Annotated in this window: 53 protein-coding genes (1 of these 53 only partly in view); 26 read left to right on the top strand and 27 right to left on the bottom strand. The window is 69.9% G+C overall.

The window, feature by feature from the left end; all coding sequences use genetic code 11:
* Positions 1-703: 703 nt before the first annotated feature.
* Entirely contained in the window at positions 704-2,461 is a 1,758-nt protein-coding gene (gene dnaA, locus ACZ6I1_RS07110) for a chromosomal replication initiator protein DnaA (protein ID WP_469284040.1), read from the bottom strand.
* 398 nt (positions 2,462-2,859) lie between these two features.
* Here dnaA and rpmH point away from each other — a divergent pair, with 398 nt between their 5' ends.
* The 9 genes from rpmH to ACZ6I1_RS07065 all read left to right on the top strand — a co-directional run bounded on the left by rpmH (position 2,860) and on the right by ACZ6I1_RS07065 (position 9,328).
* Positions 2,860-2,997, top strand: coding sequence for a 50S ribosomal protein L34 (rpmH, locus tag ACZ6I1_RS07105; protein ID WP_008741645.1), 138 nt, complete (start codon positions 2,860-2,862; stop codon positions 2,995-2,997).
* A gap of 21 nt (positions 2,998-3,018) precedes the next feature.
* Positions 3,019-3,393, top strand: a complete 375-nt coding sequence (rnpA, locus tag ACZ6I1_RS07100) for a ribonuclease P protein component (protein WP_094744568.1) — start codon at positions 3,019-3,021, stop codon at positions 3,391-3,393.
* Positions 3,390-3,671: a membrane protein insertion efficiency factor YidD gene (yidD, locus tag ACZ6I1_RS07095; RefSeq protein ID WP_076043740.1), complete on the top strand. Its 282-nt coding sequence runs from the start codon at positions 3,390-3,392 to the stop codon at positions 3,669-3,671. The genes rnpA and yidD overlap by 4 nt, the downstream gene beginning before the upstream one ends.
* A 3-nt stretch (positions 3,672-3,674) precedes the next feature.
* Positions 3,675-4,781 (top strand): membrane protein insertase YidC, encoded by a 1,107-nt coding sequence (gene yidC / locus ACZ6I1_RS07090; protein ID WP_469284038.1) that lies wholly within the window; start codon positions 3,675-3,677, stop codon positions 4,779-4,781.
* Between the two features lie 15 nt (positions 4,782-4,796).
* Positions 4,797-5,309, top strand: a complete 513-nt coding sequence (locus ACZ6I1_RS07085; protein ID WP_030008408.1) for a Jag family protein — start codon at positions 4,797-4,799, stop codon at positions 5,307-5,309.
* A gap of 131 nt (positions 5,310-5,440) precedes the next feature.
* The gene (gene rsmG / locus ACZ6I1_RS07080; RefSeq protein WP_469284035.1) at positions 5,441-6,157 is read left to right on the top strand and encodes a 16S rRNA (guanine(527)-N(7))-methyltransferase RsmG; all 717 of its coding nucleotides are present in this window, start codon (positions 5,441-5,443) and stop codon (positions 6,155-6,157) included.
* 262 nt (positions 6,158-6,419) lie between these two features.
* Positions 6,420-7,508 (top strand): ParA family protein, encoded by a 1,089-nt coding sequence (locus tag ACZ6I1_RS07075; RefSeq protein ID WP_362582459.1) that lies wholly within the window; start codon positions 6,420-6,422, stop codon positions 7,506-7,508.
* Complete coding sequence (locus ACZ6I1_RS07070) at positions 7,505-8,593, top strand: ParB/RepB/Spo0J family partition protein (RefSeq protein WP_469284031.1); 1,089 nt, start codon at positions 7,505-7,507, stop codon at positions 8,591-8,593. The genes ACZ6I1_RS07075 and ACZ6I1_RS07070 overlap by 4 nt, the downstream gene beginning before the upstream one ends.
* A 117-nt stretch (positions 8,594-8,710) precedes the next feature.
* Positions 8,711-9,328, top strand: a complete 618-nt coding sequence (locus tag ACZ6I1_RS07065) for a GNAT family N-acetyltransferase (RefSeq protein WP_469284029.1) — start codon at positions 8,711-8,713, stop codon at positions 9,326-9,328.
* Between the two features lie 59 nt (positions 9,329-9,387).
* Here the strand turns inward: ACZ6I1_RS07065 and trxA are convergent, their stop codons facing one another.
* The 7 genes from trxA to ACZ6I1_RS07030 form a co-directional block, all read right to left on the bottom strand.
* Complete coding sequence (gene trxA, locus ACZ6I1_RS07060; RefSeq protein ID WP_361750197.1) at positions 9,388-9,729, bottom strand: thioredoxin; 342 nt, start codon at positions 9,727-9,729, stop codon at positions 9,388-9,390.
* A gap of 50 nt (positions 9,730-9,779) precedes the next feature.
* A complete protein-coding gene (gene trxB / locus ACZ6I1_RS07055; RefSeq protein WP_469284026.1) occupies positions 9,780-10,739 on the bottom strand; it encodes a thioredoxin-disulfide reductase in 960 nt (319 codons plus the stop codon).
* A gap of 125 nt (positions 10,740-10,864) precedes the next feature.
* Positions 10,865-11,791, bottom strand: coding sequence for an anti-sigma factor (locus tag ACZ6I1_RS07050; RefSeq protein ID WP_469284024.1), 927 nt, complete (start codon positions 11,789-11,791; stop codon positions 10,865-10,867).
* Positions 11,788-12,483 (bottom strand): RNA polymerase sigma factor SigM, encoded by a 696-nt coding sequence (gene sigM, locus ACZ6I1_RS07045; RefSeq protein ID WP_469284022.1) that lies wholly within the window; start codon positions 12,481-12,483, stop codon positions 11,788-11,790. Before sigM ends, ACZ6I1_RS07050 begins: the two co-directional genes overlap by 4 nt.
* Positions 12,484-12,534: 51 nt before the next feature.
* Positions 12,535-14,250 carry a protein kinase family protein gene (locus ACZ6I1_RS07040; RefSeq protein WP_469284020.1) on the bottom strand — a complete coding sequence of 572 codons (1,716 nt, stop codon included), beginning with the start codon at positions 14,248-14,250 and terminating at the stop codon, positions 12,535-12,537.
* Between the two features lie 117 nt (positions 14,251-14,367).
* The gene (murJ, locus tag ACZ6I1_RS07035) at positions 14,368-16,542 is read right to left on the bottom strand and encodes a murein biosynthesis integral membrane protein MurJ (protein ID WP_469284017.1); all 2,175 of its coding nucleotides are present in this window, start codon (positions 16,540-16,542) and stop codon (positions 14,368-14,370) included.
* 46 nt (positions 16,543-16,588) lie between these two features.
* A complete protein-coding gene (locus ACZ6I1_RS07030; RefSeq protein ID WP_469284015.1) occupies positions 16,589-18,853 on the bottom strand; it encodes a DUF6049 family protein in 2,265 nt (754 codons plus the stop codon).
* 185 nt (positions 18,854-19,038) lie between these two features.
* Between ACZ6I1_RS07030 and ACZ6I1_RS07025 the strand changes: the two genes are divergently transcribed.
* Positions 19,039-20,505 carry a CCA tRNA nucleotidyltransferase gene (locus ACZ6I1_RS07025; RefSeq protein WP_469284013.1) on the top strand — a complete coding sequence of 489 codons (1,467 nt, stop codon included), beginning with the start codon at positions 19,039-19,041 and terminating at the stop codon, positions 20,503-20,505.
* 67 nt (positions 20,506-20,572) lie between these two features.
* On the opposite strand, the gene ACZ6I1_RS07020 is transcribed toward ACZ6I1_RS07025, so the two are convergent.
* From ACZ6I1_RS07020 to ACZ6I1_RS07010, 3 genes are all read right to left on the bottom strand, one after another.
* Positions 20,573-21,841, bottom strand: coding sequence for an MFS transporter (locus ACZ6I1_RS07020; RefSeq protein WP_469284012.1), 1,269 nt, complete (start codon positions 21,839-21,841; stop codon positions 20,573-20,575).
* A 106-nt stretch (positions 21,842-21,947) separates the two neighbouring features.
* Positions 21,948-23,030: an inositol-3-phosphate synthase gene (locus ACZ6I1_RS07015; protein WP_362582425.1), complete on the bottom strand. Its 1,083-nt coding sequence runs from the start codon at positions 23,028-23,030 to the stop codon at positions 21,948-21,950.
* Positions 23,031-23,079: 49 nt separating this feature from the next.
* Positions 23,080-23,682 (bottom strand): PadR family transcriptional regulator, encoded by a 603-nt coding sequence (locus tag ACZ6I1_RS07010; protein ID WP_385168480.1) that lies wholly within the window; start codon positions 23,680-23,682, stop codon positions 23,080-23,082.
* Between the two features lie 292 nt (positions 23,683-23,974).
* Here ACZ6I1_RS07010 and ACZ6I1_RS07005 point away from each other — a divergent pair, with 292 nt between their 5' ends.
* Together ACZ6I1_RS07005 and ACZ6I1_RS07000 are read left to right on the top strand one after the other, a co-directional pair.
* The gene (locus tag ACZ6I1_RS07005) at positions 23,975-26,554 is read left to right on the top strand and encodes a transglycosylase domain-containing protein (protein ID WP_469284007.1); all 2,580 of its coding nucleotides are present in this window, start codon (positions 23,975-23,977) and stop codon (positions 26,552-26,554) included.
* A gap of 103 nt (positions 26,555-26,657) precedes the next feature.
* Positions 26,658-28,118 (top strand): glycosyltransferase family 87 protein, encoded by a 1,461-nt coding sequence (locus ACZ6I1_RS07000; RefSeq protein ID WP_469284003.1) that lies wholly within the window; start codon positions 26,658-26,660, stop codon positions 28,116-28,118.
* 43 nt (positions 28,119-28,161) lie between these two features.
* Here the strand turns inward: ACZ6I1_RS07000 and ACZ6I1_RS06995 are convergent, their stop codons facing one another.
* The 3 genes from ACZ6I1_RS06995 to ACZ6I1_RS06985 all read right to left on the bottom strand — a co-directional run bounded on the left by ACZ6I1_RS06995 (position 28,162) and on the right by ACZ6I1_RS06985 (position 30,805).
* On the bottom strand, positions 28,162-29,193 hold the full coding sequence (locus ACZ6I1_RS06995) for an alanine racemase (protein WP_362582414.1): 1,032 nt from the start codon (positions 29,191-29,193) through the stop codon (positions 28,162-28,164).
* 38 nt (positions 29,194-29,231) lie between these two features.
* Entirely contained in the window at positions 29,232-30,350 is a 1,119-nt protein-coding gene (locus ACZ6I1_RS06990; protein ID WP_469283999.1) for a lipid II:glycine glycyltransferase FemX, read from the bottom strand.
* Between the two features lie 131 nt (positions 30,351-30,481).
* The gene (locus ACZ6I1_RS06985) at positions 30,482-30,805 is read right to left on the bottom strand and encodes a hypothetical protein (protein ID WP_469283996.1); all 324 of its coding nucleotides are present in this window, start codon (positions 30,803-30,805) and stop codon (positions 30,482-30,484) included.
* A gap of 249 nt (positions 30,806-31,054) precedes the next feature.
* Between ACZ6I1_RS06985 and rpsF the strand changes: the two genes are divergently transcribed.
* The 4 genes from rpsF (at position 31,055) to rplI (ending at position 32,756) form a co-directional block, all read left to right on the top strand.
* Entirely contained in the window at positions 31,055-31,345 is a 291-nt protein-coding gene (gene rpsF / locus ACZ6I1_RS06980) for a 30S ribosomal protein S6 (RefSeq protein ID WP_004950685.1), read from the top strand.
* A 72-nt stretch (positions 31,346-31,417) separates the two neighbouring features.
* Positions 31,418-32,011, top strand: a complete 594-nt coding sequence (locus tag ACZ6I1_RS06975) for a single-stranded DNA-binding protein (RefSeq protein ID WP_469283994.1) — start codon at positions 31,418-31,420, stop codon at positions 32,009-32,011.
* A 43-nt stretch (positions 32,012-32,054) separates the two neighbouring features.
* Positions 32,055-32,291 (top strand): 30S ribosomal protein S18, encoded by a 237-nt coding sequence (rpsR, locus tag ACZ6I1_RS06970; RefSeq protein ID WP_005315025.1) that lies wholly within the window; start codon positions 32,055-32,057, stop codon positions 32,289-32,291.
* An 18-nt stretch (positions 32,292-32,309) separates the two neighbouring features.
* Positions 32,310-32,756: a 50S ribosomal protein L9 gene (gene rplI, locus ACZ6I1_RS06965; protein WP_360902748.1), complete on the top strand. Its 447-nt coding sequence runs from the start codon at positions 32,310-32,312 to the stop codon at positions 32,754-32,756.
* Positions 32,757-32,917: 161 nt separating this feature from the next.
* Here rplI and ACZ6I1_RS06960 read toward each other — a convergent pair whose 3' ends face one another.
* Entirely contained in the window at positions 32,918-34,255 is a 1,338-nt protein-coding gene (locus ACZ6I1_RS06960; protein WP_469283992.1) for an MATE family efflux transporter, read from the bottom strand.
* Positions 34,256-34,708: 453 nt separating this feature from the next.
* On the opposite strand from ACZ6I1_RS06960, the gene dnaB reads away from it, so the two are divergent.
* Both dnaB and ACZ6I1_RS06950 read left to right on the top strand, forming a co-directional pair.
* Positions 34,709-36,175, top strand: coding sequence for a replicative DNA helicase (gene dnaB / locus ACZ6I1_RS06955; RefSeq protein WP_469284378.1), 1,467 nt, complete (start codon positions 34,709-34,711; stop codon positions 36,173-36,175).
* 9 nt (positions 36,176-36,184) lie between these two features.
* Positions 36,185-37,570, top strand: a complete 1,386-nt coding sequence (locus tag ACZ6I1_RS06950) for a serine hydrolase domain-containing protein (RefSeq protein WP_469283990.1) — start codon at positions 36,185-36,187, stop codon at positions 37,568-37,570.
* 9 nt (positions 37,571-37,579) lie between these two features.
* Here the strand turns inward: ACZ6I1_RS06950 and ACZ6I1_RS06945 are convergent, their stop codons facing one another.
* From ACZ6I1_RS06945 to ACZ6I1_RS06935, 3 genes are read right to left on the bottom strand one after another with little or no spacing between them, the layout of a single operon-like run.
* A complete protein-coding gene (locus ACZ6I1_RS06945) occupies positions 37,580-38,755 on the bottom strand; it encodes a winged helix DNA-binding domain-containing protein (protein ID WP_469283988.1) in 1,176 nt (391 codons plus the stop codon).
* A 57-nt stretch (positions 38,756-38,812) separates the two neighbouring features.
* Positions 38,813-39,274, bottom strand: coding sequence for a GNAT family N-acetyltransferase (locus ACZ6I1_RS06940; protein WP_469283985.1), 462 nt, complete (start codon positions 39,272-39,274; stop codon positions 38,813-38,815).
* 17 nt (positions 39,275-39,291) lie between these two features.
* Complete coding sequence (locus ACZ6I1_RS06935; protein WP_469283983.1) at positions 39,292-40,179, bottom strand: GNAT family N-acetyltransferase; 888 nt, start codon at positions 40,177-40,179, stop codon at positions 39,292-39,294.
* A 156-nt stretch (positions 40,180-40,335) separates the two neighbouring features.
* Between ACZ6I1_RS06935 and ACZ6I1_RS06930 the strand changes: the two genes are divergently transcribed.
* The gene (locus ACZ6I1_RS06930) at positions 40,336-40,986 is read left to right on the top strand and encodes an HAD family hydrolase (protein WP_469283981.1); all 651 of its coding nucleotides are present in this window, start codon (positions 40,336-40,338) and stop codon (positions 40,984-40,986) included.
* Between the two features lie 120 nt (positions 40,987-41,106).
* Positions 41,107-42,315, top strand: coding sequence for a globin domain-containing protein (locus ACZ6I1_RS06925; protein WP_469283979.1), 1,209 nt, complete (start codon positions 41,107-41,109; stop codon positions 42,313-42,315).
* 48 nt (positions 42,316-42,363) lie between these two features.
* Here ACZ6I1_RS06925 and ACZ6I1_RS06920 read toward each other — a convergent pair whose 3' ends face one another.
* The 5 genes from ACZ6I1_RS06920 to ACZ6I1_RS06900 all read right to left on the bottom strand — a co-directional run bounded on the left by ACZ6I1_RS06920 (position 42,364) and on the right by ACZ6I1_RS06900 (position 46,098).
* A complete protein-coding gene (locus tag ACZ6I1_RS06920) occupies positions 42,364-42,843 on the bottom strand; it encodes an NUDIX domain-containing protein (RefSeq protein ID WP_469283977.1) in 480 nt (159 codons plus the stop codon).
* Positions 42,844-42,902: 59 nt separating this feature from the next.
* The gene (locus ACZ6I1_RS06915) at positions 42,903-43,808 is read right to left on the bottom strand and encodes a LysR family transcriptional regulator (RefSeq protein ID WP_469283976.1); all 906 of its coding nucleotides are present in this window, start codon (positions 43,806-43,808) and stop codon (positions 42,903-42,905) included.
* A gap of 177 nt (positions 43,809-43,985) precedes the next feature.
* A complete protein-coding gene (locus ACZ6I1_RS06910) occupies positions 43,986-45,158 on the bottom strand; it encodes a cystathionine gamma-lyase (RefSeq protein ID WP_469283974.1) in 1,173 nt (390 codons plus the stop codon).
* Positions 45,155-45,706 carry a low molecular weight protein-tyrosine-phosphatase gene (locus ACZ6I1_RS06905; RefSeq protein WP_469283971.1) on the bottom strand — a complete coding sequence of 184 codons (552 nt, stop codon included), beginning with the start codon at positions 45,704-45,706 and terminating at the stop codon, positions 45,155-45,157. Before ACZ6I1_RS06905 ends, ACZ6I1_RS06910 begins: the two co-directional genes overlap by 4 nt.
* An 11-nt stretch (positions 45,707-45,717) precedes the next feature.
* Positions 45,718-46,098 (bottom strand): phage holin family protein, encoded by a 381-nt coding sequence (locus ACZ6I1_RS06900; protein ID WP_469283969.1) that lies wholly within the window; start codon positions 46,096-46,098, stop codon positions 45,718-45,720.
* A gap of 89 nt (positions 46,099-46,187) precedes the next feature.
* Here ACZ6I1_RS06900 and ACZ6I1_RS06895 point away from each other — a divergent pair, with 89 nt between their 5' ends.
* From ACZ6I1_RS06895 to ACZ6I1_RS06880, 4 genes are all read left to right on the top strand, one after another.
* Positions 46,188-46,505: a cupin domain-containing protein gene (locus tag ACZ6I1_RS06895; RefSeq protein WP_469283967.1), complete on the top strand. Its 318-nt coding sequence runs from the start codon at positions 46,188-46,190 to the stop codon at positions 46,503-46,505.
* A 162-nt stretch (positions 46,506-46,667) separates the two neighbouring features.
* On the top strand, positions 46,668-46,898 hold the full coding sequence (locus ACZ6I1_RS06890; RefSeq protein WP_469283964.1) for a DUF5326 family protein: 231 nt from the start codon (positions 46,668-46,670) through the stop codon (positions 46,896-46,898).
* Between the two features lie 277 nt (positions 46,899-47,175).
* Positions 47,176-47,922 (top strand): IclR family transcriptional regulator, encoded by a 747-nt coding sequence (locus ACZ6I1_RS06885; RefSeq protein WP_469283962.1) that lies wholly within the window; start codon positions 47,176-47,178, stop codon positions 47,920-47,922.
* A 97-nt stretch (positions 47,923-48,019) separates the two neighbouring features.
* Positions 48,020-48,469: an SsgA family sporulation/cell division regulator gene (locus tag ACZ6I1_RS06880; protein WP_469283960.1), complete on the top strand. Its 450-nt coding sequence runs from the start codon at positions 48,020-48,022 to the stop codon at positions 48,467-48,469.
* A 158-nt stretch (positions 48,470-48,627) separates the two neighbouring features.
* Here the strand turns inward: ACZ6I1_RS06880 and ACZ6I1_RS06875 are convergent, their stop codons facing one another.
* Positions 48,628-50,064 (bottom strand): YibE/F family protein, encoded by a 1,437-nt coding sequence (locus ACZ6I1_RS06875; protein WP_469283958.1) that lies wholly within the window; start codon positions 50,062-50,064, stop codon positions 48,628-48,630.
* Between the two features lie 179 nt (positions 50,065-50,243).
* On the opposite strand from ACZ6I1_RS06875, the gene thiC reads away from it, so the two are divergent.
* Positions 50,244-52,031 (top strand): phosphomethylpyrimidine synthase ThiC, encoded by a 1,788-nt coding sequence (thiC, locus tag ACZ6I1_RS06870; protein WP_469283956.1) that lies wholly within the window; start codon positions 50,244-50,246, stop codon positions 52,029-52,031.
* A gap of 148 nt (positions 52,032-52,179) precedes the next feature.
* On the opposite strand, the gene ACZ6I1_RS06865 is transcribed toward thiC, so the two are convergent.
* The 3 genes from ACZ6I1_RS06865 to ACZ6I1_RS06855 form a co-directional block, all read right to left on the bottom strand.
* Positions 52,180-52,986 (bottom strand): hypothetical protein, encoded by an 807-nt coding sequence (locus ACZ6I1_RS06865; protein WP_469283955.1) that lies wholly within the window; start codon positions 52,984-52,986, stop codon positions 52,180-52,182.
* Between the two features lie 150 nt (positions 52,987-53,136).
* Complete coding sequence (locus ACZ6I1_RS06860; RefSeq protein WP_469284376.1) at positions 53,137-54,405, bottom strand: metallophosphoesterase; 1,269 nt, start codon at positions 54,403-54,405, stop codon at positions 53,137-53,139.
* A 217-nt stretch (positions 54,406-54,622) separates the two neighbouring features.
* Complete coding sequence (locus ACZ6I1_RS06855; RefSeq protein WP_469283953.1) at positions 54,623-55,738, bottom strand: LacI family DNA-binding transcriptional regulator; 1,116 nt, start codon at positions 55,736-55,738, stop codon at positions 54,623-54,625.
* A 360-nt stretch (positions 55,739-56,098) separates the two neighbouring features.
* Here ACZ6I1_RS06855 and hisC point away from each other — a divergent pair, with 360 nt between their 5' ends.
* Positions 56,099-56,417, top strand: partial view of a histidinol-phosphate transaminase gene (gene hisC / locus ACZ6I1_RS06850; RefSeq protein ID WP_469283951.1) — the beginning only. It continues 761 nt past the right edge of the window; only the first 319 of its 1,080 coding nucleotides appear in the window; it begins with the start codon at positions 56,099-56,101; the stop codon falls past the right edge of the window.

Genomic DNA, 56,417 nt, shown 5'->3' with positions numbered 1-56,417 from the left:
GTGCACAGGACCTGCTTGAAAACCGAAACCGGGCTCACTCTCTATGGGGGTAGTAGTAGGGCCTGTGGAAACGGTGGATAACCCCGTTTTCGCTGGTCAGACAGCGTTTTTTATCCCCACACCCTGTGGGTGGCACCGGTGGACAACACGGTGTCGCTGTGGAGAACAAAAACTTCTGCACAGGCCGTCCCCAGACGACCTCGACTACTCCACAGGTGTGTCCCCAGCTTTTCCCCAGTACTCCACAGCCCAAACGTCCACCTCCGTGTGACCGCTTTCACTCGGGGCGGTGAGAGGGGGTGGCGCGTTGCCGAACAGTGGACAACGGTGTGGAGAAGACAGCAGAACCTGTGCACAGCATCGGCGAACCTGTGGGTGGGTGGTGGACAACGCCGTGGACAGGGCTGTGGATGAAAAAACTGTCCACAGGCTGTGGATGACGCTTGCGCACAATTCCACAGCCTGCTGACCTGGTCTGATGATCGCTCACCCGGCACCCCTGTGGACAGATTGTGGGCGACCGTGGACGTCCCCAGGGTGTGGACGGCAGAAACTCGGTGAATCTGTGGATGAGTTGCTCCCGCGGGGGCGTATTCGAACAGGTCAGGGGCGCGCGGACGAAGAAGGGCGCCCCCGCTGTGGTCCGGGAGCGCCCTGTGGGTGGGTGTGAAGGATGTGCCGAAGAGCCCGGCAGAGGCTCGTGTCAGGCGTTCTTGATGCGGTTGGTGAGCTCCGTGACCTGGTTGTAGATGGAGCGGCGCTCCGCCATCAGGGCACGGATCTTGCGGTCCGCGTGCATGACCGTGGTGTGGTCGCGGCCGCCGAACTGGGCCCCGATCTTGGGCAGGGACAGGTCGGTGAGCTCCCGGCACAGGTACATGGCGATCTGCCGGGCGGTGACCAGGACCCGGCTGCGCGAGGAGCCGCACAGGTCGTCCACGGTGAGCCCGAAGTAGTCCGCGGTGGCCGCCATGATGTCGGTCGCCGTGATCTCCGGCGCGCTGTCCTCGCCGCCCGGGATCAGGTTCTTGAGGACGTCCTCGGTCAGTCCCAGGTCGACCGGCTGCCGGTTGAGGCTCGCGAAGGCCGTGACCCGGATCAGCGCACCCTCCAGCTCGCGGATGTTGCGCGAGATGCGGGAGGCGATGAACTCCAGTACCTCCGGCGGGGCGTTGAGCTGCTCCTGGACCGCCTTCTTGCGCAGGATCGCGATGCGGGTCTCCAGCTCGGGCGGCTGGACGTCGGTGATCAGGCCCCACTCGAAGCGGTTGCGGAGCCGGTCCTCCAGGGTGACGAGCTGCTTGGGCGGCCGGTCGGAGGAGAGCACGATCTGCTTGTTGGCGTTGTGGAGCGTGTTGAAGGTGTGGAAGAACTCCTCCTGCGTCGACTCCTTGCTCGCGAGGAACTGGATGTCGTCGACGAGCAGGATGTCCATCTCGCGGTAGCGCTTGCGGAACGCGTCGCCCTTGCCGTCGCGGATGGAGTTGATGAACTCGTTGGTGAACTCCTCGGAGCTCACGTACCGCACGCGGGTGCCGGGGTAGAGGCTCCGCGCGTAGTGCCCGATGGCGTGCAGCAGGTGCGTCTTGCCGAGGCCCGACTCCCCGTAGATGAAGAGCGGGTTGTACGCCTTCGCCGGCGCCTCGGCGACGGCCACCGCAGCGGCGTGCGCGAAGCGGTTCGATGCGCCGATGACGAAGGTGTCGAAGAGGTACTTGGGGTTCAGCCGGGCGGTCGGCTCGAGCGGGCCGGAGCTGGAGCCGCCGGACGGAGCCGGCGCGGTCGAGGGCCGGCCGGGTGCCTGGCGCGGCGCGGGCTGCTCGTACTGCTGCTGCTCGTACTGACGTGACGGGTGGTTCTTGTGCTGCTGCTGGGACTCGTACGGGGACTGCTCGTACTGCTGCTGCTCGTAGGAGCCCTGGTCGTAGGCCGGGGGCTCGGACTGCTGGAGGTAGCCCGGCTGCGGGGAGGCGTACGGGTCGCGCTCGGGGAAGCCGCCGAGGCGGGGCTGCTGCCAGCCGTAGTCGTCCTGCTGGCCGCCCCGGGGCCAGGCGCCGGGCTCGGGGCGCGGCTGCTGGTAGTCCGGGTAGGCGGGGCGGGCGGTGGGGAGCTGGTCGTCGGAAGCACCGCCCGGGCCACCCGGGCCACCGGTGCCGCCGCCGGGTCGCTGACCGGGGTACGGCTCGTACGCGCCCTGCTGCTGGGTGGTCGGGGCCGGGGCGGGCTCGCCGGCGGAGTCGTCCACGGTGATGGCGATGCGGATGGGGCGGCCGCACTCGCGGCTGAGCGCGTCGCTGATCAGCGGCGCGAGGCGGCCTTCGAGGACGCGCTTTCCCCATTCATTGGGGACGGCGAGCAGTGCGGTGTCGGCGACGAGTGCCAGGGGCTGGCAGCGCTCGACCCACTGCTTGTCTTTCGGTTCGATCCCCGGCTGTCCCTCCCCGAGGAGCTTTTCGAGCACCCTTGGCCACACTGCGGCAAGATCGGCAGGTACGTCAGCCACAGAGCACGCTCTCTCACAGGGGTCCCACGAATGTGTGGTTCTTTGGGACGGTCGGGACAAAAAAATCCGGGATCAGGCAACGGTAGTCAGGCCAGCGGGTACGGTTCAAGTCGTTGTCCACAGCCTGTGCACAGTGTGGGGCAGCGTCGGCTCGGTTTGACCGGATGGCGTAGCCGCGCGTACCGTAACGAGGTCGAGTTGTCGATGGCTGCTGCCGCCTGCCTACCGATGGGCGAAGATCACTGGTTGTGATCGTTTAGCGGTGCCACTCGGGCGAACACGCGAGTTTCCTCGTGGGCGCACGGTGACAGCCAGGCGATGTCCCGCCACAACGATTCATTATCTGGAGCCCCCGAGTGAGCAAGCGCACCTTCCAGCCGAACAACCGCCGTCGTGCCAAGACCCACGGCTTCCGCCTGCGGATGCGTACCCGTGCCGGTCGCGCGATCCTCGCGAACCGTCGTGGCAAGGGCCGCGCCGCCCTTTCCGCGTAACCACACGCAGGTCGTGACGTCGTGCTGTCTCCCGAGAATCGGCTGAGGCGGCGCGAGGACTTCGCGAGCGCGGTACGCCGAGGTCGTCGGGCTGGTCGCCCGCTCCTCGTCGTCCACCTACGTACAAGCGGTGCAACGGACCCGCACGAGTCGGGGGAGATCGATCCCTCGACGCGTGCGGGTTTCGTCGTCAGCAAGGCTGTCGGCAACGCCGTCATACGTAACCGGGTCAAGCGCCGTCTGCGCCATCTCGTCCGGGAGCGGCTGTCCCAGCTGCCCGCCGGTAGCCTGGTGGTGGTACGAGCGTTGCCCGGAGCGGGTGATGCCGGCCCCGACGAACTGGCCCGGGACCTGGATGCCGCTCTGGTGCGGCTCCTGGGAGGCGTGGCTCGATGAAGTACCCGCTGCTCGCTTTGATCAAGCTGTACCAGTGGACGATCAGTCCGCTGCTCGGGCCGGTGTGCCGCTACTACCCCTCGTGCTCGCACTACGGGTACACGGCCATCGACCGGCATGGTGCGGTGAAGGGGACGGCTCTGACCGCCTGGCGGATCCTGCGGTGCAATCCGTGGTCCCCGGGTGGTGTGGACCATGTCCCACCTCGTAAACGCCCGCGTTGGCACGAGCAGCTGCGCAGTGCGTTGCGTAGATCTCGCAATGCTCAAGGAGCCTGATTAGTGGACACGATTGCCAGTCTGTTCAGCTTTATCACCACACCCGTTTCGTGGATCATCGTCCAGTTCCACAAGCTGTACGGGGCGATCTTCGGTGCGGACAGTGGGTGGGCCTGGGGCCTGTCCATCGTGTCCCTGGTGATCTTGATTCGCATCTGCCTGATCCCGCTCTTCGTGAAGCAGATCAAGGCGACGCGCGGCATGCAGGCGCTCCAGCCGAAGATGAAGGCGATCCAGGAGCGCTACAAGAACGACAAGCAGCGTCAGTCCGAAGAGATGATGAAGCTGTACAAGGAGACGGGTACCAACCCGCTCTCCTCGTGCCTTCCGATCCTGGCGCAGTCCCCGTTCTTCTTCGCGCTCTACCACGTGCTGTCGAGCATCGCCAGCGGCAAGGAGATCGGCGAGATCGACGGGCCGCTGCTCGCCAGCGCCCGTGAGGCCCACATCTTCGGCGCGCCGCTCGCGGCGACGTTCACGGACAGCGCGGCGAAGGTCGCGGCCCTGGACGCCTCGATCACCGATGTGCGTGTCGTCACCGCCATCATGATCATCCTGATGTCGCTGTCGCAGTTCTACACCCAGCGCCAGCTGATGCAGAAGAACGTCGACCTCTCGGTCAAGACGCCGTTCATGCAGCAGCAGAAGATGCTGATGTACATCTTCCCCGTGATCTTCGCGGTCATGGGCATCAACTTCCCCGTCGGTGTCCTCGTCTACTGGCTGACCACGAACGTGTGGACCATGGGTCAGCAGATGTACGTGATCAACCAGAACCCGACGCCGGGCAGCAAGGCCCAGGACCAGTACCTGACCCGTCTGCTGAAGCACGTCAGCTCGCACGGCGACGTCAAGGGCCGGGGCAAGAAGAAGGTCGTGGCGGCGATCGTGGCAAAGGGCCCGGACCGCAACGACAACGAGCGCAAGTTCATCTCCGCGCTGACCAAGCAGGGCATGGCCGCTCAGGCGGACGGCTCGGTGATCAAGAGTTCTGACGCGACCGTCGATTCGGACGCGGCGAGCGGTGGTGTCGCCACGAAGCGGCAGCAGCCCAAGCGGCAGACGAAGTCGAAGCGCCAGACGCCCCCCAGCAAGCCCTCCAAGAAGTAAGAAGGAGTCCCTCCCGTGACGGAAGGCACCACCACCGCCGCCGCTGAGAGTGGCGACACCCTGACCCGCCTCGAGCAGGAGGGTGAGATCGCGGCCGACTACCTTGAGGGTCTGCTGGACATCGCCGACCTCGACGGCGACATCGACATGGACGTCGAGGCCGACCGGGCCGCGGTGTCGATCGTCAGCGACTCGGCCAGCCGTGACCTGCAGAAGCTCGTGGGCCGTGACGGTGAGGTCCTGGAGGCTCTGCAGGAGCTGACCCGCCTCGCCGTGCACCGCGAGACCGGGGACCGCAGCCGGCTGATGCTGGACATCGCCGGGTTCCGCGCGAAGAAGCGCGAGGAGCTGGCGGCGCTCGGTGCCCAGGCCGCGGCGGACGTGAAGGCGTCCGGCGAGCCCCTGAAGCTGGCCCCGATGACCCCGTTCGAGCGCAAGGTCGTCCACGACGCCGTGGCGGCCGCCGGTCTGCGGAGCGAGTCCGAGGGCGAGGAGCCGCAGCGCTTCGTCGTCGTGCTCCCGGCCTGACCGGTAGAGAGAGTGTTCGGCCCCGTCTGTGTCGCAGACGGGGCCGAAGTTTGTCAGCCTGGCATGTGAACGACGCGCCATCTTGAAGACGTGGTTCTTCAGAACCATGCGGTACGGAAGGGACGGTCCCCGTGACGGAGGCAGCTGAGCTTCCCCCGGCGCCTGAAGAGGCGCGCGCGGTGTTCGGTGAGTATTTCCCGGAAGCTGTGCGCTACGCGGAGCTGCTGGCCGATGCGGGAGTGAAGCGGGGCCTGATCGGGCCGCGTGAGGTGCCGCGGCTGTGGGAGCGGCATCTGCTGAACTGCGCCGTGCTGTCGGAGGTGGTTCCCCAGGGAGTCACCGTGTGCGATGTGGGCTCGGGTGCGGGTCTGCCCGGTATCCCGCTGGCGCTGGTGCGGCGTGATCTGAAGATCACGCTGCTCGAGCCGCTGCTGCGGCGGACGAACTTCCTCCAGGAAGCCGTGGAGCTGCTGGGCCTGGACCACGTCACGGTGGTGCGTGGACGGGCAGAGGAGGTCCTCGGCAAGGTGCAGCCGGTGCACGTGGTGACGGCGCGGGCGGTGGCTCCGCTGGACCGGCTGGCCGGCTGGGGCGTGCCGCTGCTGCGCCCGTACGGGGAGATGCTGGCGCTCAAGGGCGACACCGCCGAGGAGGAGCTGGTGTCGGCGAAGACCGCCCTGGCGAAGCTCGGTGTGGTGAAGACCTCGGTCCTGCACGTCGGTAAGGGTGTGGTGGACCCCCTGTCGACGGTGGTGCGCGTGGAGGTCGGTGAGAGCCCCGGCGGGGTGAGGTTCGCGGCCAAGCGGGCTAAGGCGGCCCGGGTGGGGCGCACGCGTCGGCGTCGCTGAATCCCCAATCGCGGGTTCTGCGGGAGATTTCGCCTGCGTTGGGCCCTATAGGTATGGATTTCGGAGTGTCGTAGCGGCGCGCAGTCTTCCCCCGGGCATCGTGTTTCACGTGAAACGTCGCTCTCTGCTGCACGGAATCATCAGCCGCGGTCGTGCGGCTGCGTCCCCCCGCACGCGCAAGGATGCGAGGGGGACGGAGTTGTCCACATCGGTGGATTCATCCACAGGAGTACGGGCCCCGCTGGTTCGCGACCCCGGTGACATGGCAGGCTCTGTTCATCGCGAGCCTGATGTCGAGGAGAGTGACACCGTGCGGTCCGACGCCAACCTCGCGGGGCCGATGGCCGATCCGGTCCCCGGTCCCCGCTCTGAATCGGCGGGAGACGATGTTTCACGTGAAACATCGCCTCCTCCCCTTGTAGACAACGACACCCCCATCGGCCGAGCCGCCCAGCTGGCGGTCGAGGCGCTGGGACGCGCCGGCGAGGGCCTGCCCCGCCCGGAGCAGACCCGGGTCATCGTGGTCGCCAACCAGAAGGGCGGCGTGGGCAAGACCACGACGACCGTGAATCTGGCGGCCTCGCTGGCGCTCCACGGAGCGCGGGTCCTGGTGGTCGACCTCGACCCGCAGGGCAATGCCTCCACGGCCCTGGGTATCGACCACCACGCGGACGTGCCGTCCATCTACGACGTGCTGGTGGACAGCAGGCCGCTCCTGGAGGTCGTCCAGCCCGTGGTGGATGTGGAGGGGCTCTTCTGCGCTCCGGCCACGATCGACCTGGCGGGTGCGGAGATCGAGCTGGTATCGCTGGTGGCCCGTGAGAGCCGGCTGCAGCGGGCCATCCAGGCGTACGAGCAGCCGCTCGACTACATCCTGATCGACTGCCCGCCTTCGCTGGGACTGCTGACGGTCAACGCCCTGGTGGCGGGCGCGGAGGTGCTGATCCCGATCCAGTGCGAGTACTACGCGCTGGAGGGCCTGGGGCAGCTGCTGCGCAATGTCGATCTGGTGCGGGCCCACCTGAACCCGGCGCTGCACGTGTCGACGATCCTGCTGACGATGTACGACGGCAGGACCCGGCTGGCCTCGCAGGTGGCGGACGAGGTGCGCAGTCACTTCGGCAAGGAGGTGCTGCGGACGAGCATCCCGCGGTCGGTGCGCATCTCCGAGGCGCCGAGCTATGGGCAGACGGTGCTCACGTACGACCCGGGTTCCAGCGGTTCGCTCTCCTATCTGGAGGCGGCGCGGGAGATCGCGTTTCGTGGGGTCGGAATGCAGTACGACGCCCGGCAAGCCCATCTGGGCGCGGGTGTGAACAGCACGCAGAGTGTGGCGGAGGGGATCCAGTGAGCGAGCGACGTAGAGGTTTGGGGCGGGGGCTCGGTGCGCTGATTCCGGCGGCTCCGCAGGAGAAGACACCGCCGGTGGCCGGCGGCGGGTCGACGTCTCCGTCGGCGGTGCCGGTGATGACCTCGGAGCGCGGGATCGCGGCGGCGAAGCTGGCCTCGCTCGCGCAGGCCGATGTTTCACGTGAAACATTCGCGGTGGCGCCGGCGAGCGAGCCGGTGACGGCGGCGCCGGAGGCCAATGGGGTGGCCGGGGCGACGTTCGCGGAGCTTCCGATGGACGCGATCACGCCGAACCCGCGGCAGCCGCGCGAGGTGTTCGACGAGGACGCGCTCGCCGAGCTGGTGACCTCCATCCAGGAGGTGGGTCTTCTGCAGCCGGTGGTGGTGAGGCAGGCGACCCCCGGCCGCTATGAGCTGATCATGGGTGAGCGGCGCTGGCGGGCCTGCCGGGAGGCCGGTCTCGAGAGCATTCCGGCGATCATCCGGGCGACGGATGACGAGAAGCTGCTGCTGGACGCGCTGCTGGAGAACCTGCACCGGGCGCAGCTGAATCCGCTGGAGGAGGCTGCGGCGTACGACCAGCTCCTCCAGGACTTCAACTGCACGCACGACCAGTTGGCGGACCGGATCGGCCGTTCGCGTCCTCAGGTGTCGAACACGCTCCGGCTGCTGAAGCTGTCGCCGTCGGTGCAGCGCCGGGTGGCTGCGGGTGTGCTGTCGGCGGGACATGCGCGGGCGCTGCTGTCGGTGGAGGACTCCGAGGAGCAGGACCGCCTGGCGCACCGGATCGTGGCCGAGGGGCTGTCGGTGCGTGCGGTGGAGGAGATCGTGACGCTGATGGCGTCGGAGCCCTCCAGTGCCGTGAAGCCGAAGGGTCCGCGTGCGGGTGCCCGGGTGGCTCCGGCGCTCAGCGAGCTGGCGACGAGGCTGTCGGACCGGTTCGAGACGCGGGTGAAGGTCGACCTGGGTCAGAAGAAGGGCAAGATCACCGTCGAGTTCGCTTCGATGGAGGATCTGGAACGGATTCTGGGGACGCTGGCGCCGGGCGAGGGCCGGGTGCTGGAGCAGGGTCTGTCCGGGGAGTGACCCCGGGGCCGCCGAGGGGCGGACCGCGACGGTGACCGCCGGCGCGGTCCGCCCCTTCGTCGTCCTGCCGGAGCTGTCCCTGTCGAAACAACGGGAGCCAGTGGCTACCATGCGTTCATGGGTCGTCGGCTGGTACCGCTCACGCTGGACAACCTCCAGGATCTGCCGCGTCGTTGCCGGTCCTGTGTGTTCTGGGAGCTCGATCCGGTCAGCGGCGAGGCCGCCGTGAAGGCGGGTACGCCGGCGCTGGAGAAGGAGGCGTGGATCTCCGCCGTCCTCCTGGAGTGGGGATCGTGCGGCCGGGTGGTCTACGTGGACGAGGTTCCCGTGGGCTTCGTGCTGTACGCACCGCCGGCGTACGTACCGCGGGCCACCGCGTTTCCGACCAGTCCGGTGTCACCGGACGCCGTGCAGCTGATCACTGCATGGATCATGCCGGGATATCAGGGCCAGGGCCTCGGCCGGGTCATGGTCCAGACGGTGGCGAAGGACCTGCTGAGGCGGGGGTTCCGGGCGATCGAGGCGTTCGGGGACGCCCGCTGGGAAGGTCCGGCGTGTCTGCTCCCGGCGGACCACCTCCTCGCCGTGGGCTTCAAGACGGTCCGGCCGCACCCGGCGCATCCGCGGCTGAGGCTGGAGCTGCGTTCCACGCTGTCGTGGAAGGAAGACGTGGAGCTGGCGCTGGACCGGCTGCTGGGTGCGGCGCGCAAGGAGCCGGCGCTGCGCCCCCTGTGAGCCGGACAGCCGAACGGGGCCGCCCTCGAAAGGACGGCCCCGTCGGAACAGATGGATCGTCAGGCGGTCTTGACCTGGACGAAGCCCTCCAGGTCGCGCAGGATGGCGGCCTTCGGCTTGGCACCCACGATGGTCTTGGCCACCTCGCCGCCCTGGTAGACGTTCAGGGTCGGGATGGACATGACGCCGTACTTGGCGGCCGTGGCCGGGTTCTCGTCGATGTTCAGCTTGACGATCTCGATCTGGTCGCCGTACTCGGCGGCGATGGCCTCGAGGGACGGCGCGATCTGGCGGCACGGTCCGCACCAGGCGGCCCAGAAGTCCACCAGTACGGGCTTGTCGCTCCTGAGGACCTCGGCGTCGAAGTCAGCGTCGGTCACGTTCTTGAGGGTGCCGGCCACAGCGGCCTCCTTCTTCTTCCTGCGGGGTGTGGGTGGGGCTGGTACGGGGGTCAGACGGTCGCGTGGGCCTTCTCGGCGTCCGCGAGGGCGGCGAGGAAGCGTTCGGCGTCCAGGGCGGCGGAGCAACCGGTGCCCGCGGCGGTGATGGCCTGACGGTAGGTGTGGTCCACGACGTCGCCGGCGCCGAAGACGCCGGTCACGCTGGTCCGGGTGGAGGGGGCGTCGACCTTGAGGTAGCCCTCTTCGTCGAGCTCCAGCTGGTCCTTGAACAGCTCGGTGCGCGGGTCGTGGCCGACGGCGATGAAGAGGCCGGTCACGGGCAGCGCGGAGGTCTCGCCGGTCTTGGTGTTGCGCAGGGTGAGACCGGAGAGCTTCTGCTCGCCGTGGATCTCGGCGACCTCGCTGTCCCAGGCGAACTTGATCTTCGGGTCGGCGAAGGCGCGGTCCTGCATGGCCTTCGAGGCGCGCAGGCTGTCGCGACGGTGGACGATCGTGACGGACTTGGCGAACCGGGAGAGGAAGGTCGCTTCCTCGATCGCGGTGTCGCCGCCGCCGACGACGGCGATGTCGTGGTCCTTGAAGAAGAACCCGTCGCAGGTGGCGCACCAGGAGACACCGCGGCCGGAGAGGGCGTCCTCGTTGGGCAGGCCGAGCTTGCGGTGCTGGGAGCCGGTGGTGACGATGACGGCCTTGGCGCGGTGGACGGTGCCGGCGGTGTCGGTGACGGTCTTGATGTCACCGGTGAGGTCCACGGAGACGACGTCGTCCGGCACCAGTTCGGCGCCGAAGCGCTCGGCCTGGCCGCGCATGTTGTCCATGAGGTCCGGTCCCATGATGCCGTCCTGGAACCCGGGGAAGTTCTCCACCTCGGTGGTGTTCATCAGCGCGCCGCCGGCGGTGACGGCACCTTCGAATACCAGGGGCTTGAGCGAAGCACGTGCGGTGTACAGGGCGGCGGTGTAGCCGGCCGGTCCGGATCCGATGATGATCACGTTTCGGACGTCGCTCACGGGTTTCTTCCTCGTCTCTGCGGACTGCGTGCTGCCTACCGGGGGCCGGTGCGGACTCTCACCCCACCCAACGGATCCTACGGCGCCTGCATTCCCCGACTGTCCCGGTGCGGGTCCCCGATGTGTCAGCTTCGGGCATAGGTGTTCGTGAGCAACACCCGTCCGGTGGTGGCCGGGGCGGTTTCGCAGCCGCTGTCCACGAGGTAGGCGTCCACGCGGGAGGCGTCGCCCGGGTGGGGCAGGACGAGCAGGAAGACGGGACTGCCCTGGTAGGAGCCGCGCTCGGCGGCGAGCGGGAGGTCCGAGCGGCCGGTCGCCTTCTGCACACAGGCCGGGACGGGGGCGGCCCGGCGGTCGTCGGGTGCGATCCCGGGCGCCTGAGGGCTGTTCTCCACCCCGTACGTGTTGTTCTGCTCCTCCGGGTCCGTACCCGTGGCCTTCCCGGAGGCGAGGAGGTGCCGGACCGTGTTCTGGAGGCCCTGGGCGGTGTAGGAGCCGTCGGCGGCGTGCGGCTGGGCGGCGGAGCTCGACGCGTCGCGGGCCGTCTGCGCGGGCGGGCCGGAGAAGTCGCCGAACAGGAAGATCCCGAGGGCGCAGGCCGCGGCTCCGGTCAGTCCCGCGAGCACGGCGATCCGGCGGCGGGCGCGGCGGCGGCCCGGGCCGGTTGGGCCGGTCGGGTGACCGGAGGGCCCGGCAGGCGGTGTTTCACGTGAAACATCGCGGTCGGCGGGGTGCGGACGGGGCGCCTGGGCCGCCCGGCGGACCGCGCCGGAGGCTGGGGGCGTCGTGGCGTCGAGCAGGGCCTCGGCGGCGAGGGCGGCGTCGATGCGGCCCGCGATGTCGGCGGGCATCCGGGTCGGTCCCGGGAGGGTGCCCAGCAGGGCCCGGATCTCCTCCAGGGAGGTGCGGACGTCGGCGCACAGCGCGCAGTCCCCGAGGTGGCGCCGGACTTCGGCGCTGCGGGCCGGGGAGAGCAGTCCTTCGGTCAGGTCGGAGATCTCCGAGACGTCCGGGTGCCGGATCGTGCCGGTCGTGCCGGTGCTGGGGCTCACGGTCGTCCACCTCCGCCCTTCACTGCGTCGGGGTCTGGCTGCCTGGGTTCTGCCGCTGGTGGGACGGCTGTGCCCGGCGTCCGGTTCCTTCCCCGCTCGACGTCGGTGTTATCCCCGGCATCGGTGCGCAGATGAGTGACCATCGGGAGCAATTTCGCCCGGCCGCGTGCGCAGCGGCTCTTCACGGTGCCGGTGGGGACGTCGAGGATCTCGGCGGCTTCGGCGACGGGGTATCCCTGCATGTCGACCAGGACCAGTGCGGCCCGCTGATCGGCCGGGAGGGTGCTGAGGGCGGCCAGGAGCTGGCGGTGGAGGTCCTGGCGTTCGGCTGGGGCCTCGGCGGACTCGTGGGGCTCCAGGAGGCGCTCCAGGCGCTCCGTGTCGTCGAGCGGCGAGGTCTTGCGGGAGGCGGCCTTGCGGGCGCGGTCCAGGCAGGCGTTGACGGTGATGCGGTGGAGCCAGGTGGTGACGGCGGATTCCCCGCGGAAGGTGTGGGCGGCCCGGTAGGCGGATACGAGCGCGTCCTGTACCGCGTCGGCGGCCTCTTCCCGGTCGCCGAGCGTCCGCAGCGCCACCGCCCACAGCCGGTCGCGGTGGCGCCGCACGAGCTCCCCGAAGGCCTCGGGGTCTCCGGCGGCGTGCAGCGCCAGGAGCTCCTGGTCGCTGTGGCTGCTCGCGGATCCGTCTGGCATCACACCCTGCTTCCTTCCGCGCCTTACGACGTCCCCGCGCGCGCGTGGGGCTCAGGAGCTGGGGCCCAGCACCCTGATCTCGCTGATGCCGCCCCGATAGCCGCCCGTGCCGTCGGAGGGCAGTTCGCTGACGTGGATCAGCAGGTAGCGGGTCCGGATCGGTGCGTCGAGCGTGGTCTGGAGCTTGCTCTCGGCGCGTCCCGATGCGATGACGCGCTGGGTGAAGCCGGCGATGGAGCCAGGGGTGGTGGCGTCAGGGGCCGCGGCGAGCACCTCGGCTGTCTGGCCTGCGAAGGACATGTCCACCTCGATGCCGGAAACGTCCTGCACCTTGCCCAGGTCGATGATGATGCCGCTGCCGTCGTTGTCCTGTTCCAGGTTGCCGAACTTGGCGTAGTTCACGTACCGGGGGGTGATCCACGCTGACGCGGGGTTGCCGTCGATGGTCTTCTCGGCGAGTTCCGGCTTGACCGAGTTCCCGAGGACCGAGGCGTGCTTGATCTCCAGAAGCTTGGCGGGGGCGGGTCCCTTCTGGGCGTCGTCGGACTCGGGCTGCGTGTGGTTCGGGCCGTTGGTGCCGCCGCTGTTGCGGTCCAGCAGGGTGTCGGCCAGCTGCCAGCTGCCGAGGCCGAGGGCGGCGATCAGCAGGGCGGCGACACCCCACTTGAGGGCGCGGCCGGTGCGGCTCTGCAGCGGGGGCGGCGGCGGGACGACCGCGGGCTGCGCCGTGGTCAGTCCAGGCTGCGCGGGGCGGCCGTAGCTCCCCTGCTGGTAGGTGGTGTGCTGGTACTCGGGCGGCGCGGTGAACGCGGGCTCCGGCGGCCGGATGCGCGGCATCGCGGCGACGGCCTTGGCCAGCTCCTCGGGGGTGGTGCAGGCGGGTTCCTGACGGGAGGCGGTGGCCCCGTCGTTGGCGAGGGCGCGCATGGCGAGCTCGCCCAGGCCCCGGTGGACGCCCGCGCGGACCTGGTCGGGGGCGATCAGGCCGACGCCCTTGGGCAGGCCGGCGAGGCCGTACGCGTCGCTCTCGTACGGCCAGCGCTGGGTGAGCGCGGCGTACAGGAGTGCGCCGATGGCCTCGGTGTCGGCGCGCTGCGGCGTTTCGCTGGTGATGCCGCGCAGGGCGGCGTTCACGGCGAGGCCGCGGATGCGGTACTGGCCGGTGGAGGTGCGCAGTATCGCGCTGGGCGTCAGACGCAGATGGGCGAGGCCCTCGCGGTGGGCCGCGGTCATGGCCTGGGAGACCTGGCTGACGAGCTGGTAGGCCTCGTGCGCCTCCAACGGGCCCGCGGCGAGGAGCGCGGTGAGTTCGGTGGCGTCGGGCAGCCATTCGTGGACGACGTAGACGAGGTCGTTCTCCTCCACGGCATCGAGCACCTGGACGAACCTGGGGTCGCCGAGCAGGGCGGAGGAGCGTGCGGCGGCCAGGACGGAACGGGCCCGCGGGTGGTCGGCGGGCAGCAGGTGGACGCCGACGGCCCGGCGCAGCTTCTCGTCCATCGCACGCCAGCTGCTGAAGCCGTCCACACGGGTGACGCACTCTTCGAGCCGGTAGCGTCTGGCGAGCTTGTGGCCGCTGTGGAGTTCCGGTGCGGCCGCGGGGGCCGCGGTCGTGCGTTCGCCGTCCTTTTCGGTCATGGGTCCGTCCGCGGCTCGTCCGTTCTGGGTGTCCACCCCGTCGGCCGTGGCCTTGTCCGCTGTCGCGGCCAGCGGCTTGTCGCCACTGGTGTCGGCCACGTCGACGGCAGCCGTGCTACGTTCCGCCACCGTCGTTCCCGCCTCCCCATCCGTTGCGCACTGTCGGCCAGTCTGCGAAGCCATGCCAATTGTGCCCACAGTCCGACGCTATGCACGACACACGAAAGGGGGCGACGGTTGTGCGCATCAGCGCCCCAGTCGTCCGCGGACCATACCGACCATCGAGTTGAGTTCTTCGATCCGCATCCGCTTGGCGGCGATGAGGAACACGGCTGCCAGGGCGATGCCTCCGGCCACGAGGGAGGCGGCGGAGCCGGCGGCTCCGCTGCCCAGCCACTGGGTGACCCCGTAAGCGGCGCCCCCGGCCGCGGCGGCCGCGGGCACGCAGGCGCCGGTGAGGCGGGCGTAGGTGCGCATCACGTGGGCACCGTCGAGGTCGCCGCCGAGGCGGGCCTTCAGGCGGCGCCAGGCCACTCCCACGCCGACGGCGTACCCGAGGCCGTACGCGGCGGCCATGCCGACGACGGCCCACCGGGCGGGGAGGAGGAAGAAGGAGGCCGCGGAGCCCGCCGCGTTGACGGCGGCGACGATGACGGTGTTGTAGAAGGGCGTCCGGGTGTCCTCGTAGGCGTAGAACCCGCGCAGGACCACGTACTGGACCGAGTACGGGATCAGTCCGAGGCCGAAGGCCATCAGGACGTAGCCGATGTTCTGGGCGCCGGAGCCGGAACCGGCGTAGAGCAGGGTGGCCATGGGGACGCCGAGCGCGAGGAACGCGAAGGCGCAGGGCACGATCGCGACGGCGGAGGTGCGCAGCCCGTAGGAGATGTCGTCGCGCACGGCGGCCGCGTCCCCGTCGTGGGCGGACCGGGAGATGCGCGGCAGGACGGCCGTCATGACGGAGACGGTGATGATGGCCTGGGGCATCTGCCACAGCAGCAGCGCGTAGTTGTACGCGGTGATGCCGGTGCCGGGGTGGCCCTGCTTCTCGGCGACGGATCCGGCCCAGGTGGCGAGCTGGGTGACGACGACGAGCCCGATCTGGTTGGCGAGGACGAAGAAGAACGTCCACTTGGCCAGGCGGGCGGCCTTGCCGAGGCCGTGGCCCTTCCAGTCGAAGCGCAGACGCGGCTTGAAGCCGGCGTCGCGCAGGTAGGGCAGCATGGCGAGGGCCTGGACGGTGAGGCCCAGCAGGGTGCCGAGACCCAGGAGGCGCACCCCGTCGGAGGTGACGGTGGTGGCGTTGACTCCGGAGGTGGTGAAGCCGCCGAAGGCCCAGATGAAGGCGCCGAACGTGGCGATGACGACGATGTTGTTGAGGACCGGGGTCCACATCATCGCGCCGAAGCGGCCGCGGGCGTTGAGGATCTGACCGAGCACCACGTGCACGCCCATGAAGAACATGGTGGGCAGGCAGTAGCGGGCGAAGGCGACCGCGACCTCCATCTGCTGGGGGTCGGATGCGATCTTCGGCGACATCATCGTGATGAACACCGGTGCGGCCAGGACGCAGACGGTGGTGATGGCGGCCAGCAGGACCACGACGAGGGTCAGCAGCCGGTTGGCGTACGCCTGGCCGCCGTCACTGTCGTTCTTCATGGCCCGCACGAGCTGCGGGATGAAGACGGCGTTGAGGGCGCCGCCGCCGACCAGCACGTAGATCATCGTGGGCAGCGTGTTGGCGATCTGGTACGTGTCGTTGAAGGTGCCCACGCCGATGGCTCCGGCGATGACCAGGGTCCGCAGGAAGCCGGTGATGCGGGAGACGATCGTGCCGGCCGCCATGAGCGCGCTGGACTTCAGCAGGCTGGAGGCGCGTCCGGCGGGCTTGGCAGGGGCCGGGGCGGCCACGGGGGCGTCTTCGGCGGGCGTGCGGGGAGCCGCCTCCTGGTCCCGGTACAGGTGGGCGAAGGCGTCGGGTTCGGGCTGTTCGTCCGAGGCCCTGGTGACGAGGGAGTCCACGCCGACGAACTCGGTCGTGGTGGGGCGGTCGCCGTAGGGCAGGTGGCGGGAGGGGCCGTCCGGCTCGGGCGGCGGAGTCTGGGCCCAGACGCGCGGATCGGGGGCGTAGGAGGGCGCGGTGGGCGCCGCGTAGAGCGGGCCGGCCTCCTGGTAGGTGCCGGGCGGTGGCGGGGGGTGCGCGGCTCTGTCGTAGAGGACCTCGGACACGGGGTCCTGTGCGGACAGGTCCTGGGACCGGTACGGGTCGTAGTCGTAGGCGTCCTGGACATACGGGTCGCGTTCCGGCGCGGGCGCAGGCGCGGGAACCTGCCCGGGCACCGGGGTGCCCGGTGCAGTGCCCTGGGAGGGCGCGGGCCCACCAGTGCCCTGCGCGCGGTCACCGTCGTACGGCGCGTTCATCGAAACCCCACCTCATCGTCCCCAGGCCGACCGGCCACGGCATCGCTCAACGGTCCACTGTCTCACCCGTGCCGGACCCCTCGGTGCTTTGCGGTCCGGTGTCCGGGGACTCGTCACTCGGCTGCGTGCTCTCCTCCGCGGCCGCGCGCGCGGCGACGCGCTTGCGGCTGGCGTACATCTTGATGCCCGCCAGGACGAGGAGGAGCACACCGCCGGCGATGACGAGCATGACGGTGGGGGTGATCTCGGTGGCGTCGACGGTGAACTTCCGTTCCTTGCCGTAGGGGACGCCGTCCTTGGTGAACAGCTGCGCGGTGACCTCGACGGGGCCGCTCGCGGTGGCGTTCGCGATGAACTTTACGGTCTGGGTGTGGTCGCCCTGAACGGTGACCTGCTGTTCGGCCTCGCCCTTGTCGCCGAACATCAAGCGGGTCGGGTTGGCGGACTTCACCCGCAGGACGAGGTCGCGCACGTCCTGGACGAGGCTGTTCTGGACGCTCACCGGGATGGTGGCGCTGTGTCCGGACAGGGTGGCGTCGGACTTGGGGACGACCTTGACCTTCTCGGTGAGGCCGATCAGATAGTCCTGGACCTGGTCCCGGTAGAGCGCGGCCTCCGCGGGGTGGCCGCGCCAGGAGGTGGACATCTCCCGGTTGGTGGTGTTGCCGAAGGGGATCTCGACGCGGTCGGGTGCCGCCAGGATGACCTTGAAGTGGTCGAGGGTGTTCTGGGTGGTCCGGATCTTCTCGAAGGCCGCCACCGGAAGCTCCTGCTTGCGCAGGTCCTCGGGGTACTGTCCGGCGCCCGGCACCTGGGTGGCGGCGGCGGGGTCGGGTTTGGCCGCGGCCGCGGCCTCGAGGTCGACGGGCTGGATCCAGCGGCCGGCCTGGAGGGCGCGGATGGCGTCGGCCATCGTCTGCACCTGGCTGACGCCGGGCATCCGCTGCGGGGTGACGACGAAGCTGCGCTGCTCGTCGGTCTTCTGCATGTTCAGCGCGAGGCTGTGGGCCAGGAACCGCTGCACGGCGAGCGTGGAGTTCCCGGCGCTCAGCATGTCGCCCTCGAAGGCGGTGGACAGTTCCGCGTCGGCGACGACGGCGGTCGCGCCCGCGCCGATGGGCCGGGCGGCCGAGGGGGTGTAGCCGAGGGCGCCGCTCTCGGAGAGGCTGTCGCTGCGGGTGAGGATGTTGTGGGCGCCGGCCGAGGTGGCGACGTTGACGATCGAGGGGTCGATGGCGCCGTCCACGGGCCAGGAGAAATCGGTGGACGCCGGGACGTGCAGGACCGTCTCGACGGCCTGCTTCGCCTTGTCGGTGGCGGGGCGCAGCTGGCCCAGGGTCCCCGAGACGTCCTTGCCCCGGTGGGCGAGGGAGGCGAGGTCGGGGTCCGCGAAGGGCAGAGCCACGACCTTCTTGCCCTGGACGGCGGCTTCCAGGGAGCTCAGCCACTGTTCGGCGAGGGCCTTGTTCTTGCCCTGGACGGGCTTTCCGCCCGGGACGCGGACCCGGTAGCCCTTGGTCATCGCGTCGACCGTGTACAGCAGGTCGGGATCGATGACCCAGGTGATGGGCAGGTCCTTGCCGAGAGCGACCATCCGCTCCAGCCGACCGCCCGGCTTGAGCTCCTCGGCGAGGGAGTCGTCGAGGAAGACGGGGGTCTGGGTTTCGTCAGAGCCGGTTTCCGCGGTCACGTGGGTGGTGGAGATCAGCGGCCACACATAGGTGAGCTGGGCCCGCTTGGCCGCCGCTTCCGGCTGCCAGGGCAGGAAGGTGCGCTTGATGCCGAGGACCTGCTCGGACGGGCGGCTCTCGGTCTCCCCGGACAGGGAGACGCCCAGCTGGTAGACGCCGTCCTTGTCCAGCTCCAGCTTGTTCACCGGGACCGTGAGCGTGAACGAATGGTTGACCTTCGAGGGCAGCGAGGCGATCTTCACGGCGTGGGCCGGGTCGATCTCCCCGGGGTCCGTGCCGGCCCGGAAGCTGGTGCGCTCCGCCGCCTCGTCGATCGAGGACCGGTCCGCGAGGAGGGGCCCGACCCGCAGGCCCACATGTGCGTCGGTGATCGTCTCGGAGCCGTTGTTGACCACGGTGCCGGAGATGGTCAGGGTGTCGCCCTTGACCGGGGCGGCGGGGGTCATCGAGGTCAGCTGGACGTCTACGGTGGCCGCCTGGGCGGCCTCCGCCTCGGGGGCGGGAGAGTAGACCAGGGCGGCGAGGACGGGCGTCCCGGCGAGCAGGACCACCGTGCGCCGCAGCCATCGGCGCCGGACAGGAGTGGGGGACGCCCCCAGGATGTCTGCCGCCTCGGCCACGCGTTAGCCCGTCCCTCGAAGTGTCAGTGGTCGTCGTGTGTGCGTCCACGCATGGTAACGAGACCCGCTGTGCGCGAGTGCCGCCCCTTGCTCCACATGATCGGCTCAGCCCCGGGGCTGCCGTGTACCGGGGTCGCCATAAACGGGGGAGCCCGCGCCGGGCGGGACACGTACCCTTTTCTGTTGTGCCGAACGCCAACGAAGACAATCCCAGTGCCCTGAGTCAGGTGCAGCGCCGCGCGGTGAGTGAACTGCTGCGGGTCGCCCCTGTCGCCGACGAGCTCGGCCGCCGTTTCCAGGAGGCGGGCTTCCGCCTCGCCCTGGTCGGCGGGTCCGTCCGCGACGCGCTGCTCGGGCGTCTCGGCAACGATCTCGACTTCACCACCGATGCCCGCCCCGAGGACGTTCTGAAGATCGTCCGTCCGTGGGCCGACTCGGTGTGGGACGTCGGCATCGCCTTCGGCACGGTCGGCGCGCACAAGGCCGCCCACGTGGAAGACACTGAGCGGTCCTTCCAGATCGAGGTGACGACATACCGGTCGGAGGCCTACGACCGTACGTCGCGCAAGCCCGAGGTCTCCTACGGCGACTCGATCGAGGACGACCTGGTCCGGCGCGACTTCACGGTCAACGCCATGGCGCTGGCCCTGCCGGAGCAGGAGTTCATCGACCCCTACGGCGGTCTGGAGGATCTGGCCGCCGGCGTGCTGCGGACCCCCGGCACCCCTGAGGAGTCGTTCTCCGACGATCCGCTGCGCATGCTGCGGGCGGCGCGGTTCGCCGCGCAGCTGGACTTCGAGGTCGCTCCCGAGGTCGTCGCGGCCATGAAGGCCATGTCCGACCGCATCGAGATCGTCTCGGCGGAGCGGGTGCAGGGCGAGCTGAACAAGCTGATCCTCTCCGCCAACCCGCGCAAGGGCCTGGGCCTGCTCGTGGACACCGGGCTGGCCGACCAGGTCCTGCCGGAGCTGCCCGCCCTGCGGCTGGAGAGCGACGAGCACCACCGCCACAAGGACGTCTACGACCACTCGCTGATCGTCCTGGAGCAGGCGATCGCGCTGGAGGAGGACGGCCCGGACCTGGTGCTGCGTCTCGCTGCCCTGCTCCACGACATCGGCAAGCCCCGTACCCGGCGCTTCGAGAGCGACGGCAGGGTCTCCTTCCACCACCACGAGGTGGTGGGCGCGAAGATGACCAAGAAGCGTCTGACGGCGCTGAAGTACTCCAACGACATCATCAAGGACGTGTCCCGCCTGGTGGAGCTGCACCTGCGGTTCCACGGGTACGGCGACGGCGAGTGGACGGACTCCGCGGTACGGCGCTACGTGCGCGACGCCGGCCCGCTGCTGGAGCGGCTGCACAAGCTGACCCGTTCCGACTGCACCACGCGCAACAAGCGCAAGGCCAATGCGCTCTCCCGCACCTACGACGGGCTGGAGGAGCGCATCGCGCAGCTGCAGGAGCAGGAGGAGCTGGACGCGATCCGGCCCGACCTGGACGGCAACGAGATCATGCGGGTGCTGGACGTCGGCCCCGGTCCGGTGATCGGGAAGGCGTACGCGTTCCTGCTGGAGCTGCGGCTGGAGAACGGGCCGATGGGACGGGATGCGGCCGTCGCCGCCCTCAAGGAGTGGTGGGCCGCGCAGGCCTGACGCGGAAGGGCCGGGGGCGATGTTTCACGTGAAACATCGCCCCCGGCGAGATGCGGGCGGTGATGTTTCACGTGAAACGTCGGCCTTCGCGGCCCAGCAGCGCCGCGGTGACGGCGTAGAGGGCGGTCACGCACAGGACCAGCGGCACGGACTGCCCGTTGGCGGGGAGCATGAGGGAGGCCACCGCCGCCGCGCCGACGAACGCGACGTTGAAGAGCACGTCGTAGACGGAGAACACGCGGCCGCGGTAGTCGTCGTCCACCCGTGACTGCACGATCGTGTCGGTGGAGATCTTGGCGCCCTGGGTGGCGAGGCCGAGGACGAACGCGGCGATCAGCATGGGTGCGGGGGCGAAGAACAGTCCGAGCCCGGGCACCAGGACCGCGGCGCCCGCTGAGCAGGCGGTGATCCAGCCCAGCGGGCCCAGCCGGTCCACCAGCCAGGGAGTGACGACGGCGGCCGTGAAGAAACCGGCCCCCGACACGGCGACCGCGACCCCCAGGAGAGCGAGTCCGTCGGACTCGTTGTCCGACCACGCGTAGCGGCAGAGCATCAGCAGCATGACGAACAGCGCCCCGTAGCAGAACCGCATCATCGTCATCGCGGTGAGCGCCTGGGCGGCTTCCCGGCGGGAGGCGAGGTGGCGCAGTCCCTCGGCCATGCCGCGGACGGTGTGGGCCACCCCTTCGGCGACTGAAGGGTAGAGCGGGCCAGGGGGGTGGTCGGGCCCCAGGAGGCCGATGGCCAGGCGCAGGGAGGCGAGGGCCGCGGTCAGGTAGAGCCCGGCGCCGAGGAGGACGACGAGGGCGTCGGCGTCGGCGGCCAGCAGCCGGACGAGGAAGGCCAGTCCCCCGCCGGCGGTCGCCGCGAGGGTTCCGGCGGTCGGGGAGAGGGCGTTCGCGGTGACGAGCTGGCCGGGTCCCACGACGTGGGGCAGGGAGGCGGAGAGCCCGGCCAGGACGAAGCGGTTGACGGCCGTCACGGACAGCGCCGACGCGTAGAACAGCCAGTCGGGAACCTGGGCCACGATCAGCATGCCGGTGACGCAGGCGAGGAAGGCCCGCAGCAGGTTGCCGTAGAGGAAGACCTGACGGCGGCGCCAGCGGTCGAGCAGCACCCCGGCGAACGGGCCGATCGCGGAATACGGCAGCAGGAGCACCGCCATGGCCGAGGCGATGGCCGCCGGCGAGGTCTGCTTCTCGGGGGAGAAGACGACGTAGGTGGCGAGCGCGACCTGGTAGACGCCGTCCGCCGCCTGGGAGAGCAGCCGTACGGCGAGCAGGTTGCGGAAGTCCCTCAGGCGCAGGAGTACGCGCAGATCACGTACGACGGGCATGAGGGCAAGGGTCACATACGCGGAGGGTCCCCGGGCATATTGCCCGGGGACCCTCCGCGGAAGAACAGCCGAAGTCCAGGTGTCCTCGCGGACCCTTGGGGCTCGACTAGCGCTCGACCTCGCCCTTGATGAACTTCTCGACGTTCGCGTAGGCCTCGTCGTCGAAGTACTGCACCGGCGGGGACTTCATGAAGTAGCTGGACGCGGAGAGGATCGGGCCGCCGATACCGCGGTCCTTGGCGATCTTCGCGGCGCGCAGGGCGTCGATGATGACACCGGCGGAGTTCGGGGAGTCCCACACCTCGAGCTTGTACTCGAGGTTCAGCGGGACGTCGCCGAAGGCACGGCCCTCGAGGCGGACGTAGGCCCACTTGCGGTCGTCGAGCCACGCGACGTAGTCGGACGGGCCGATGTGGACGTTCTTCTCGCCGAGCTCACGGTCGGGGATCTGCGAGGTGACGGCCTGCGTCTTGGAGATCTTCTTCGACTCGAGGCGGTCGCGCTCGAGCATGTTCTTGAAGTCCATGTTGCCGCCGACGTTGAGCTGCATGGTGCGCTCAAGACGGACACCGCGGTCCTCGAACAGCTTGGCCATCACGCGGTGCGTGATGGTGGCGCCGACCTGCGACTTGATGTCGTCGCCGACGATCGGGACACCGGCCTCGGTGAACTTGTCGGCCCACTCCTTGGTGCCGGCGATGAAGACCGGGAGGGCGTTGACGAAGGCGACCTTGGCGTCGATGGCGCACTGGGCGTAGAACTTCGCCGCGTCCTCGGAGCCGACCGGGAGGTAGCAGATCAGGACGTCGACCTGGCGGTCCTTGAGGATCTGCACCACGTCGACCGGAGCCTCGGCCGACTCCTCGATGGTCATGCGGTAGTACTTGCCCAGGCCGTCCAGGGTGTGGCCGCGCTGGACGGTCACACCGGTGTTCGGGACGTCGCAGATCTTGATGGTGTTGTTCTCGCTGGCGCCGATGGCGTCCGAAAGGTCGAGGCCGACCTTCTTCGCGTCGACGTCGAACGCGGCGACGAACTCGATGTCACGCACGTGGTAGTCGCCGAACTGGACGTGCATCAGCCCGGGGACCTTGGACGCCGGGTCGGCGTCCTTGTAGTACTCGACGCCCTGCACCAGCGAGGCGGCGCAGTTGCCCACGCCGACGATGGCTACGCGAACCGAACCCATTCCGGTTGCTCCCTGTTTGTTCTCGGACGAGGTCTGCGAGATGCAGGCCTCATTTTTCAGTTTCGTCGGACGGACCGGGTCGCATCCGATCCCGTCCCGCCCGCTCGCTCTCGATGAGCTCGTTCAGCCAGCGCACTTCGCGCTCCACGGACTCCATGCCGTGCCGCTGCAGCTCAAGCGTGTAGTCGTCGAGGCGTTCCCGCGTGCGGGCCAGTGAGGCGCGCATCTTCTCCAGACGCTCCTCCAGCCGGCTGCGGCGGCCCTCCAGCACCCGCATGCGCACCTCTCGTTCGGTCTGGCCGAAGAAGGCGAACCGGGCGGCGAAGGACTCGTCCTCCCAGGTGTCGGGTCCCGTGTGGGAGAGGAGCTCCTCGAAGTGCTCCTTGCCCGCGGCCGTCAACCGGTAGACGATCTTGGCACGCCGCCCTGCGAGTGAAGCGGCGAGCGCGTCTTCCGGGGCGTTCCCCGGTTCTTCGATCAACCAGCCGTTGGCGACGAGCGTCTTGAGGCAGGGATAGAGCGTCCCGTAGCTGAAGGCCCTGAACACCCCGAGCGAGGTGTTGAGCCGCTTGCGCAGCTCGTACCCGTGCATGGGGGATTCGCGAAGCAGGCCGAGGACGGCGAATTCGAGGATGCCTGAGCGCCTGCTCATCCGCCTGCCTCTCCTCCGACTCTGACTCCGAGCCCTCGCTCCGAGCCTTTATGCCGAGCTGATGTATCGACTCGATACATCCAGACGATAGAACGGTGTGCGTCCGGCGACAAGGGGTGACGTGGTGACCGGCATCACATCACCAATTCGTACGACGCAGGTTGCCTGATTTGGGGTGAACTTCGGCACTGATTGGGTTTTGGGCGTGCGTAGTCTGTCGCCAGGACACAGGGGGAACCGGAATTCACCTGCCGCTTCCAGGCCACTCGCCTGCCCGAGGAGTAGTCGTTCGATGAGCGAGCACCGCCGCAAACCGTCGCAGCCCCAAGGTGGTGGGCGAGCCTCGGCCCGCCGGGCTGCCCAGCAGCGTCCCGGCCGGGGTGCCGGATCCGGACGGGACGTCCCTACCGCCTCGCCCAGCGGGCCGTATGCGGAACCGTCCGCCCACGGCAGCCGCGCCGAGGCCCGCCGGGCCGCCCAGAGGGGGTCCGCCGGCCACGGCCGGGGCTCCGGCCGCGCCGCCCGGGGCACCGGGCGCCCCGACAAGCGCCTCATCAACTACCCGCGGTCCGATCGGGACGGCTGGAAGCGCTTCGTGCCCTCCTGGAAGCTGGTGTCCGGCACGGCGCTGGGCTTCTTCGCGATCATCACCGCCGGAGCGGGCATCGGCATCGCCATGGTGGGCACGCCCGACCCGCACAAGGCGGCGCAGGCGCAGAACAACGTCTTCTACTGGGCGGACGACACCCAGATGGTCGCGACCGGCGGTTCGATGAACCGGCAGATCGTGACCATCGACAAGATCCCCCGGGCGATGAGGGACGCCGTGATCGCGGCGGAGAACGAGTCCTTCGAGACGGACAAGGGCGTCGACCCGATGGGCATCGCCCGCGCCGTGTGGAACATGGCCACGGGCGGCTCCACGCAGGGCGGCTCGACCATCACCCAGCAGTACGTGAAGAACACCTACCTGGACTCCGACCAGACGCTCAAGCGCAAGGTCACCGAGCTGTTCATCGCGGTCAAGCTGGGTGTCTCCGAGGAGAAGGACACGGTCCTCGCCGGCTACCTCAACACCGCCTACTACGGGCGCGACGCCTACGGCATCCAGGCAGCGGCCCGTGCCTACTTCGGCAAGGACAGCCAGGACCTGAACCCCGCCGAGTGCGCCTTCCTGGCCTCCGTGCTCAAGGGCCCCAACCTGTACAACCCGGACGGCGGCATCGGCGCCGCGGCCACCCCCGCCCTCAACGAGCAGCGGGCCAGGAAGCGCTGGGCCTGGGTCCTGGACCGCGAGGTCGAGGTGGGCCGGATGACCAAGGACGAGCGGGCGAAGTACAAGGACTCCGACTTCCCCGCCCGCGTCGAGTCGGAACAGGCCCGCGGCATGACCGGCCAGATCGGCTACCTGGTCGAGACGGCCAAGCAGTACGTGATGAAGACCAAGAACATCACGGTCGAGCAGATGGCCCTGGGCGGCTACCAGATCCACACCACCTTCCAGAAGCCGAAGGTGGACGCCCTGGCCAAGGCCGTCGAGGACACCCGCAACGCCTTCCTCGACGAGAAGAAGCGCCCCGAGTACGACACCTTCGTGCAGTTCGGCGCCGCCTCCGTCGATGTGAAGAGCGGTGCCATCGTGGCCCTGTACGGCGGGCCCGGCATGGACAAGAAGCACTTCAGCAACAACGCCAACACCATCGGTGTCCCCGTCGGCTCGACGTGGAAGCCCTACGTCCTGGCCGCCGCGATGCAGCACGGCACCCAGAACTCCAACGGCCAGGGCATCTCGCCCGACAGCAAGTACATGGCCGACGACCTCACGGTGATCAAGAGCCGCAAGGGCGACCCGCTCGCCGGCCCCGACGGCAAGCCCTTCCGGCAGAAGAACGAGAGCCCCACGGCCTACGGCTACGTGACCCTGACCGAGGCGATGGAGAAGTCCATCAACGTCCCCTTCGCCCAGCTCGTGTTCGACGTCGGGCACTCCAAGGTGCGTGAGCTGGCCAAGTCGACCGGGATCCTCGAAGAGTCGATGGACAAGGACAACACGGCCTCGTTCGCGCTGGGCACCTCCACCCCGAGTGCCATTCGCATGGCCGACTCCTACGCCACCTTCGCCGCCTCCGGTACGCACCGCGAGCCGTTCTCCGTGACCAAGGTCGAGAAGGACGGGGAGGCGCTGAGCGGGTTCGAGGCACCCAAGGCCGAGCGGGCCATGGACAACGCCATCGCCGACAACATCACCAAGGTCCTGGAGAACGTGGTCCAGAACGGTACCGGTACCAAGGTCAAGAAGCTGGGCCGGCCCGCCGCGGGCAAGACCGGTACCACCGACAAGAACAAGTCGGCCTGGTTCGTCGGCTACACCCCGGAACTGGCCACCTCCGTCGCCCTCTTCCGCTCCGACCCCAACTCGCGGGACAAGGAGCTGCTCTCCATGAACAAGGTGGGCGGTGTCGACTCCATCCACGGTGGTGACATCCCTGCCGTGATCTGGACCGACTACATGCGCGAAGCGCTCAAGGACACCCCGGTCACGCAGTTCCCGGAAGCCGAGGAGATCGGTGTGAAGGCCGACTCGGCGGGCGCCCCCTCCCCTACCCCCTCGGCCCCCGTGTCGCCGTCCGCCTCGCCGTCGCCCTCGCCGTCGAGCTCCCCGACGCCGTCCCCGACCCCGTCGAAGGGCGGCAAGCCCTCCTGCAAGCCGTGGGAGCTGTACTGCGAGCCGACCCCCACCGGCAGTGCCACCGGGGGCTCGGACGGCGGGATCATCGGCGGTCCCAGCGGATCGCCGACCCCGACGAGCACCGCCAGACCCGGACGTCCGGGCGGCACCACGGGCTGGCCCACCGGAGCTGCGGCCGAATGACCGGGCCCGGTCGCTGACCGGGCCGCCGACCGACACGGGAAGGCCGTCGCACAGGGTGCGACGGCCTTCCCCCATGTCCGCCCCGGTACGGCAGGATGAGCCCATGACCAAGGTGCACGAGGACAGCCCCGTACTGCCCACCCAGCAGGACGAGGTCGCCGCAGCGGGCAGTGAGTTCCTCGGCGGCCCGCTCGGCCGCCACGCCCGGCTCGGCGGCCACTGGCTGGGGCCCGTCCGCGTGGTGGCCCTCATCGCCATCGGCGTGTTCGCGCTGGGCATGGTGCAGAAGCTGCCCTGCTACGACTGGGCATGGTTCCGGGGTGCGGCCTCCCAGTACACCCACGCCTGCTACTCCGACATCCCGCACCTCTACGCGGTACGCGGCTTCGCCGACAATCTGACCCCGTACTTCGACCGGCTCCCCGGCGACATGGAGTACCTGGAGTACCCGGTGCTCACCGGGCTCTTCATGGAGATCGCCTCCTGGCTGACACCCGGCAGCGGCTCGCTCCAGCACCGCGAGCAGATGTACTGGATGGTCAACGCGGGCATGCTGATGGCCTGCACGGCGGTCATCGCCGTGTGCGTGGCCCGGACGCACCGCCGCCGCCCCTGGGACGCCCTGCTGTTCGCCCTCGCGCCGGCCTTCGCGCTCACCGCGACGATCAACTGGGACCTGCTGGCCATCGCCCTGACCGCCGCCGGGATGCTCATGTGGTCCCGTGGCCGGACGCTGCTCTTCGGAGTCCTCATCGGCCTGGCCACGGCGGCGAAGCTCTACCCGGTCCTGCTGCTCGGGGTGCTGTTCGTCCTGTGCTGGCGGGCCGGCGCGTGGCGCGCCTTCGGCGCCGCGACGCTCGGCGCGGCCGGATCCTGGCTCGTGGTGAACCTGCCCGTCATGGTCCTCGCCTGGGACGGCTGGACGAAGTTCTACACCTTCAGCCAGGAACGGCCCATCGACTTCGGCTCCGTGTGGCTGCTGATCTCCCAGCGCTCGGGCAACCCCCTGGACGGCGCCAACACGTACGCGACCGGGCTGACCCTGCTGCTCTGCGGAGCCATCGGCCTGCTCACCCTGACCGCCCCGCGCCGGCCCCGCTTCGCCCAGCTGGCCTTCCTGGTCGTCGCCGCCTTCATCCTGTGCAACAAGGTCTACTCGCCGCAGTACGTGCTGTGGCTCATCCCGCTCGCGGCGCTGGCAAGGCCGCGCTGGCGGGACTTCCTGATCTGGCAGGCCACGGAGGTCGTGTACTTCTTCGGGATCTGGTTCTACCTGGCCTACACGAGCAGCGGGGACAAGCACCAGGGACTGCCCACGGAGGGCTACCAGCTGGCGATCGCCGCCCATCTGCTGGGCACCCTCTACCTGTGCGCCGTCATCGTCCGCGACATCCTGATGCCCGAACGGGACGTCGTGCGCCGGGACGGCTCGGACGACCCCTCCGGCGGCGTCCTGGACGGGGCCGAGGACGTGTTCGTGCTCTCGGACGCGGCGAGGGCGCCGCGGTACGCGACGCCCTCGGAGGGACAGCGGGTCGACTGGGGCACGGCCCCCAAGGACTGACCCCGGCGCGCCGGCCGGTCAGGACCGGTCGGCGGGCAGCCGGTCAGGCGTCGAGCACCCGGTCGAACTGCGTGGTCGTGTGGCGCAGGTGTGCCACGAGCTCGTCGCCCACCTTGGGCTCCGGAGCGTCCGACGGCACGAACAGGATCGACACCTGCATGTGCGGGGGCTCGGCGAACCAGCGCTGCTTGCCCGCCCACACGAACGGCGACAGGTTGCGGTTGACGGTGGCCAGGCCCGCCCGGGCAACGCCCTTGGCACGCGGCATCACGCCGTGGAGGGCCTTGGGGGCCTCCAGTCCCACGCCGTGCGAGGTACCGCCGGCGACGACGACCAGCCAGCCGTCGGACGCGGCCTTCTGCTGGCGGTAGCCGAAGCGGTCGCCCTTGGCCACGCGCGTGACGTCGAGGACCGCGCCGCGGTACTCGGTCGCGTCGTGGTCGCCCAGCCACAGCCGGGTCCCGATCCGCGCGCGGAAGCGGGTCTGCGGGAACTGCTGCTGGAGCCGGGCCAGTTCCTCGGCGCGCAGGTGGCTGACGAACATGGTGTGCAGCGGCAGCCGGGCCGCGCGCAGCCGGTCCATCCAGCCGATGACCTCCTCGACGGCGTCCGAGCCGTCCGGGCGGTCCAGCGGCAGGTGCAGCGCGAAGCCCTCCAGCCGCACGTCCTCGATCGCCGCGTGCAACTGCCCCAGGTCCTGCTCGGAGATGCCGTGGCGGCGCATCGAGCTCATGCACTCGATGACCACACGGGCGCCGACCAGACCGCGGACCCCGTCCAGCGAGGACACCGAGCGGATGACCCGGTCGGGCAGCGGCACCGGATCCTCGCCCCGCCGGAACGGGGTGAGGACCAGCAGGTCGCCGCCGAACCAGTCCTTGATGCTGGCGGCCTCGTACGTCGTCCCGACGGCCAGCACGTCGGCGCCCATCCGGGTCGCCTCCTCGCACAGGCGCTCGTGGCCGAAGCCGTACCCGTTGCCCTTGCAGACCGGGATCATTCCGGGGAACTGGTCCTGGATCTGCTTCTGGTGCGCACGCCAGCGCGCGGTGTCGACGTAGAGCGTGAGCGCCATGCCCGTCCGGAGCCTCTCGTGTGTGGGGTGGGGTGGAGTCAGCGACGCGACATGTAGATGTCGAGCGCCTTGTGCAGCACCTTGTTGAGCGGGAAGTCCCACTCGCCGACGTACTCGACGGCCTCGCCGCCCGTGCCGACCTTGAACTGGATCAGACCGAACAGGTGGTCGTTCTCGTCCAGCGTGTCAGAGATGCCGCGCAGGTCGTAGACGCTCGCGCCCAGTGCGTACGAATCGCGCAGCATGCGCCACTGCATCGCGTTGGACGGGCGCACCTCGCGCTTATGGTTGGCGGAGGCGCCGTACGAGTACCAGACGTGCTGGCCGACGGTGAGCATCGTGGCGGCGGCCAGCGGCTCCCCCTCGTGCGTGGCGATGTACAGCCGCATCCGGTTGGGGTCCTCGGAGTTGAGGGCCGTCCACTGGCGCTGGAAGTAGCTGAGCGGGCGCGGGCGGAACTTGTCGCGCTCGGCGGTGATCTCGTACAGGTGCTGCCAGGTCGGCAGGTCGTCGTAGCCGCCCTGGACGACCTCGACGCCGGCCTTCTCGGCCTTCTTGATGTTGCGGCGCCACAGCTGGTTGAAGCCCTTGAGGACATCGTCCAGCGAGCGGTTGGCCAGCGGCACCTGGAAGACGTAGCGGGGCTGGACGTCGCCGAATCCGGCGCCGCCGTCCTCGGCCTGCTGCCAGCCCATCCGGCGCAGCTTGTCGGACACCTCGAAGGCGCGCGGCTCGATGACCGAGGCCTCCACGTCGCGCAGGCGCTTGACGTCGGGGTCCTGGATGCCGGCCTTGATGGCGGCGGAGTTCCAGCGGCGGATGACGACGGGCGGGCCCATCTTCACGGTGAAGGCGCCCTGGTTCTTGAGGTGGGCCAGCATCGGCTGGATCCAGTCCTCCAGATTCGGGGCGTACCAGTTGATGACCGGGCCCTCGGGCAGGTAGGCGAGGTACCGCTTCACCTTGGGCAGCTGGCGGTACAACACCAGGGCCACACCGACGAGTTCGCCGGACTTGTCGAACCAGCCGAGGTTCTCCGAACGCCATTCGTTCTTGACGTCGGCCCATGCCGGGACCTGGCAGTGGCTAGCCGAAGGCAGGCTCTGGAGGTAGGCCAGATGCTGCTCTCGGCTGATGGTGCTCAGGGACAGGCTCATGCGGGGTGTCTCCTCCGGCGGCTTCGCTGGCTATGGCGCGAAGCCTACTGCGACAGGGGCACCACCCATCTGGGGGACGGGCCGCAGGCCCGGCCCGGTGTGGGCGGGCCCCTGTCGCGGAGGTACCCCGGTCAGCCCAGCCAGCCGCCGAACAGGCCGCCGTGCGCCATGCCGAGGAAGAAGCCGATGCCCGCTGCGCCCAGGCCGATGATCAGTGCGAAGCGCTCGCGTGTCGTGACGGAGATGAACTGCCCGTACGCACCGGTGAGGATTCCGATCAGCCCGGTCCACGAGCTGAGCAGGTGCAGGTGGTGGAAGAACGCCGTGACGAACGCCACGGCGCCGAGGACCAGGGTGACCGCCATCAGGGTGTCCTGCAGCGGGTGGGGCTTGCCGTCGGTCGAGAAGAGCGAGATCGGCGGCTGTGTGGACTGGGGTCGCATGGCCTGTGCCATCGGAAGGCACCTCCTGGCTGAAGCAGAGCGGTGCGCGGGGCCGCCTCCGGCGGAGCCGGGGGGCATAGCACCGAGCACACCCGATGGATACAGATTGTGTCCCCCTGGCGCCGGATTTCAACCGGAAGGAGTCGAGGAGGTAGTCTGTACAGCTGCGCGGTGTCTGGTCTCGGACACCGTGCGCACGCATCACGACCCTCCTGCCACGGAACGACCGTGGCCGCTGAGTCCAAAGGAGGTGGGTTCCACATGCGTCACTACGAAGTGATGGTCATCCTCGACCCCGATCTCGAGGAGCGCGCTGTCTCCCCGCTGATCGAGAACTTCCTCTCCGTCGTCCGTGAGGGCAACGGAAAGGTCGAGAAGGTCGACACCTGGGGCCGTCGTCGTCTCGCTTACGAGATCAAGAAGAAGCCCGAGGGCATCTACTCGGTCATCGACCTTCAGGCCGAGCCTGCGGTCGTCAAGGAGCTTGACCGACAGATGAACCTGAACGAGTCGGTTCTCCGGACCAAGGTCCTTCGCCCCGAGACCCACTGAACTTCGGTTCAGCGGTAATCGGGATCGAGTAGCACAGCAGCCCAGCAGCAATCCCCGCCGAGAGGTTCATCCATGGCAGGCGAGACCGTCATCACGGTCGTCGGCAATCTCGTCGACGACCCCGAGCTGCGCTTCACCCCCTCGGGTGCGGCGGTCGCGAAGTTCCGTGTCGCGTCCACCCCCCGCACCTTCGACCGTCAGACCAATGAGTGGAAGGACGGCGAGAGCCTGTTCCTGACCTGCTCGGTGTGGCGGCAGGCGGCGGAGAACGTCGCCGAATCCCTCCAGCGGGGCATGCGCGTCATCGTGCAGGGCCGGCTGAGGCAGCGGTCGTACGAGGACCGTGAGGGTGTCAAGCGCACGGTCTACGAGCTGGACGTCGAGGAAGTCGGCCCCAGCCTGAAGAACGCCACGGCCAAGGTCGCCAAGACCACCGGTCGCGGTGGCCAGGGTGGATACGGCGGCGGACAGCAGCAGCAGGGCGGCGGCGGTGGCTGGGGCGGAGCCCCCAGCGGCGGCGCCCCGCAGGGCGGCGGAGCTCCCTCCGACGACCCGTGGGCGTCCAGCGCGCCGGCCGGCGGCCAGCAGCAGGGCGGCGGCGGGGGCGGCTGGGGCGGAAGCTCCGGCGGCTCCGGCGGTGGCTACTCGGACGAGCCGCCCTTCTAGGGCAGCTCGCATCCACACTTCTTGATCACACAGGAGAGACACAATGGCGAAGCCGCCTGTGCGCAAGCCTAAGAAGAAGGTCTGCGCGTTCTGCAAGGACAAGACCGCTTACGTGGACTACAAGGACACGAACATGCTGCGGAAATTCATTTCCGACCGCGGCAAGATCCGTGCCCGCCGCGTTACCGGCAACTGCACGCAGCACCAGCGTGACGTCGCCACGGCCGTGAAGAACAGCCGTGAGATGGCGCTGCTGCCCTACACGTCCACCGCGCGATAAGGAAAGGGTGACCGACTAATGAAGATCATCCTGACCCACGAGGTTTCTGGCCTCGGTGCCGCCGGCGATGTCGTCGACGTCAAGGACGGTTACGCTCGCAACTACCTGGTCCCGCGTGGTTTCGCGATCCGCTGGACCAAGGGTGGCGAGAAGGACGTGGCGCAGATCCGCCGCGCCCGCAAGATCCACGAGATCGCGACCATCGAGCAGGCCAACGAGGTCAAGGCCAAGCTCGAGGGCGTGAAGGTCCGTCTGGCCACCCGCGCGGGTGACGCCGGTCGCCTCTTCGGTTCCGTGACCCCGGCCGACATCGCCACGGCGATCGAGTCCTCGGGCGGCCCGAAGGTCGACAAGCGCCGCGTCGAGCTGGGCTCCCCGATCAAGACCCTCGGTTCGTACCAGGTCTCCGTGCGTCTGCACGCCGACGTGGCCGCGAACGTGGGCGTCGAGGTCGTCGCCGCCTAAGGCTGCGCACACGAAGGGCCGCACCCCGCTGGGGTGCGGCCCTTCGTCGTTGCCGGGTCCTGCGGGTCCTGCGGGAGCTCGGCCGATGTTTCACGTGAAACACGGCCGAGCCGGGGCGCATGTTTCACGTGAAACGGCGGATGTTTCACGTGAAACACCGTCTAGCGGGTGGCTCCCGCCACCAGCCACCGGCCCGAGCGGGCGCGCAGCTGGAGAGTGACCATCCGGACCAGCATCATCAGCGTCATGGCCCACCACAGCGTCGTCAGGCCGCCTCCCACCACCGGTACGAGGAGCGCCGCCGGGGTGAACAGGGCCAGCGTCACCAGCATCGCCCGCGCCAGGTAGCGGCCGTCCCCCGCACCCATCAGGACGCCGTCGAGAACGAAGACGATGCCGGAGACGGGCTGGGAGAGCGCGACGACCAGCAGGGCGGGCAGCAGGACGTCCTCGACCGCCGGATCGCTGGTGAACAGCGGGATGAACACGGGGCGGGCCAGGACCACCAGGAGGCCGAGCACGATCCCGGAGACGATCCCCCACTGCACCATGCGGCGGCAGACGGCCTTGGCGCCGTCGGTGTCGCCCGCGCCCAGGTAGCGGCCGATGATCGCCTGCCCGGCGATCGCGATGGCGTCCAGCGCGAAGGCGAGCAGGCTCCACAGGGAGAGCAGGATCTGGTGGGCGGCGATGTCGGCATCGCCCAGCCGGGCGGCCACGGCGGTCGCGATCACCAGGATGGCGCGCAGGGACAGGGTGCGGACCAGCAGGGGTGCGCCGGCCTGGGCGCAGGCCCGGATCCCCGCCAGGTCCGGTCGCAGGGAGGCGTGGTGCCGCCGGGCCCCGCGGATGACGACGACGAGGTAGGCGGCCGCCATGGCGCACTGGGCGATGACCGTGCCCCAGGCGGAGCCGGCGATGCCGAGGCCGGCGCCGTAGACGAGGAGGGCGTTCAGGCCCGCGTTGAGGGCGAAGCCGGCCACGGCGACGTAGAGCGGCGTACGGGTGTCCTGGAGGCCGCGGAGCACACCGGTGGCGGCCAGGACCATGAGCATGGCCGGGATGCCGAGCGCGGAGATCCGCAGGTAGGTGATCGCGTACGGGGCGACGGTGTCGGAGGCGCCGAAGACGGAGACCAGCCAGGGAGCGGCGGGCAGGAACACCGCGATGACGGCCGCGCCGAGCAGGAGGGCGAGCCAGATGCCGTCCATGCCCTGCCTGATGGCCGCCTGCAGGTCGCCCGCTCCGACCCTGCGGGAGACGGCCGCGGTCGTGGCGTAGGCGAGGAAGACGAAGACGCTCACGGCGGTGGTGAGCAGAGCCGCCGCGATGCCGAGGCCCGCCAGCTGGGGCGTCCCGAGGTGCCCGACGATGGCGCTGTCGGCCATCACGAAGAGGGGTTCGGCGACGAGGGCGCCGAAGGCGGGGACGGCGAGCGCGAAGATCTCTCGGTCGTGCCGTCTGAGCGCAGTCTTCGATGCGGCGGGGGCCTGTGTCATGTGCTCAATCTAATCTTCCACAGGTAATAGATGCAACCCTGTTTAGATCCTTACCAAGGCGCTGACTTGCGCGTTCCTCCCCACCCATTGGAGGCGATCTCGGAACCACGGCCAAGATTTTTCCGCAGCCGGCTCTTCCTGACAGGAAACCGCAGGTCAGAGGGGGTGGAAGGGTGGGGCGGGTGATTTTGTCCACAGCGTCGTCCCCTGGTCCGTGCACAGCTTCCGGGGACTTACCCACAGCATTGGCGCCGTCGTCCACATCTCATCCACACAGCCTGTGGATAACAAGATTGGCTGACGCCGCCGTCGGCCCTACCGTGGTGCGTTGCCCGACTCGCCGACAGCCGATTCGGGCGCCCGAAAATGTCAGAGCCGTGCCGTAGAAAGAGTGGCACGGCAAGGTCCGCGTTGCGGACGTGAGGAGGCGGCCCGGTGAGCATGCCCGAGCCCATGGACGACCCCTGGGCCGACAGCGGTCCGGGTGACCGTCTGCCGCCCCGTCCCCGCCGCAACACCGAAGGCCGCGGACGCGGGGAAGAGCAGCACGACCGGGGCCGCGAGGGCGGCTCCTGGGACGGCGGCGGTGCCGGCGGCTTCGAGCGCGTCCCCCCGCAGGACCTCGACGCCGAGCAGTCGGTGCTCGGCGGCATGCTGCTGTCCAAGGACGCGATCGCCGATGTCGTCGAGGTCCTCAAAGGCCACGACTTCTACCGGCCCTCGCACGAGACGATCTACCAGGCCATCCTCGACCTGTACGCCAAGGGAGAGCCCGCCGACCCGATCACCGTCGGCGCCGAGCTGACCCGGCGCGGAGAGATCAGCAAGGTCGGCGGAGCCTCGTACCTGCACACGCTGGTGCAGTCGGTCCCGACCGCGGCCAACGCCGAGTACTACGCGGAGATCGTCCACGAGCGCGCCGTCCTGCGCCGCCTGGTCGCGGCCGGTACCAAGATCACGCAGATGGGCTATGCGGCCGACGGCGACGTCGACGAGATCGTCAACAGCGCCCAGGCCGAGATCTACGCCGTCACCGAGCAGCGGACCTCCGAGGACTACCTGCCACTCGGCGACATCATGGAGGGCGCCCTCGACGAGATCGAGGCGATCGGGTCGCGCAGCGGCCAGATGTCGGGCGTGCCGACCGGCTTCACGGACCTCGACTCGCTGACCAACGGCCTGCACCCCGGCCAGATGATCGTCATCGCGGCCCGTCCCGCCATGGGCAAGTCCACGCTCGCGCTGGACTTCGCGCGTGCCTGCTCCATCAAGAGCAACCTGCCGAGCGTGATCTTCTCCCTCGAAATGGGGCGCAACGAGATCGCGATGCGCCTGCTCTCGGCCGAGGCCCGGGTGGCTCTGCACCACATGCGCTCGGGCACGATGACCGACGACGACTGGACCCGGCTGGCCCGGCGGATGCCGGACGTGTCCGCGGCCCCGCTCTACATCGACGACTCCCCCAACCTGTCGATGATGGAGATCCGGGCCAAGTGCCGCCGGCTCAAGCAGCGCAACGACCTCTCCCTCGTGGTCATCGACTACCTCCAGCTGATGCAGTCGGGCGGCTCGCGCCGTCCCGAGAGCCGCCAGCAGGAGGTCTCGGACATGTCCCGAAACCTCAAGCTGCTGGCGAAGGAGCTCGAGGTCCCCGTGATCGCGCTGTCCCAGCTGAACCGTGGTCCGGAACAGCGCACCGACAAGAAGCCGATGGTCTCCGACCTGCGTGAGTCGGGCTCGATCGAGCAGGACGCGGACATGGTGATCCTGCTGCACCGCGAGGACGCGTACGAGAAGGAGTCCCCCCGTGCGGGTGAGGCGGACCTGATCGTGGCGAAGCACCGAAACGGTCCCACGGCGACGATCACGGTCGCCTTCCAGGGCCATTATTCGCGGTTCGTGGACATGGCCAACACGTAGCATCCGATCATGGACGAGCTCTCTGAAGACCTGGACATCCTTCCCGGCACCCGGCGTGCGCTGCTGCACCGGATCGCCGTCGCGCAGAGCGAGGGACGGGCTCCGTCCGTGGTGGCGGCCGTGGTGCGCGGCGGCAAGGTGGTCTGGGAGGGCTCCCGGACCTCGGTGGAGGGTCACGGCCCGGACGGCAACGTCCAGTACCGGATCGGGTCGATCACCAAGACCTTCACCGCTGTTCTGGTGATGAGGCTGAGGGACGAGGGCCTGCTGGCGCTCGGGGATCCGCTGGAAAAGCACCTGCCGGGGACCGGCGCGGGTGAGGTGACCGTCGCCCAACTGCTGGCCCACACCGGTGGTCTGGCAGCGGAGACGCCCGGTGAGTGGTGGGAGCGCACTCCCGGTGCGCTGCGGCCCGAACTCGCCGACGTGCTCGGGGACGAGCCGTTCCGGCACGCGCCCGGGAGCCGGCACCACTACTCCAACCCCGGCTACACGCTGCTGGGTTCGCTGGTCGAGGCGCTGCGCGGTAAGCCGTGGGAAGAGGTGCTGCGGGCGGAGGTGCTGGAGCCGCTGGGGCTGGACCGGACGAGCGGGTCGCCGCAGGCGCCGCACGCGGGCGGCTGGGCGGTGCACCCGTGGGCGGACCTGATGATGCCCGAGCCGCTGGAGGACTTGGGGCTGATGGCTCCGGCCGGTCAGCTGTGGTCCACGACGAGGGACTTGGCGCGGTTCGCCGACTTCCTGCTGCGCGGTGACGAGCGGGTGCTGAGCGCGGACTCCGTACGGGAGATGCGCACCTCGGCGGCGCCGCCGGAGCCGGGCATCGCCGAGGCCGGCTACGGGCTGGGCATGCAGCTGACGGTCCAGGACGGGCGCCGGCTCGCGGGGCACAGCGGATCGCTCCCCGGGTTCGTCGCGGGGCTGTGGCTGAGCGAGGCGGACGACGTGGCGGCAGTGGTGCTGGCGAACTGCACCTCGGGGTTGCCGGCCTCGTCGGTGGCCGCCGACCTGGTGGCGGTCGTCGCGGACGCCGAGCCGCGGTTCCCGCAGCCGTGGCGGCCCTTCACGGAGGCCGAGCAGGTGCCGCTGGAGGTGTGCGGTACCTGGTACTGGGGGACGTCGGCCCAGGTGGTGCGGCTGAAGGCGGACGGATCGCTGGAGCTGGGGCCGGTCGGCGCGAGCGGGCGGTCCGCACGCTTCCGGGCGGAGCCGGACGGCACCTGGACCGGCCTGTCCGGCTACTACGCGGGGGAGACGCTGCGGGCGGTGCGGCGCGGCGACGGCTCGGTCAGCCACCTGGATCTGGCGTCCTTCGTCTTCACGCGGGAGCCGTACGACGCCCAGGGCCCGGTGCCCGGCGGGGTGGACCCGCAGGGCTGGCGGGGCATCGGCTGACGGTCCGGCTCAGGCGACGAGTTCACGCTCCAGCGGGGTGCGGAAGCGCGGGGTGATGCGGGCGTCGCCGACCCATGCGGCGAGGCGGGCGGCCTCGGCGGTGATCGCCTGCTCGGCGGCGCGGCCGGGGTCCGCCAGCAGCCGCCAGACGATCTCGCCGTCGCCGCGCTGGGCCCAGCCGCCGACGATCTCGCCGTTCCACCACACCGTGGGGCCGATGTTGCCGGCGTAGTCGAAGAGAGCGGGCCGGTGGGCGGGATCGAGGTGGAAGCCGCGGTCGGCCCAGCCCATGCCACTGGGGTCGAGGCCGGGCAGCAGGGCGGCCCAGGGTTCCGGTGCCGGTTCGGGGGCCGTGTCCCCGGGGCTGACGAGGGCGGTGGTCCCGTCCTCCAGGCGCACGTGGTCGGGACCCACCGCCGCGAGGGCCTTGCGTACGTCGCCGAGCGTCCAGCCCGTCCACCACTTGAGGTCGGCCTCGGTGGCCGGCCCGTACGCGTGGAGCCAGCGGCGTGCGATCTCGGCGCGTGCTTCGGCCGCCGGGACGGCGGGCCAGGGCTCGGTGTGGACCCAGCGGAACTGGCTCGAGGTCCACGAGCCGCGCGGGCGGTCGCGGCGGATCCGGCCGTCGGCGGCCAGCAGGCGGATGACGCGGGTGGCGACCCCGGTCTCGGTCTCGTACTTCTTGCCCCGGCCGATGGTGATCTTCCGGCGCAGGGCGGGGACGGCGGCGGACAGTTGGCTGCCGGTGCAGGGCCCGCCGCTGTCGAGGGCTTCGAGCGCCGCGGTCTCTGCCTGGGCCAGCCAGGCGGCGTCCAGTCCCTGGCCGTCCTCCTCGAGGTGCTTGAGGAGGGTGCGGCGCTCCTTGACGGCGATGGCGCGGGCGGTGGAGGAATCGACGTGCGGGGCGAGCCCGGTCGAGACGGCGAAGAGCGTGTTGCGCATGCTCAGCATCCGGACCAGGCTCACGTCCTCGTAGAGCGCCTGCTCGATCGTGCCCGCGCTGCCTTCCACGAGCCGGGCGCGGGCGGAGAGGAAGACGGTCGCGGCGTCGGTGGCGTGCAGGGCGACGACGGCGTCGGCGGTCTCGGGGACCGTTGCGGCGCGGGCCGAAGGAGCCAGTCGGTGGCGTCGGCCGAGGCGGTGGCGGCGCTCGGCGGTGGTGACGAGGGGCAGGCTGGGGCTCATCCTCCCGATCGTAGGCCGGGCCGCTGACACGACGGCCCGGCCTGCGGGTGCGGCCGGTCAGAGCTGCAGCTTGAACCCGACGTGGGAGGCGGCGAAGCCGAGCCGCTCGTAGAAGCGGTGGGCGTCGGTGCGGGTCGCGTCCGAGGTCAGCTGGACGAGGCTGCAGTGTTCGGCCCGGGACTTCTCGATCGCCCATTCGATGAAGCGGGTGCCGAGGCCGCTGCCGCGCTCGTCGGCGTGGACGCGGACGCCCTCGATGATGGAGCGGGTGGACCCCTTGCGGGAGAGCCCGGGGACGATCGTCAGCTGGAGCGTGCCCACGACGCGGTCCTCCCGGACGGCGACGACGAGGTGTTGGTTCGGGTCCTCGGTCAGGCGCTTGAAAGCCGCGAGGTACGGGGTGAGGTCGTCCGGGGATTCCCGGGTGGCGCCCAGGGGGTCGTCGGCCAGCATGGCGACGATGGCGGGAAGATCGGCCTCGGTGGCGGGACGGATGTCCGGCTCGGGGGCGTCGGTCATGGTGGGGTGTTCCTCTCTCAGCCCGCGGCCACGGTGAGCGGCGCCCAGCGGCGGGTCCAGTCGCCGGGCAACCCCGGGAGGCCTCGGGTCATGACGGCGTTGAAGGCGACGGATCCGAGACCGCGGTCCTTGAGCCAGGCGATGAGCTCCTCGTGCCGTACGTCGACGTCGGTGCGCAGCGGCCGGTCGGTGGTGGCGGCGAGGGCGGTGACGAGCTCCTGGGCTCCGGCGGTGTCGCGGGCGATCAGCGGGCCGATGACATGGGTCTCCATGTTGGGCCAGATCGCGGCGTAGCCGGTGAGGGAACCCGCCCGGTCCTCGGCGACGAGCAGCCGGTCGGTGAAGGCGGGCAGCCGGGTGATCATGTGGGTCCGGTCGGTGCCGAAGACCTCGGTGTCCAGCCGGAGGATCCGCGGAAGGTCCTCGGCGGTGGCGGGCCGGACGGTGGTGCTGCCGGCCGGCTCGGCCGCGGGGCCGGGGCGGAAGGCGCCCCTCAGCATCTCGGCGCGGCCGGTGGTCTCGAATCCGAGGTCCTCGTAGAGCGGGCGGCCGTAGGGCGTGGCGTGCAGGGTGAGCGGGACGCCCTTGAGGACGTCGTCGCAGACGTGGGTCATCAGACGGCGGCCGAGGCCCTGGCGGGAGTACCGGTCGGCGATGAGGACCATGCCGATGGCGGCGAGTTCGGGCTCCTCGCGCGTGCCGCCGTACCGGGTGACGATGCAGGCGGCAGCCAGTCCCTGTCCGTCCGGGGCGTCGATACCGAAGCCGCTTCCGGCGGCGAGCAGCAGTCTCCATTTGTGGTCTTCGCGGGGCCAGCCGCGGTCTTCGGAGAGGTCGGCGCAGTGGTGGAGATCGTCCATGGTCAGCGCTCGGATCGGCAGCTCGGTCAGGTGTGGAGGTGTCACCGACTCAGACTGGATCATGCGGTCGGGAGCCGTCCAGAGGATTTGGGACAGGGGTTTCACCGGGGTGTCTCCCAGCGGTGGCCGGGGGGAGAAACGGGCCGATGTTTCACGTGAAACATCGGCCCGGGTGGGGCGGACGGTTTAGCCTCGTTGGCTATGGCCACCCTGCACCTCTTCGACCTCGACGGCACCCTGATGTTCGGCTCCGCGGCGCCGGTCGAGATCTCCCGGCAGCTCGGACTGAGCGTCGAGATCGCCGAACTGGAGCGATCGTTCAGTGCGCGGGAGATCGGGCCGCAGCAGTTCTCGGTGGCCGCTCATGCGCTGTGGTCGGAGCTGACGCCGGAGCACGTCCGGGCGGCCTTCGACGGTTCCCCGTGGCTGAGGGGCATCCAGGAGGTGTGGCGGGAGATCCGGGAGCGCGGGGACTACTGCGCGGTGATCTCCTTGTCGCCGTCCTTCTTCGTGGAACTGCTGCTGGAGTGGGGGGCCCACGCGGCACACGGTTCGGTGTTCCCACGGGTGCCGTTCACCGGGCCGATGGAGGTGTCCGGGATCCTGACGCCCGAGGGCAAGGTCACGGTGGCGGACCGGCTGTGCCGGCGGTTCGGGGTGAGTCGCGGCGACTGCGTCGCGTACGGGGACTCGATGACCGACGCGGTGCTCTTCGAGGCGGTGCCGGTCTCGGTGGCGGTCAACGCGCGGCCGTATCTGGCGGACCGTGCCACCCACGTCTACGAGGGGCGGGACCTTCGGGAGGCCTACCAGCTGGTGGGCGGGGCACGCCCGGGAGTTGAGGCATCTTAAGAGGAAAGTGGGTTCGAAACGCGGAATTCCCGCATTTCCCCGCAGGCCTCCGGACCGGCTGGCACGCTGTAAAACCCGGAACCACGGATTCACAGACCGTGGCCTTGCAGACCGACCGAGATGCTCGAAGCGAGGCACCGCATGGACGCTCCGCCCACCAGATCGGCCCGAGGGGGGACAGGCCGGATACCCGCCGAGGGTGGTGCGGCCGAGCCCTCACCGGATGCCGTGCTGATCCGCCGGACCCTCGCGGACATCGCACCCGTCGCCGACAAGGTGACCTCGTACTTCTACGCCCTGGTGTTCACCGGGCACCCGGAAGTGCGCGGCATGTTCCCCGCCGCCATGGACGTCCAGCGCGACCGGCTGCTGAAGGCACTGCTGACCGCGGCCGAGCACATCGACAACCCGGCCGTCCTCACGCCCTATCTACGCCGGCTGGGCACCGGGCACCGCAAGTACGGAACCATGGCGGGCCACTACCCGGTGGTGGGCGAGGCCCTCCTCGGTGCGCTGGCCCGGTACGCGCAGGCGACCTGGGGACCGGAGGCCGAGGCGGCGTGGGTACGGGCCTACACCGCCATCTCCCAGATCATGATCGACGCGGCCGCGGAGGACGAGGTCACGAGCCCGGCGTGGTGGCAGGCGGAAGTGGTCTCGCACGACCTGCGCACTGCGGACATCGCGGTGCTGACCGTCCGTCCCGACCAGCCGTACGCCTTCCTGGCCGGCCAGTACGCCAGCCTGGAGACCCCGTGGTGGCCCCGGGTGTGGCGGCACTACTCCTTCGCCTCGGCGCCGCGCGCCGACGGACTGCTCTCCTTCCACGTCAAGGCCGTGCCCGCGGGCTGGGTCTCCAACGCCCTGGTGCGCCACGCCCGCCCGGGGGACGTGCTGCGCCTCGGACCCCCGGCCGGATCGATGGTGGTGGACCACACGACGGACAACGGGATGCTCTGCCTGGGCGGTGGCACCGGAATCGCCCCGATCAAGGCGCTGATCGAGGACGTGGCCGAACACGGTGAGCGGCGCCCGGTGGAGGTGTTCTTCGGGGCGCGCAGCGACCACGACCTGTACGACAAGGACACCCTGCTGGGGCTGCAGCGCTCACACCCCTGGCTGTCGGTGCGCCCGGTGGTCGGCGACTGGCTCGCCGGGCAGCTGCCGCAGGCGGTCGGCGAACACGGGCCGTGGAGTTCGTACGACGCGTTCATATCCGGGCCGCCCGCGATGATCCGCAGCGGAGTCGACGAGCTCAAGCGGATCGGGATCCCCGGCGATCGGATCCGCCACGACGCGGTGGAGGAACTGGCGGGCGTGGCCGGCTGAGACCGGCGGCCACGCCCGCACCGGCCCCAGCCTCGGCCGGCCGCCGTCTCAGCCCAGGTCGGGGGCGTGCATGGCGCGCACGCCCTCGATGTTGCCGTCGAGGTAGTGCCGCAGGGACAGCGGAACGAGGTGGACGGCGGCGATGCCCACCCGGCTGAAGGGCACGCGGACGATCTCGTACTCGCCCTCGGGATGGTCCATTTCGGGACCGTGCCGCTGGCTGGGGTCCATCGATTCGAGGTGGCAGACGAAGAAGTGCTGCACCTTCACGCCCGTCACTCCCCCGTCGGCGATGTGCTCGACGGTGTCGACGAAGCAGGGCACCACATCGATGATCTTCGCGCCGAGTTCTTCGTGGACCTCCCGGTGGAGGGCGTCGACGACGGTGGCGTCCGAGGGCTCCACCCCGCCTCCGGGAGTGAGCCAGTACGGATCGACGCCGGGCTTGGTGCGCTTGATGAGGATCAGGTCGTCACCGTCGAGCAGGATCGCGCGGGCGGTGCGTTTGACCACGGGACGTTCGGTCATGGGAGAAGAGTGGCCCACGGCTCCCCTTCTGAAACGCGCCACGGGCCGGAAAGCGGGGCTCACCAGCGTGCGGCGGCGTGCAGCAGCCGTTCGTGGGCGCGGGCGAGGTGGGCGAGGGAGAGGCTGCCGGTCCGCACGACGAGGAACCAGGTGCGCAGCGGAGGCACCGGGGGATCCGCGAGGGCCACGATCCGGCCGCTGTCGAGGGCGTCCTGGCACAGGTAGCGGGGCAGGACCGCGAACCCGGCACCGGCCTCCACGCATGCGAGCACCGCCCGCAGATCGGGCGCGACCACGCTGGCGGCGGCGTCACCGGCATCGGGCCGGGCGTCGAAGACGGCGGCCCAGTAGCGGGTGACGAGGGGCAGGCTCTCGTGGACCTCGACGAACGGAATCCCCGCGAGAGCGGCGGCACCGGCTTCGCGTAACCGGTCCGTGCCGATCAGCGCGGCCCAGTACGGCGCGGCGACCAGCACGTGCTCCTCGTCCCACAGCGCCGTGGCGGTGAAGAGCCCGCCCCGGGGGCGGGCGGTGGTGACCACAAGGTCGTGGTGGCCGGAGGCGAGTCCGTCGAGGGCCTCCTCGGCGCCGGTCTGGAGTGCGGCGCGCAGGGTGTGGCCCTGGCCGACCAGGGGCGCGAGGGCGGGCAGTACGCGCAGGCACAGGAACTCGGGGGGCCCGGCGACGTGCAGGGTGCGCAAGGCGCCGGCGGTCACGCGCTCGGCCTCGGTGATCCGCAGCAGCGCGTCGAGGTGCGGGGCGGCCTTGTGGGCGAGCTCGTCGCCCATGGCGGTCGGTGTGACACCGCGGGCCCGCCGGTGGAAGAGCGGGCGGCCCAGCTGGCGTTCGAGCGTGCGGATCTGCGAGGTGACGGCGGGCTGGGAGAGCCCCAGGAGCGCGGCCGCCCGCGTGAAGGAACCCGCCCGGTGTACGGCGACGAAGGTGCGCAGCAGGGACAGGTCCATCGCGGCACCTCTCGGTGGGGGCCTTCAACTATAAATATGCCGATAGCCCCCTGTCGTTACCGTGATTGGACTCTGACGCTGAGTCAACTAGCCTTGTCACGTGGTTCTTCGCCGACAGAACCCGAAGGCGGTCCGAGCCACGAGGGGGGAGGCTCGGACCGCCCTTCCCTGCCCGTTTCAGCCGCCTTCGGGCGCCGGGAGTGCGCGGTCGAGCGCGCGCAGGACGTCCGCGACGAGATCCTCGGTGTCCTCCGCGCCGGCCGAGAACCGGATGAACCCCTCCGGCACGGCGTCGCCGCCCCACCGCCCGCGCCGCTCGGCGGTCGACCGTACTCCGCCGAAGCTCGTCGCGTCCTCGACCAGGCGCAGGGCCGCCATGAAGCGTTCGGCGTGCGCGCGGCCCGGCAGCGTGAAGGAGACCACCGACCCGAAGCCCCGCATCTGCCGGGAGGCCGTCTTGTGGGACGGGTCCGAGGCCAGGCCCGGGTAGCGCACTGCGGTGACCTCGGCGCGGTCGCCCAGGGCCTCGGCGACGGCCAGTGCGTTGGCCCACTGGCGCTGCGCGCGCAGCTGGATGGTGGCCAGGGAGCGGTGGGCCAGCCAGGCCTCCATCGGGCCCGGGATCGCTCCGACGATCTTGCGCCACTGCCGGACCCGGGCGGCGAGTTCCGGGTCGCGGCATACGACGTAGCCGAGCAGCAGATCGCCGTGGCCGGTCAGGCCCTTGGTGCCGCTGGCGACCGAGAAGTCCGCGCCGAGCTCGAGCGGCCGCTGGCCGAGCGGGGTGGCCAGGGTGTTGTCGACGGCGACCAGGGTCCCGCCGGTGTGCGCCGCTTCCGCGAGGCGGCGTACGTCGCACACGTCGAGCCCGGGGTTGGAGGGGGTCTCGATCCACAGCATGCGGGCGCCGTCGATCACGGCGAGCTGGGCGTCGTCCCCGGTCGGGGCGGTGCGCACGTGGATTCCGTAGGCCTCCAGCTGCTCGCGGAGCAGGGGCAGCGCCTGGTAGCCGTCGTCGGGCAGGACCACGGTGTCGCCGGTGCGCGCCTGGGAGAGCAGGACCGCGGAGACGGCGGCCATGCCGGAGGCGAAGACGACGGTGTGCACGTCCTGGCCGGGGGCTTCCAGTTCGCCGATGGCCCGTTCCAGGAGGGTCCAGGTCGGGTTGGTGTCGCGGCCGTAGGTGTACGGGCCTTCGACCTCGCCGGGGAGGTGGAAGTGGGCGGCGAACACCGGTCCGGGCAGCGGCGGCTCGTTCTTGACGGGTTCGGGCAGCCCGGCGCGGACGGCTCGGGTGCCGTCGCCGAGCCGGGCGGTCCCGTGGGCGTCCTCGTACGTGTCCTGGTTCATGCGATCTGCTCCTCGGCGGCCTCGTGCACGTCCTTGAGCGCGGTCTCGCGCACGTCCTCGCGCACGTCTTCGCGCACGGCCTCGCGTACGGCGTCCAGCAGACCGGGGCTCGCCGCCTCGACGAGCTCCAGGCACTCCTCGAAGCCGTCCAGGGAGCCGTAGTACGGATCGGGTACGTCGCCTTCGGCGGCCGTGGCTGCCGGGTCGTAGGACCGCAGCAGCCTGACCTTCGCTGCGTCCTGCGGAGTGGGGGCGAGCGCCCGCAGATCCCGAAGGTGCCCCGCGTCGAGCGCGATGACGAGGTCGAGGCGGTCGAACCAGGAGGCCCGGAACTGCCGGGCCCGGTGGTCCTGCTCGTACCCGGCGCCTTCCAGGACGGCGACGGTGCGCGGGTCGGCGCCGTCACCCTCGTGCCAGCCGCCGGTGCCGGCGCTGTCGACCTCGACCACGTCGCCGAGCCCGGCCTCGGCGACGTGCGCGCGGAAGACCGCCTCGGCCATGGGGGAGCGGCAGATGTTGCCCGTGCAGACGAAGCACACGCGGTACATGGGCGGCCTGTTCACTTCTTGTCGGGCAGGACCATGTTCACGGCCCAGGAGACGACGGAGATGATCAGACCGCCGACGACCGCGGTCCAGAAGCCGTCGACGTGGAAGCTGAGGTCGAGCTGCTTCGCCAGCCACGAGGTCAGCAGCAGCATCAGGGCGTTCACAACGAGGGTGAACAGGCCGAGGGTGAGGATGAAGAGCGGCAGCGAGAACAGCTTCACCACGGGCTTGACGATGAAGTTGACCAGGCCGAACACCAGGGCGACCAGGATGAGGGTCAGCGTCCGGCGGCCCATGCTGCTGCCGTCGTCCAGGGTGATGCCGGCGAGGAGCCAGATGGCGACGGCCAGGGCTGCCGCGTTGGCGAGCGTCTTGACTACGAAATTCGTCATGTGTCTGATCGTGGCAGAGAAGATCCCGGTGGGACATCCGCAGATCAGCGGATGCGAGGGAACGATCGAGTACAAGGGGCACAACAACGATGAAAGCCTTCCGGCTTGACGAGCTCGAAGCGGAGCGGGCCGCCAACGACGGCGCTTATCTGCAGTTCGTACGCGAGCGGAACATGTCGGTCGGGCTGTACGCCCTCGACGCCGGACAGAGCGACCCGCAGCAGCCGCACGGCCAGGACGAGGTGTACTTCGTCGTGAGCGGCCGGGCCTCGATCACGGTCGGCGAGGAGACCACGACGGTGGCGCGCGGCAGCGTCGTCTACGTGCCGGCCGGGGTCCCTCACAAGTTCCACCACATCAGCGAGGACCTGCGGGTGATGGTGGTGTTCTCCCCGCCGGAGGGCTGAGCGGCTCCGCGGCGGACGCGCGGGATGAGGGTCGCGGCCCCGGCCCCCTAGGGGGCGGATCAGGGGCCTGCGGGGGCTCGCGGGCCCCCGCCCGGCTCCGCCGCCTCCTAGCATCGGGAGCAGGAAGTCACGGACGCAGAAGACGAGGAAGAGGTCGAGGACATGGACGGCATCCGAGAGGTATTCGCAGGCATGCCCTGGTGGGTCAAGTGGGTCGCGGTCCCGCTCCTGGCGCTGTTCGTCTTCGGCGGTGTGATCACGAGCGTCCTTGGCGCGCTGATCTCGTTCGTCTTCAAGCTGCTCCTCTTCGTCGGCCTCGTCGGCGGCCTGATCTTCATGGTGAAGAAGTTCCGCGGCAGCGGCTCAAAGTCCTCCACCTCCGGTGAGTGGTAAAGGAATCGGACCTGACGATTCCGGATTGGGCCAGGCGAGGGAACGTGGTGCGCGAAACCGCTCACACCACAGGAATCGGTGGATAGAGTGGCAATCTGTGCCGTTCCCTGGGCACCGAAGTCCGGTACTGCCGCTCTGAACTGCGGTTGTCTCACATAGGTGCTGAGCACGACCCCCAGGACTCACGGCACGCGCGGGGGCGGCCCCCGCAGGGCGGGCCCCCACAGCCCGCCGCCATGCCTGGGGGTGAGCTTTGTCTTCGGTTCACAACGCCGGTGTGCCGACGCTGATCGGTTCGGTGCAGCGGGCGCTGAGGCTGCTCGAAGCGGTCGGTTCGCACAGCGAGGGAGCCCCGGCGAAGCAGCTGGCGCGCGAGGCCGGGCTCCCGCTCCCCACCGCGTACCACCTGCTGCGGACCCTGACCCACGAGGGCTATCTGCGCCGGGAGAGCGGAGTCTTCGTCCTGGGCGACGCGGCGGGGCGGCTGGCCGGCGGGGGGCTCCAGCAGAAACGTCGCAGCATGATCCTCGACTCGCTCGCGCACTTCCGCGACGCCGTCGGGGCGCCGGTCTACTTCGCGATGTTCCGTGAGGGTGAGATCGAGCTGCTGGGCGTCTCGGACACCCCGGCCAACCCGGCCTGCGAGGAGTGGGCCGACTTCCGTGCGACCGGTCACGCGCACGCCATCGGGCAGTGCCTGCTCGGCCAGCTCGACGAGAAGACGCGCAAGGACTACTACGACCGGCACCCGGTCGAGGCCCTCACCCCCTACACCGTGGCGGATCAACGGTCCTTGGAGCACCGGATCGCATCCCTGGAAAGAATGCAGCCGGTGATCGAGCGACAGGAATATGCCTTGGGCACGGTATGCGCCGCCATTCCGATTACCGCAGGCGATGCGGCCGCGACCATGGCGATTTCTCTCCCCCTGCACCAGGAAGATCGGTTGCTCTGTGTGGTCAATCGACTACGGAGTGAAGTAGGCGCGCTGTTGAGCACCCTCTCGTTCTCTATCAGTATCTGAAAACTCACTCCTTGTGATCTGCTAGCGCTTCCACCACTCTTGTCAAGAGGGCCCTGGGGGATCATTCCTGGCCACTTCCACTACAGCGGGGTAGGCAATGCGCGAGTCGGTACAGGCAGAGGTCATGATGAGTTTTCTCGTGTCCGAGGAGCTCTCGTTCCGGATTCCGGTGGAACTCCGGTACGACGCTCGTGATCCCTACGCAGTCCGCCTGACCTTCCACCTTCCCGGAGATGCGCCCGTGACCTGGGCGTTCGGCCGGGAACTCCTCCTCGACGGCATCAACAAGCCGTGCGGTGACGGCGATGTGCACATCGCCCCCACCGATCCCGAGGAGCTGTCCGATGTCCATATCCGCCTCCAGGTCGGCGGCGACCGGGCTCTGTTCCGCGCCGGCGCGGCGCCGCTCGTCGCGTTCCTCGACCGCACCGACCGGCTCGTTCCGCTCGGCCAGGAGCGGAACCTGGGCGACTTCGAGGAGAACCTTGACGAGGAGCTCGGCAAGATCCTCGCCGAATCCCGGCAGAACGAGCAGAACGCGGGCTGACCAGCCGGCGCACCACGTGGGGGAGTCCGCTGACCACGGGCGTTCCCCCGTACGTCCTCCGGGGCGACCCACGGGATGACGGGCTCAGCGTGCCGACGCGCTGAGCGCCCGTTCCCTCCCGGCCTCCCGAACCCCGGCCTCCCGGACCCCGAACACCTTCAGCGCTTGCGCCGACGGCCCCGGCCGCCGCGGACCGGTGCCGAGACCGCTCCGCTGTCCGGGGTACCCGGCCGGTCGGCCGAGACGACCAGAGCGGCCAGCGCCGTCGTCACGGGGACCGAGGCCACGAGACCGATCGAGCCGACGAGAGTCCGTACGATCTCCTCCGCGACCAGCTCACTGTTCGCCACCGAACCCATGCTGCTGTTCGCGATCGAGAACAGCAGGAGCAGGGGGAGTGCGGCGCCCGCGTACGCCAGCACCAGCGTGTTGACCACCGACGCGATGTGGTCGCGGCCGATCCGGATGGCTGCCTTGTACAGGGCCCGCGGCCCCATCGAGGGGTCGGCCTGGTGGAGTTCCCAGACCGCCGACGTCTGGGTGACCGTCACATCGTCGAGCACGCCCAGTGATCCGATGATCACGCCTGCGAGCAGCAAACCGCTCATGTCGATGTCCGGGTAGAGCCCGTGGATCAGACCCGTGTTGTCATCGGTGTTGCCGCTGAGGAACGCCCAGCCGATGAACAGCGAGCCCAGCAACCCGATCAACAACAGCGATACGAGCGTGCCGAGGACCGCCACCGACGTGCGGGCGGTGAGTCCGTGGCACATGTAGAGGGCGATGAGCATGATGGCGCTCGCCCCGATCACCGCGACGACCAGCGGGTTCGACCCCTGCAGGATGGCCGGGAGGATGAAGAGGGTCAGCACGCCGAAACTGACGACCAGCGCGATCAGCGCGAACAGCCCGCGCATCCGGCCGACTACGACGACCGCGACGGCGAAGATGCCCGCCAGCAGCGCCATGGGGAACTTGCGGTTCACGTCGATCACCGAGTACTGGAGGTCCCGCGGGGCGTCCGGCGCGTACGCGACCACCACCTCCTGACCGTTCGCCAACTGCCGCGGCGCGCCCGGCTGGACGATCTCGATGAAGGTGCGGCCCTGGTCCGGCCCGGTGCCGACCTTCACGGTGGCCTTCTTGCACTCGCCGGTCTGCGCGGCCTGGGCCTCGCGGCCCTCGGGGGTGGACGTGTCTCCGGTCGGCGGCACCTGCGAGGCGTTCACCGATTTGCAGTCGACGTGCTCGAGCGAGACGACCGTGCCCTGCTGGGTCTGGCGGTCGAAGCCGACGCCCGAGCGCTCGTGCGCGGGGGCGCCGCCCGGCCAGAGCACGGCCATTCCGATGAAGACGGCGGCGGCGAAGGGGATCAGTACGGCCGCGATGACCTTGCGCAGGTGCTTCGAGACCGGGGCCGCCGGACCGTGGGCATGGCTGTGGGCATGGCCGGCGGAATGCCCGGAATCCGAGTGCCCGGCGCCTGAGTGTCCGTGGCCCGTGTGGCCGGTGCGGCCGGTGGGATCCGAGGGGTCGGTGGGGGGCTGCGGCGAGGTCGTCACTGGCAGATCATCGCAAGAGATGAGGGGGCCCACTGTTCAGCACGCCCTAGATGACGCTAGCGTGGGGGCACCTTTGCACAACGCGGGAGCTCGGAGCACCGGGCTGAGAGGGCGCTGATCACCGTACGAGCATCACGGATGCGTACGGGAAGAGGCTGCGCCGACCGCCGAACCTGTTACCGGGTAATGCCGGCGTAGGGAGATCAGGTCTCATGACCATTCAGGACGCACGCACGCCTGCCGCCGGCCAGGACGCCGACGGCCAGACCGAGCGCCAGCCGGGCTGGCACAAGGGCTACGTGGCGGGCTCCCGCCCCGACATCCGGGTGCCGGTCCGCCAGGTCCACCTCACCAACGGCAAGGACGTGACGCTCTACGACACGTCCGGGCCGTACACCGACCCCCAGATCGAGACCGACGTGCGCCGTGGTCTCGCGCCGCTGCGCGAGAACTGGATCATCGGCCGCGGAGACACCGAGGAGTACGCGGGCCGTCCCGTGCGCCCCGAGGACGACGGAATCAAGCACACCTCGCCGCGGGGCGGGCTCAAGAACCTCGACGCGGTCTTCCCGGGCCGCCCCCGCCAGCCCCGCCGGGGCCGTGGCGGCGCCGCCGTCACGCAGCTCGCGTATGCCCGCCGGGGCGAGATCACCCCGGAGATGGAGTACGTCGCGATCCGGGAGAACGTCTCCCCCGAGGTCGTCCGCGAGGAAATCGCCGCAGGCCGCGCCGTGCTTCCGGCAAACGTGAACCACCCCGAGATCGAGCCGATGATCATCGGCAAGCGGTTCCTGGTGAAGGTCAACGCCAACATCGGCAACTCCGCGGTCACCTCCTCCATCGAGGAAGAGGTCGACAAGATGACCTGGGCGACCAAGTGGGGCGCCGACACGGTCATGGACCTCTCGACGGGCCGCAACATCCACACCACGCGCGAGTGGGTGCTGCGCAACTCCCCCGTCCCGATCGGCACCGTCCCGCTCTACCAGGCGCTGGAGAAGGTCGACGGCCGCGCCGAGGACCTGACCTGGGAGATCTACAAGGACACGGTCATCGAGCAGGCCGAGCAGGGCGTCGACTACATGACGGTGCACGCCGGCGTGCTGCTGCCGTACGTGCCCCTCACGGCCCGCCGTAAGACGGGCATCGTCTCGCGCGGCGGTTCGATCATGGCCGCGTGGTGCCTGGCGCACCACAAGGAGAACTTCCTCTACACGAACTTCGAGGAGCTCTGCGACATCCTCGCGACGTACGACGTCACGTACTCGCTGGGTGACGGCCTGCGCCCCGGTTCCATCGCGGACGCCAACGACGCGGCGCAGTTCGCGGAGCTGAAGACGCTGGGCGAGCTGAACACCATCGCCAAGCGGCACAACGTGCAGACGATGATCGAGGGCCCGGGCCACGTCCCGATGCACAAGATCAAGGAGAACATCGACCTCCAGCAGGAGATCTGCGAGGAGGCGCCGTTCTACACGCTCGGCCCGCTGACCACGGACGTCGCGCCCGCGTACGACCACATCACCTCCGGCATCGGCGCCGCGATGATCGCCTGGTGGGGCACCGCGATGCTCTGCTACGTCACGCCCAAGGAGCACCTGGGCCTGCCCAACCGCGACGACGTCAAGACCGGCGTCATCACGTACAAGATCGCCGCGCACGCAGCGGACCTGGCGAAGGGGCACCCCGGAGCCCAGGAGTGGGACGACGCGCTGTCGGACGCCCGCTTCGAGTTCCGCTGGGAGGACCAGTTCAACCTGGCCCTCGACCCCGACACGGCCCGTGAGTTCCACGACGAGACCCTGCCCGCCGAGCCGGCCAAGACCGCGCACTTCTGCTCCATGTGCGGTCCGAAGTTCTGCTCGATGAAGATCTCGCAGGACATCCGCCGCGAGCACGGCGGTGACCTCAAGGCCGAGGAGATCCAGGCGGGCATGGCGGAGAAGTCCGCGGAGTTCGCCGCCTCGGGCAACCGCGTCTACCTGCCGCTGGCCGACTGACGCACCGCTCACGCGCGAGGGCACCGCTCCACGGCCGGTCGAGCCGGGGGCGGCGCCGTCGAGCTGGGGGGCGGCCCCGTCGAGCCGGGGGGCGCCGTTGTTTCACGTGAAACATCGACCGTGAAACACCGACGGCAGTCGACGGGGTCTATCGCGGCCCGTGTTCCGGGCCGCCGAAGTCCGGACTCGAGAAGTCCGGCGGCGTGTAGCCGGGCCGGGGTCCCTCGGAGGGGGATCCCGGACTGGTGAAGTCCGGAGCCGTATACCCCAGGTGGGGTATACGGCTGCCGCGTCTGCGAGGGGCCGGAAAACCCTGTCCGGCGCTCGGGTCGGCCAGCGCGTCGCGCAGGAACGGCATGATGCCGCGCTCCAGCAGTGCGTGCCGCCAGGCTTCGCGGGCCTGCGCGACCTCGTCCGGTATCGCCTCGGCCCCGTCCGCGGCCACCTCGGTGGATCTGTTGCGTACGGCTGTCACCAGCAGGCCGATCACGGCGAAGACCAGGGAGGCGGCGGTGAGCACGCCGAAGAACGAGCCCGCCGTCAGCATGGTGTCGGCGAAGGCCGGCTCGGGTTCGATCAACTTCAGGATGTAGCCCACCAGCAGAAAGATCAGCATGGCGGCGCCCGCCAGGACGGGGGCGAGGACAGCGATCACGGCGCCGAGGCCCGCGCCGCCCTGTCCGCCGGCCTCTTCCCCGTTCGTCCCGGGCGTGGAGAGGGCCACGTCGCGCCGTTCCTCGCGGACCTTCACGTAGTGGTCGTATTCGGTGGCGGCTGCTGCTGTCAGCAGGGCGCTGGCCCCCAGGGCCATGGTGCGCAGCTGTTCGGCGTTCAGCCGTTCGCCGAGGGCGGCGAGCTCGGGCCGTTCGTGTGCGGTGCGCAGCGCCTCGTCGAGGAGCCGATCGAACTCCGGTCGGTCTTCGGTCAGCAGGTGCGGAGCGCTGGTCATGTGCATCCCCCGATGCTCCGTGGAGGCCGGTTTGCCCGCGTAGACCCGGGCGCCGGCACAAACGGAGGAGAGCCTGCTACGGATAGAGCGATGGTAGAGGGCCCACACCGCAGGTTGACAGGGGCTTTGCAGAAATACCCCCTGCGTGACAAACCCTCAGTCACTCAAGGGAAGTTGCACGACGAGCAGCTTGCCCGCCATCGTGACGCCGCCGTCCATCGCGATGGCGAGCCCTTCCGCGTACACGTGCGGGCCGTCCACGGCCTCCGGCCCACGCGACTCGTCACCGTCCTCGGTGCCCACTTCGCCGAGCAGGTAGGGGATGGGGCTGTGCCCGTGCACGACGCGGCTGCCCCCGTAGGTACCGAGCAGTTCGCGTACGGCCCCGGGGCCGGTCTCCTCGTCGCGGAAGGCGAACCGCTTGGTGAACTTGCGGAAGAGGTCCCAGGTGATGTCGGCGTCGTTGCGGTTGAGCAGCTCGTGGATGGTGTCGTTGACGTCTTCGATCGAGTCGCCGTAGTCCAGGTAGGCCGTGGTGTCGGAGTGCAGGAGCAGGTGCCCTTCCTCCAGGACCGCCGCGTCCAGCCGGGACATCCACTGCAGGTGCACGTCCTGCAGGCGCTCCATGTCGGTGCGCTGGCCGCCGTTGAGCAGCCAGGCGGCCTGGAAGGTGGCGGTGCCGGCGCCGGAGGAGACCGGGGTGTCTCCGAACCGCTTGGCGCCGATGAGCAGCAGCTCGTGGTTGCCCATGAGGGCCTTGCAGTAGCCGCCGGCGGCCGCCGCCTCGGCGGACAGCCGCATGACGAGGTCGATCACGCCGATGCCGTCGGGGCCGCGGTCGGTGAAGTCGCCGAGGAACCAGAGCCGGGCGTTGCCGGCGGACCAGCGGCGCTCCGCGTCGATGAGACCCTGGGCGTGGAGTTCGGTGACGAGTTCGTCGAGGTAGCCGTGGACGTCGCCGACGACGTAGAGCGGGCCGGGACCGGCGGCCGCCGGTTCCTGGGGCACGTACTGGACCTGCACGGTGTCGCCGGGGCCGCCGAGTGCGCCGCGCCCGATGACGGGCAGGTCGCGGTGGGTCGGCGTGTAGCCGCCGAGGTCGTCGTCCTCGGGTGCCGGCTCCGCGTCCTCGTGCACGTCGCGCGCTTCGTACGGCTCGTGGGCCGTGTACGCCTCGCGCTGCGGTGCGGGCGGTGCGGCGGGCCGCGTGGCCGGCTGCGGCGTGTAGCCCGGCTGCGGGGGTACGCTCCGTGCGCCGTCCTCGTAGTACGCCGGGTACTCGCCGTAGACGGGGGCTTCATCGGGCAGCCCGGCGGATACGGCGTACGGAGCGGGTTCGGTGACCGGCACCCGGAAGTCCCGCAGCGTTTCCGTCCGCATCGCGGGTCCCTGACCGGCCCCCTGAGTCATCGACCCCTCCACCACCGTCGCGCTGCCGTACACCTGCGGACCCTCCTGACCTCCAGGGAGGAGGGTCCGTGATGTCGTGCGCCCATCATAGGAATGCGGTTCGCGCTGTGTGACGCACCAGGGGTGGTGAATCCTCTCCGGAACCAGTCGTTCCTACCACTTTCTCCCGATATCTGTGTTCCTGGAATCCTGGGCGGAGCCGCTGGCACCGCCCAGGATGCGGTGCGGCGGGTCAGTCCTGTGCCGGGGAGCGGGGCGGACTGACGGTCGTACGGGGCTGCCTGCGCAGCGACGAGGTACGGATGATGAGCTCGGTCGGGACGACCTGTTCGACGGGGCGTCCGGTGTCCACCCCCTCGATCGCGTCGATGAGCAACTGCACGACGGCGGTGCCGATGCGGCGCGGTTTGAGGGAGAGGGTGGTGATGGGGGGTTCGGTGTTGGCGTACACGGTGGACTCGCTGCAGCACACGAGCAGCAGGTCCTCCGGAACGCGCAGGCCGTAGCGCCGGGCGGCGGCGAGCAGGTCGGTGCCGTTGGGGTCGAAGAGCCCGTACACGGCGTCGGGCCGGTCGGGGCGGGCGAGGAGCCGGTCCGCGGCCACGGCGCCCGCGCAGGGGTCGTGGGCGGGGTAGGACTCGTAGACCGGGTCCTGTCCGACGCGCTCGCACCAGTTGAGGTAGGCGGTGGTGGAGAGCCGGGTGTAGGTGTCGGTGGTGGTGCCGGTCAGCAGCCCGATCCTGCGGGCCCCGGCGGCGGCGAGGTGGTCGAGCAGGCCCAGTACGGCGGCCTCGTGGTCGTTGTCGACCCAGGCGGTGACGGGGAGGGAGCCTGCCGGGCGGCCGTCGGAGACCACGGGCAGGCCCTGACGGACCAGTTCGGTGACGACGGGATCGTGGTCGGAGGGGTCGATGACGACGGTGCCGTCGAGGGCGACGTTGGACCACACGTCGTGTCGGGACGTGGCGGGGAGGATGACGAGTGCGTAGCCGCGGGCCAGCGCGGCCGAGGTGGCGGCCCTGGCCATCTCGGCGAAGTAGGCGAATTCGGTGAAGGTGAAAGGTTCATCCCCGTACGTCGTCACGGTCAGGCCGATGAGGCCCGACTTGCCCGTACGGAGGGTTCGGGCGGCGGCGGACGGGCGGTAGCCCAGTCTGTCGGCCACTTCGCGAACGTGGCGGCGGGTGGCGTCAGGCAGCCGCCCCTTGCCATTGAGCGCGTCGGAGACGGTTGTGATGGAGACGCCCGCCGCGGCGGCCACGTCCCTGATGCCTGCCCGGCCCTGTCGGCCGGCGGCCCGCCGGGTGGTCTCGGTCCGGCTCACCTGATGCTTCCCTGCTGCTGTCATGGCGAGCCGATAGTAGGGCTCGGTGGGGTGGGCGGTCCGTGTGCATATGCACGCGTTGACAGGCACGTTTCTGCATGGTCAGTCATCCCAATGACCTTGGAACTGAAGCCATTTGAGCGAAGTGCTCTCTGGTGAAGCTTGTCGGCGGCCACGGGCATGCCAAAACGGTGCCGTCTCGGGCCGGTCTCAACTCACCTGCACGAGGGATGCGCGCCACGGCGCAGGCCACCAGCGCGCGCATATATGCGCGCGCTCCCCCGCATTCCAGGCGCCCCCATTCTCGGGAGAGCGGAATCCTCATAAGGTGAGCAGTATTGAGTCGACGGCGACGTCGGACGGGATGGTCGAGGAGGACCTGCGGTGAGCGAGAAGAGCCCGAGGCTGCGCGCCGAGCTGGACGGCATTCCCACGTACAAGCCGGGCAAGCCGGCTGCCGCGGGCGGGGCCGTCGCGTACAAGCTGTCCTCGAACGAGAACCCGTACCCGCCGCTGACCGGGGTGCTGGAGAGCGCGGTCGCGGCGGCCGGGAACTTCAACCGGTACCCGGACATGGCCTGCACCGGCCTGGTGAACGAGATCGCGGAGCGCTTCGGGGTGCCGGTCGAGCACGTCGCCACCGGCACCGGCTCGGTGGGAGTGGCCCAGTCGCTGATCCAGTCGACCGCCGGCCCGGGCGACG

It is taken from the genome of Streptomyces sp. NPDC046303 (assembly GCF_055588085.1).
The sequence above is the reverse complement of the archived record's forward strand: the minus strand, read 5'-3'. Positions and strand labels throughout refer to the sequence as shown.

Coding starts and splice junctions, on each gene's coding strand:
- yidD (WP_076043740.1), top strand. CDS start 3,390: ATGAAGTACCCGCTGCTCGCTTTGATCAAGCTGTACCAGTGGACGATC.
- ACZ6I1_RS07075 (WP_362582459.1), top strand. CDS start 6,420: ATGGCAGGCTCTGTTCATCGCGAGCCTGATGTCGAGGAGAGTGACACC.
- ACZ6I1_RS07065 (WP_469284029.1), top strand. CDS start 8,711: ATGGGTCGTCGGCTGGTACCGCTCACGCTGGACAACCTCCAGGATCTG.
- sigM (WP_469284022.1), bottom strand. CDS start 12,483: ATGCCAGACGGATCCGCGAGCAGCCACAGCGACCAGGAGCTCCTGGCG.
- murJ (WP_469284017.1), bottom strand. CDS start 16,542: ATGAACGCGCCGTACGACGGTGACCGCGCGCAGGGCACTGGTGGGCCC.
- ACZ6I1_RS07020 (WP_469284012.1), bottom strand. CDS start 21,841: ATGCCCGTCGTACGTGATCTGCGCGTACTCCTGCGCCTGAGGGACTTC.
- ACZ6I1_RS07015 (WP_362582425.1), bottom strand. CDS start 23,030: ATGGGTTCGGTTCGCGTAGCCATCGTCGGCGTGGGCAACTGCGCCGCC.
- ACZ6I1_RS07010 (WP_385168480.1), bottom strand. CDS start 23,682: ATGAGCAGGCGCTCAGGCATCCTCGAATTCGCCGTCCTCGGCCTGCTT.
- ACZ6I1_RS07005 (WP_469284007.1), top strand. CDS start 23,975: ATGAGCGAGCACCGCCGCAAACCGTCGCAGCCCCAAGGTGGTGGGCGA.
- ACZ6I1_RS07000 (WP_469284003.1), top strand. CDS start 26,658: ATGACCAAGGTGCACGAGGACAGCCCCGTACTGCCCACCCAGCAGGAC.
- ACZ6I1_RS06995 (WP_362582414.1), bottom strand. CDS start 29,193: ATGGCGCTCACGCTCTACGTCGACACCGCGCGCTGGCGTGCGCACCAG.
- ACZ6I1_RS06990 (WP_469283999.1), bottom strand. CDS start 30,350: ATGAGCCTGTCCCTGAGCACCATCAGCCGAGAGCAGCATCTGGCCTAC.
- ACZ6I1_RS06985 (WP_469283996.1), bottom strand. CDS start 30,805: ATGGCACAGGCCATGCGACCCCAGTCCACACAGCCGCCGATCTCGCTC.
- rpsF (WP_004950685.1), top strand. CDS start 31,055: ATGCGTCACTACGAAGTGATGGTCATCCTCGACCCCGATCTCGAGGAG.
- ACZ6I1_RS06975 (WP_469283994.1), top strand. CDS start 31,418: ATGGCAGGCGAGACCGTCATCACGGTCGTCGGCAATCTCGTCGACGAC.
- rpsR (WP_005315025.1), top strand. CDS start 32,055: ATGGCGAAGCCGCCTGTGCGCAAGCCTAAGAAGAAGGTCTGCGCGTTC.
- rplI (WP_360902748.1), top strand. CDS start 32,310: ATGAAGATCATCCTGACCCACGAGGTTTCTGGCCTCGGTGCCGCCGGC.
- ACZ6I1_RS06960 (WP_469283992.1), bottom strand. CDS start 34,255: ATGACACAGGCCCCCGCCGCATCGAAGACTGCGCTCAGACGGCACGAC.
- dnaB (WP_469284378.1), top strand. CDS start 34,709: ATGGACGACCCCTGGGCCGACAGCGGTCCGGGTGACCGTCTGCCGCCC.
- ACZ6I1_RS06950 (WP_469283990.1), top strand. CDS start 36,185: ATGGACGAGCTCTCTGAAGACCTGGACATCCTTCCCGGCACCCGGCGT.
- ACZ6I1_RS06945 (WP_469283988.1), bottom strand. CDS start 38,755: ATGAGCCCCAGCCTGCCCCTCGTCACCACCGCCGAGCGCCGCCACCGC.
- ACZ6I1_RS06940 (WP_469283985.1), bottom strand. CDS start 39,274: ATGACCGACGCCCCCGAGCCGGACATCCGTCCCGCCACCGAGGCCGAT.
- ACZ6I1_RS06930 (WP_469283981.1), top strand. CDS start 40,336: ATGGCCACCCTGCACCTCTTCGACCTCGACGGCACCCTGATGTTCGGC.
- ACZ6I1_RS06925 (WP_469283979.1), top strand. CDS start 41,107: ATGCTCGAAGCGAGGCACCGCATGGACGCTCCGCCCACCAGATCGGCC.
- ACZ6I1_RS06920 (WP_469283977.1), bottom strand. CDS start 42,843: ATGACCGAACGTCCCGTGGTCAAACGCACCGCCCGCGCGATCCTGCTC.
- ACZ6I1_RS06915 (WP_469283976.1), bottom strand. CDS start 43,808: ATGGACCTGTCCCTGCTGCGCACCTTCGTCGCCGTACACCGGGCGGGT.
- ACZ6I1_RS06910 (WP_469283974.1), bottom strand. CDS start 45,158: ATGAACCAGGACACGTACGAGGACGCCCACGGGACCGCCCGGCTCGGC.
- ACZ6I1_RS06905 (WP_469283971.1), bottom strand. CDS start 45,706: ATGTACCGCGTGTGCTTCGTCTGCACGGGCAACATCTGCCGCTCCCCC.
- ACZ6I1_RS06900 (WP_469283969.1), bottom strand. CDS start 46,098: ATGACGAATTTCGTAGTCAAGACGCTCGCCAACGCGGCAGCCCTGGCC.
- ACZ6I1_RS06895 (WP_469283967.1), top strand. CDS start 46,188: ATGAAAGCCTTCCGGCTTGACGAGCTCGAAGCGGAGCGGGCCGCCAAC.
- ACZ6I1_RS06890 (WP_469283964.1), top strand. CDS start 46,668: ATGGACGGCATCCGAGAGGTATTCGCAGGCATGCCCTGGTGGGTCAAG.
- ACZ6I1_RS06880 (WP_469283960.1), top strand. CDS start 48,020: ATGCGCGAGTCGGTACAGGCAGAGGTCATGATGAGTTTTCTCGTGTCC.
- thiC (WP_469283956.1), top strand. CDS start 50,244: ATGACCATTCAGGACGCACGCACGCCTGCCGCCGGCCAGGACGCCGAC.
- ACZ6I1_RS06865 (WP_469283955.1), bottom strand. CDS start 52,986: ATGCACATGACCAGCGCTCCGCACCTGCTGACCGAAGACCGACCGGAG.
- ACZ6I1_RS06855 (WP_469283953.1), bottom strand. CDS start 55,738: ATGACAGCAGCAGGGAAGCATCAGGTGAGCCGGACCGAGACCACCCGG.